We start from the raw sequence: 56,854 nt of genomic DNA, 5'->3' as shown, positions 1-56,854 counted from the left end.
CTTCCATCCCACACGCCATGAAACGAACTCTGCAGGCCTTTTTGCTGATCGTGACCGCCACCAGCTTCACCGCATGCGATGGCCCGAATCCGCCTCCGCCCCCTGGTGGGCGTGGAGGACGTGGTCGTTCCTTGGATGTCCCTCCCCGCTATGGAGTGCCGCAGGAGCAGACGCAGTATTTTGACGGGGTCGATCTGGCCAATCCGAGTGCAGCGGCGGTTCAGACTCCTGCGCCCAACGCGCCTGTAACGGGTGACAATGTGACCCCTCCTCCGACGAACGAAAACACGTCGGCCCCGCCACCCGTGTCTGTGACGCCTCCCGGCAGCACGCCGCCCCCTGCTGCGCCTGCGGAGATCCCCTACGCCACCCGAATCACCGGCAAGCCGGGCTTTGTGAAAAGCCCGTTTGATCCGAATGGCCAGGCCATTGACGTGCGTGACTTCCAGTCCGGTCAAAAGGCACGCTGCCCTTACACGGGCAAAATTTTCCGTGTGCCCTGATTTTTGAGCCGCCCGCTTCTTCTCCTGACTTAGGGGGGCGTCGATTTTTGCCGAGGTTTTACTGAGCCGTGTCTGCGGCTTTTTTGGATTTGTCCGGTTTCCCACCCTTTTGTGTCCGTCGAACGTTCCATCGCCATCTTCAGTCCCGGTCTGCTAGGCGGATCACTGGCCAAAACGATCCAGCAGCGCATGCCTGGCCTGGAGGTTCGTATCTGGGCGAGACGCGACGAGGCGGTGGAGGAGGTCCGGCAGGTGCTTCCCGGGGTGATCGCCAGCCAGGACATTCAGGAGGTGATACGGGGTGCATCCATCGCAGTGCTGTGCATGCCGATCCAGTATATGCCGGGCATTGCGCGGCAGATCGCCGGATGCGAATTGCCGGATGATTTGATCGTCACGGACGTGGGCAGCGTGAAAGGCGGAGTGGTCGGAGAATTGGAGGCCCTTTTCATGCCTACCAAGGCAGCCTTTCTGGGCAGCCATCCCATGGCAGGCTCCCAGCGCACCGGCCTGGTGAACGCACGGGGGGATCTGTTTCACCAAGCGGCCTGCATTCTGACGCCGACCGCACACACGAAGCCTGAACATCTGGGCAGATTGCGCACTTTTTGGGTCAAGCTGGGCTGTCGCATCCAGGAAATGACGCCGCAGCAGCATGATCACTGTGTGGCGCGCATTTCGCACCTGCCGCACAGCATGGCAGTGCTGACGACGCTGGCGGCCCTCAGCCAGGATACCCGGGTGCTGGACAGTTCCGCCGGAGGATTTCGTGACACCACGCGTGTGGCCGGAGGTGACCCGGACATGTGGGCGGGGATTCTGATGCAAAACCGCACGGAGGTGATGGCCGCCCTGCAAGATGCTTCGTCTGTGATGAGAGAGCTTCTTGAAATGCTGCAGAGCATGGACGAAGTAGCCCTCCGCCGATTTCTCGCGCAGGCCAAAGCCCTGCGCGACCTCCTTCCGGCGGTCTGAAGATCATGGCCAGCCTCAAGTCGAAGAAACTCAAAAGCATTCCCGCCGAAATCACCGTCCCTGGTGACAAAAGCATCTCCCACCGTTCCGCGATGTTTGCCGGACTCGCGAAGGGCACCACCATCATTGAAGGCTTCCTGCCCAGCGAGGACTGTCTGTGCACCGTGCATGCCATGCAGGCGCTGGGCGCCACCATGGAGCCCCTGGAGGAAGTGGAAGGTGTGGGTCTCGTCAAACTGGCGATCACTGGCAACGGCATGAAACTGAAGGCACCGGAAAAGCCGGTCGATTGCGGGAACTCAGGCACCACGATTCGCCTGCTCTCCGGCATCCTTGCGGGGCAGGACTTTAAAACTGAGCTGTTTGGCGATGCCTCGCTCTCGAAGCGGCCGATGAAGCGTGTCGCAGACCCTCTTGGCCAGATGGGCGCGATGATCACGGGGCAGGGGGAGAAAATCTGTGCTCCGCTGACCATTCAGGGCGCTCCCTTGAAATCCATCTACTACAAGCTGCCTGTGGCGAGCGCCCAGGTGAAAAGCGCCATCCTGCTGGCTGGGCTCTTTGCTGCGGGCAAGACGACGGTGGTGGAGCCGGTGGCAACGCGCAACCACACCGAGCGACTGTTCACGCACTTTGGCATCAAATGGCTGCGTGAAGACGATTGTGTGAGTGTCTATGGAGGCCAGGAACCGCAGGCCAAGGACATCGTGGTGCCAGGCGACATTTCCAGTGCAGCGTTTTGGATGGTCGCCGCTGCGGCCACGCCGGGGGCGCAGATCACGCTTAACAATGTGGGGCTGAATCCGACGCGCACGGGCGTCATCAATGTTCTTTTGCGCATGGGGGCTCTGGTCACCAGTTCGGAAACGCACTCCGACGGCGAGCCGCGCGGAAACATCACGGTGCGCGGTGGTGATTTGAACGCCACGGTCATCGGTGGGGCGGAGATTCCCAATGTCATCGACGAACTGCCCATTCTGGCAGTGGCGGCTGCGCTGGCCCGTGGCAAGACGCTGATCCGTGACGCTTCCGAACTGCGGGTGAAGGAGACGGACCGCATCGCTGCCGTGGCTTCGAATTTGCGCCTGATGGGAGTCACTGTCACCGAGCATCCGGATGGGATGGAGATCGAAGGGGGAGCCCAGCTGCAGGGGGCCACGCTGCCTTGCTATGGAGACCACCGCATTGCCATGGCCTTTTTGGTTGCGGGCATGTTTGCAGAGGGCACCACCACGCTTGAAGGGGCAGAGTGCATTTCGACCTCCTATCCGGGGTTTGAGCGCCACCTCGATCTCTTTCTGAATGGGGACGATGGTGAGCGGCCGATTCCGGTCATGTCCGCCATTCCTCAACCGCTGGTGGATAAAATGAATCGTGACAAATCATGAGCGTGGCGCATTCCGTGATCACGATTGACGGGCCTGCGGCCTCCGGCAAAAGCAGCATTGCGCGCCTTGTCGCCCAGCGCCTGGGCCGCACTTACGTCAACACGGGCAACATGTACCGTGCCATGACGTGGGCCGTGCTGCAAAGCGGGGTGGACCCGCAGGATGCTGACGCCGTGCGTGCGGCAGCGGCTGGCATTGTGATCGAATCGCCCGTGGTGGATGGCAAGACGCAGGTGTGCATTTCCGGGCGGACGCTGACGGATGCCGAGCTCAACAGTGATCCCGTCAACCGCGCGGTGTCATTCATTGCCCGCGTTGATGAGGTGCGTGACCGGCTCGTGGCCTATCAGCGAGCGCTCGCCTCCGCTGGTCCGCTGGTCATGGAAGGGCGTGACATTGGCTCGGTGGTTTTTCCCGACAGTCCGCACAAAATTTACGTTGATGCCAGCGAGGAGGTCCGTGCGAGCCGGCGTGGTGCGCAGGGGCTTTCGGATCAGATTGCCGAACGGGATCGGATTGACAAACAGCGCAAGAACAGCCCGCTTGTCATACCCGCAGGAGCCATCGTCATCGATAATTCCCACATCACACTCGACCAGGCGGTTGATCAGGTGATCGCGGTGCTTCAGCTTTCTTAACCGAGAACGGAAATGAACTTCTCCTACTGGTTCGGTCATCACATCTTCCGCGAACTCGCGCATGGGTTGTTTGATTATCGCGTGGTCGGTGCGGAAAAACTGCAGTTCACGGGGCCTGCGATCATTGCGTGCAACCACGTCAGCTTTCTTGATCCGCCGCTGGTGGGAATCGCGTTTGATGAGATGGTTTACTCCTTTGCGCGCAAGACGCTGTTCAATCATCCGCTTGCTGCAAAGATTTTGAGAAGCTGGCAGGTGCTGGCGGTAGACCGTGACAAACCGGATACTGCTTCGCTCAAGAACATCATTCGACTGCTGCGTGAGGGGAACAAAGTGATCATGTTTCCCGAGGGCACCCGCAGTTATGACGGAGTGCCACAATCTGCCGAAGCTGGAGTGGGGCTTTTTATCGCCAAGAGCAAGGCACCGGTGCTGCCCGTTCGTCTCTTTGGCACGCATGAGGCTTATCCACGAGGTGCCAAGACGCTGCGTCCTGCGAAGATCACGCTTGTTGTCGGCGACCTGTGGCAGCCTGATTTGAAAAGCTACGCGGAATCTGGCAAGGAGCTGTATCAGGCCCTGGCCGATGAGGTCATGCACCGCATTTCGGAGTTGAGAGTGTGAGTTGAAAGCAGCCGCTTCGCCCACTCACTTCTCCCGGCACTTCACGTCTCGCAGTTGCAGGTCCAGCGCTGTGCCGGACATCTGGATTTCCACCAGTGAGAGGGTCAAAGACAGCAGCATCAAGATCAGGCTCACGCCGAAGGTGATTTGTCCTTCCGTCTGCTGTTTGAAGAACAGCAGCGTGGTGCTGGCCACGCAAAACATCAGGCTGAGCACGCCTGCGGTCTGCATGTGCTTGATGATCTGAATGCGTTTCCGCAGGCTTTGGATCTGTGCCAGCAGCATGGGCTCCTTGGTGGTCTGCCAGTTTGCATGCAGGCCACGTACCACCGCAGCCAGTCCGAGGAAGCGGTTGGTGAAGGCCAGCATCAGCAGTGAGATGGCCGGAAAGAGGAGGGATGGGGTGGAGAGGGGGAGTTCTGGCAGTGTCATAGCTCGCCCCTTTCCAAGATTAAATCACCCGGTCGTTCCCGCCGTCCACGGGGATCTGGGCACCGGTGACTTTGGCGAAGAGGGGGGATGCTATGGCGGAGACCATGTTGCCGATGTCCTTGGACTTGATCTCGACCTTCATGAGGTTTTTGGTCTTGTACTCCTCGATGGTCATGCCGTAGCGTGTGGCGCTCTTTTGCAGGGCTTCGGGGGTCCAGAGCTTGGTGTCGAAGACGGCGTCAGGGTGGACGATGTTGACGCGGATTTTGTGAGGGGCCAGCTCAAGGGCAGCGACGCGGCAGAGCTGGGTGAGGGCGGCCTTGGAGCAGGAGTAGGCGCTGGCGCCGGGGCCGGGGGCCTTGAAATTGCGGCTGCCGACGAAGATGATGCTGGCGTCGATGCCCTGCTTCACAAACGGGATGACCTTGTTCATCAGCTTCTGATGGCTGGTGAGATTGATCATGATGGTGCGATCCCAGTCGCCCTGGGCCATGGCGTCGAGGTGGTCGTTCTTGGGGAAGATGCCGGCGTTGCTGACGACGATGTCGATGCCGCCGAACTCGCGGACGGTGAAGTCGATGGCGTCCTGAACGGGCTTGTCTTCGGTGAGGTTCACCACGATGCCGATGCCGCCGATCTTCTTCATGATGTCGGGGATGTCTTTGTCGATGTCGAGTCCGACGACCTGAGCGCCTTGTTCGGCGAGGGATTCAGCGATGGCGAAGCCGATGCCAGCGGCGCAACCGGTGACGAGGGCGACTTTGCCCTGGTGAACCTTGCGTGCCGGGCCTTTGCGCAGTTTGGCCTGCTCCAGGTCCCAGTATTCGATTTCGAAGATGTCTTTCTCGGGCAGCGGCTGCCAGCCGCCGACGGATTCGCCGAGCTGAACGGTGGCGGCGGTGGATTCAGCGATGTCAGCGACGATTTTGGCGTCCTTCAGGGTGTCGCCAAAGCTGACGACGCCATGGTTCGGCCAGATGGCGAAACGGGGGGCGGGATCGAGCATGGTCTGGCCGCTGGCGTGACGAGTGAAGTAAGTGGCGTATTCATCTGCGTACTGCTGCACGCTGGCGTCGAGTTCTTCACCGATGAAGGCGGGGGCGCGCTTGGTGCGGATGCTGTGGTCCGGGGTCAGGGGACCACGGGTACCGAAGGTGGAGACGTTGGCGAGATTTGCGTAGCCGACGGCTTCGGGGGAGGCATTGAGGCGGGCGATTTGCGGGAAGCCACGGCGCTTGGAGACGGCCTGGCGCAGTTTGGCGAGGGCCATGAGGTCTTCGGTGGCTGCGGCGGTGGCGGCTTTGGCACCTTTTTTGGCGAGGTAGTCTTCCGCCATGGTGACCATCTCGATGTGGAGCTCGTAGCTTTTGCGGGCGTCGTCATCGAAGGTGAAGAGGCCGTGCTTGAGAAGGACCATGCCCTGGATGCCTTCTTGGCGGAGATCGCGGCCTGCGATGAGGTCGGCGATGGTCTTGGCCAGAATGAAGCCGGGCATCACGTAGGGGACGATGATGACGCGGTTGCCGTAGATCTCCTTCACGCGGGCTTCGCCGTCGGCGTTGCAGGTGAGGGCGGAGATGGCGTTGGCGTGGCTGTGATCGACAAATTTAAAGGGAAGGATTGCGTGGAGGATCGCCTCGATGCTGGCGGCTGGCGCATTGGGGTTGGTCATCGCGGCGCGCTGCTGCAGGACCATGTCCTCATCGCTCATGGTGGCGAGTTTGGACATTTTGAGGAGGGCGTCCATGCGCACGGGGGAGAAGCCGGCGCGCTCGATGGTGGCGAGGTCCCAGCCGCTGCCTTTGACGTAGCAGAGATCGACGGCATCGCCGAAAAAGTCTTTTTCAGTGACCTTGACCGAGGTGTTGCCGCCGCCGTGGAGGACGAGGGCGGGATTGCGGCCGAGCAGGCGGGAGGTGTAAACGCGTTGTCCGAGCAGATCGGTGCCGAAAGTGGCGGCTTCTTGGTCGTTCCAGAGGGATTGCATGTGGGGAAATGGGGAATGCCAGACTTCCGATGGATGCGCCCCGGTGCAAGGGGATTTTCCCTCTCAAACGGGTGCCAGAGCACGGTTTCTCATCTCGCCCAGTGTCCATTCGTATTCCCGCACGAGCTGATCCACCACATCTCCGCTGCGCATTTCCAGCGGCAGGACTTCCCAGGTGTAGGTTTCCATTTCGATGTGCTGGCATTTGGAGGGGTTTTGGGCGAGCCAGTCCATGGCACCGATCAGGTGATCCCGGGTGCTGTCAAAACCGCCGCCGGGCTGGGCGTGGATGGGGATGTGGAAGTGGACGCGCCATTCTTCGCCGAGTGCGGTGGGATTTGACTGGGCGAATTGCAGGGCATCGGGCAGGTCCTTGAAGCGACGAAGGGGTTCGTCCTTGCCGTAGCTGGCGATGACTTGATGGAAGTAGACGGGCTCGTCGAAGGCTGGCAACTGGGCGATGTTTTCCGGCGTGGGCTTGAGCTTGAGGGCGGAACTGAAGTGGAGCTTGCTGAGACGGATGCCGGCGCCGGTGATGCGATCGAGGGCTTTTTGCGCCTCTTCGAATTCGATGGCGAGGTGGCAGGTGTCGTAGTTGAGGCCGACGAATTTGAAGAAGTCGCGGTCGCGGGGATTGCGATCGAGGTAGAGGCCGAAGAATTTGAGGGTTTCGCCGCTGGTTTCAAACAGGCCGAGGGGCTCGGGTTCGAGGCCGAGATGGAGGTCGTGGCCGGATTGGGTGGCGACTTTTTCGATGTGCTCGCGGCAGAGGCGGAGGTTGGTGAAGATGGCCTGCAATTCGTCGGCGCCGACGCCGAAGGTCTTGTGGGAGCCGGGCAGGGTGCTGACGCTGCCGCTCACTCCGGGGGGCAGCAGCTGGGCGAGGATGTCGAAGAGGAGGTTGGTGTAGGTGAGGCGCTCCGTGGTGCTCCAGTCTGGCTTGAAGACCTGCTCTTTGACACGGGTGCCGTGGAAGGAGCCGTAGGGGAAGCCGTTGATGGTAAAGACGTAGCAATTGTTGGCGTCGAGCCAGGATTTGAATTCGGCGATTTTGCCGGGGGCGCTGAGTTCCAGTGCGGCCTGGTGGCTGAGGCGGAGGCCGATGCCGTAGGGGGCACCGCCGCTGACGCGGTCTTTGACGAGCAGGGTGTAGTTTTTGAGGCCGCTCCAAGTTTCCTCCCAGGTTTCGCCGCGATGGATATTGGTGCAGTAGCCGAGATGGATGCCGTGGTTGAGGAGCATGATGGTAGGTGCTCAGAACGGAGCCCCGCGTCAAATGAATCGTCGGGGTAGTTGGCTGGAGACAGGGCTTTCGCATGAAGCGGTCAACGAAAGCGCAGTGAACTTTCTGAAGGACAAAAAGGACGGAAATGACCCAAAGGACAGCTTATTCCATGGCGGCTAGGAATGGCGTTCGCTTAGAGATCGAGAACCTGCGCCAGGCCCGCCGAGTACAAAAAAGCGGGCGTCTGATCAAGACGTCCGCTCCGTTGCAAATTCTGCTATCCGCGTCGTTAAGGAATCGGTTTGATGAAGATGTCCTTGTAGAAGGTGGTGCTCTTGGGGTCGTGGCCCTGGATGGCGATGGTGCCTTCGCTGAGTTTGCGGCCGGGCATGTTTTTCAGTTCCTTGGCGGGATCCCAGCCTTCGGGTTCGATGAAATCGACGGTGGTCTTGCCGTTGACGGAGAGGGTGATGTGCTTGCCTTCAACCTTGATGTTGTAGTCAAACCATTCGCCGTCCGCGCTCGGGGCGAGGGGGACTTTGATGTGCTTGCCACCTTCGGGTTCCTTCTGGCCGTCGAGGAGGGCGAGGATGTTGATGACGCCGTAGAGGCTGCCGGTTTTCTTGGGGTCGGTGTGGGTGCTGTTGACCTGGCACTCAAAGCCTTTGTCCGGCCAGCCTTTGTCCTGATACTGGGTGTGGAAGTACACGCCGCTGTTGGAGCCAGGGGTGGTCTTGACCTTGAGCTTCAATTCGAAGTTCTTGAAGGAGGCATTCCCTTTGTCGCCGAGGTAGAAGAGGTGGGCGCGGCCACCGCTGACCTTGAGTTCGCCGTTTTCGACGGTGAAAACGCCGGGAACTTCTTCGTTGGACTTCCAGCCAGAGAGGTCCTTGCCATTGAACATGGAGATCCAGCCGTCATCTGCGGCCTGGGCGGAGGTGAGAGCGAGCGCCGCGAGGGCGGTGAGTGTGAGTTGTTTGAGCATAGAGGGAATGGATTAACGTGATGGTGGTGACGCGTCTAACGGGTGAACTGGAAAGACAGGGACTCGCTAGAGCCGAGTGAAGACTCAGCTGGCCTTTTTGGTCTTTTTCACCGCAGGGGCGGCGCTGAGCGGGCTTTCAATCGCAGCCTTTTTGACGGCGGGAGCGCTGAGGTGGCTTTGGAGCAACGAGCTGTCGATGCCAAGGAATTTGGCCGTGCGATCGGCATCTTCGCTGAAATGACGGTAAGCCAGGCGGGAGAGCTCACGCTCCACCCAAGGAAGCAGTTCGATGTCCGGGGTTTTTTCCGCCACGCTGACGAGCATGCTCAAGGCATCGCGCATGCGGGTGACGGTGCTGGACGGATCCATGTGACGGGCACCTTTGCTGCCGAGGGGGATGTCCGAGGGCAGGAGGACGTCTGAATTGCAGAGGGCGCAGGCGCGCTGGATAGTGTTTTCCAGTTCACGAACGTTGCCGGGCCAGTCGTAGGCGTCGAGCATGTCGAGCGCATCATCGGTGAAGCGCATCTGCGGCCCGCGACGGCGTGCCGAGAGGCGGTGGAGGAAGAACTCGGCCAGCAGGCGCACGTCTTCGCGGCGCTCACGGAGCGGCGGGATGTGAATGCGCACGACGTTGAGGCGGTAGAACAAGTCCTCGCGGAAATTGCCCTTGGCGACTTCGTCTTCGAGATGCTTGTTGGTGGCGGCGAGGACGCGGACGTCAGTCTTGAGCGTCTGGTTGCTGCCGACGCGGGAGTACTGGCCTTCCTGGAGCACTCGCAAAAGTTTGCTCTGCACGGCGAGCGGCATGTCGCCGATTTCATCGAGGAAGAGAGTGCCGCCGTCGCACTGTTCAAAGCGGCCGACGCGCTGGTTCACCGCACCGGTGAAGGAGCCTTTTTCATGGCCGAAGATTTCGCTTTCGAGCAGGTTGTCAGGGATGGCTGTGACGTTGATGGCGACAAATTCCTTCTGCGCACGGGGGCTGAATTTGTGAATGGCGCCGGCGACGAGTTCTTTGCCGCAGCCGCTTTCTCCCGTGATCATGACGGGGGCGTCTGAGCGGGAGACGCGGCCGATGAGCTTGAACACCTCCTGCATGGGGGCGGAGCGGCCGATGATGGTCTCCTGAATGGTTTCGGTGGGCACCTCTGCGGCCTGGGCGCGGGTGGCCTTGCGGGCCTCGATGGAGGTGAGGGCGCTTTCAACGACTGTGCGCAGCTCGTAGGGCAGGCGTTCCTTGCCCAGTACATCGTAGGCACCGAGACGCATGGCCTCGATGACGTGGCTGGTGGTGGCGGTGCCGCTGAAGAGGATGACCATGGACTGCGGATCAGTCTGGCGCAGGCGCTTGAGGAGCTCGATGCCGGTGGTGCCGTTGAGGCGTACCTCAGACAGCAGGAGATCGGCCCGCTTCTTGACGTAGGAGGCCAGGGCGTCTTCGGCCCGCTCAAAGGTGCTGATGGAAACGCCCGGTGCTTTCAGATGGGCGGCAGCCCATGCGAGGAAATCGGCATCTGGATCCACGATGATCAGGTGGGTGTCCGGGTTATCTGGCATTAGGCGTTAGTTTTGGGTTGGTAGTGCGTTATCGCAGCGATTGGGGGGGAGGTCAACATTCGTCATACGCCGCCGAAGCGGCGATGGCGCTGGTGGAACGCACGGATCGCGGTTTTAAGATCCTCCTTGGAGAAGTCCGGCCAGAGCTTTTCAGTGATGTAGAACTCGGTGTAGCTGACCTGCCAGAGCAGGAAATTCGACAGCCGCATTTCGCCCGAAGTCCGGATGAGGAGGTCAGGATCTGGATAGTAGCGGGTGTAGAGATGCTTGCCGAACATTTCGACATCGATCATGGCCTTGTCGAGGTGGCCGCTTTCCACGCTCTGCAGCAGGCTTTTCACGCCGTCGATGATCTCTTCACGACCGCCGTAGCTAAGGGCCAAAATCAGCGTGAGGCCGGTGTTTTGGGCGGTGGCTTCGATGCAGCGGTGGAGCTCGTTCTGGCAGGACTGGGGAAGGTCATGCAGGCGGCCGATGGACTGAAGCCGGACATTTTGCTTCATCATGAGCGGCAGTTCACCGCGCAAAAAGATCTCCAGCAGCTTCATGAGCGCCTCGATTTCACGTTTCGGGCGCTTCCAGTTTTCTGAAGAGAAGGCGTAGAGAGTGAGGAATTCGACGCCGATCTCACTGCAGCCCTCCACGACACGGCGTACGGTTTCCGCGCCGGCACGGTGACCTTCGGTTCGCGGCAGGCCCCGTTCTTTTGCCCAGCGGCCGTTGCCGTCCATGATCATGGCTATATGGCGGGGGATGGGTTTTAGATCATCATTAGGGCGACTCATGCGAAGGGGAAATCTACTGCATGCCGCTGTCTGCGCCAGAAAGTTCTGTATTCGTGCCGCTGTTGTGGCGGATTGCTGGAATCAACTCGCGCAACAGGCGGGGCATGCGTTAAGTTTTTGAGGACAATGAATCCCGGCACCACCGCCAGTCTGATCTGCCCGGCCTGCGGCCAGGCCTTTCTCTCCATGCAGCAAAGCATGGAGGGCATGGTGCAGTGTCCGCATTGCGCGTACAATGCGCTGCGCAGCTACTTCGGCACGCAGTCCCAGGTGGCGGGAGTGGCGCAGGTGCGGCGGCGTGTGTCCCAGCAGCAGCCGTTGCCAAGCATGCCGCCGCCCCAGCAGGACATTCACGCGATTTTTCAGCCGGCAGCATGGCCGCACCAGCATCCGATACAGCCAACCGTGAACTTTACGGCGCGCCAAACGCTGCAGCCTTCACAGGCGCTGATGCCCACGGTTGCACCGCCACCGACGTCGGAGGAATTCAAGACGCCACCGCACTTGCGCAGGTCACCCTGGCACGGTGCATTTATCCTGCTTGCCTTCATTGTTGTGTGCGGAGGCGCGCTCTGGTTGTGGTGGGACAATGTCAACGCACCTGCGGTCAAACCGGGTATGGTCGTGGAGCCACCTCCCGTCAAAGAAGTGGTGAGAAATGAGCCGGATGTGCCCCAAACGCAGATTGCCCGTGCGGTGATACCTGCTCCGGATATGGGGGAAGTAACGGCGGATGCGAAAGCACTGATCACAGAATTTTTTGCCGCTGACACCGCTGAGCGCCGTGCCGCATGCATCCATGACGCCGCCAAATACAGCGCGGAAATCGAAGCGCAGTTTGGTGCCGTGGGTGACCAAAAGACGGAGCTGAGGCTGCTCTCACGGATTCCTGGCATGCCGCAGACGCTGCCGGGGGGGCGGCCGGTGCCGCTTTTCAAGCTGGTGACTTCGGGGTGTGCCAATGGGGCGCTGATTCGCCTCGAGACGGGTGCTGACGGCAAGCGCCGCATCAACTGGCCGCTGCTGCATGAAACGCATGCGGCGGCACTGGCGGCCTTTTTGCAGAAGCTGGGTGGTGAAGAAGAGTGGTTTAACGTCGGGCTGCGGCCAAGCCATGGTCTGGATATTGCCGCAGAGCTGCGGCCCCGATACCTCACCTTTGATGTGGAGCGCGACACGCCGCTGGGGCGATTCATGAATCGTGAGAGCGAATGGGGGAAGTCCTACCTCGCACGCCTGCTTTTGCGCAGACTCGACATTCAATCGGATGCTCCTTGTGTGCTGGTGATTGATTGTGAAGGCGCTCCTGAACGCTGAAGAGAATCAGTGATAGCGGTGGCGGCCCGACGCTGAAGAGAATCAGCCATTGTAAATGCGCCTATTGAACGCTGAAGAGACACAGGCTGTGGGCCTGTGTCTCCGCATGTTGATTGACTGAGTCTGCCGGGTGTTATGAATCCTTGGGCGGCTCGCCGGAGCGTTTCTCATCCTCGCGGGCGAGTTCCTCCAACGTCATTTCGCGGGGCGGAAGGTCTGCCGGATCTTCATCAGGCATCTTCGAGCCTTGGTCTTCGCCGAGGTTTTCCAGATCCGGGTTTTCGACTTCGGGAGGCGGAGCGGATGGTTTGGCGGCAGGGGACTGGTAGTCGTCCTTGTCATCTTCATCATCGTCGCCTGAGGACCACGGATTGTAGTTCTCATTGTCCCAGTCGTCCGCGCCGGGCTGCTCCAGAGCCTTTTCATCTTTGTCGATGTCGGCGTAGTATTCAGGGTAGGCGGCACGGTCCTTTTTCTCCATGAAGTAGGCGAGCCAGATGCAGGTCTCATAAAGGACATACAGAGGGCCGGCGAGCACCAGCATGGTGAACGGATCGGGGGTGGGGGTGACGATGGCCGCGAAAATGGCGATGGCGACGATGGCGTAGGAACGCGTCGTGCTCATAATCTTGTAGTTCAGGAAGTCGAGCTTCACGAGAACCATGACAATGACCGGCAGCTCAAACGCGACGCCGAAGAGAAGGATGAAACGGGTGGCGAACTTCACGTAGCCGTCGAGGCGCCAGCCGTTGGACATGCCGAGGCTTTCGTTGAACGTGTAGAAGAACTCCAGGGCCTTGGGCAGCACGACATAGAAGGCGAAGCAGGCCCCGAGCAGAAACAGCCCAGCGCCAATGCCGATGGCGGGGAAGATGGCCTTCTTTTCCGCTGGTTTTAAGCCCGGCAGGACGAACTGCAGGACAAAAAACAGCAGCAACGGAAACGCGAGGATCACCGCCGCGATCAAGGACAGATTCATCACCATGAGGAAGCCTTCCTGTGGAGTCAGAATCTGCAGCATGGCCTTGAGTTCCTCTGGTGTCTTAATGACGCCGGTGGCCCAGAGCGGGTACTTGATGATCTCGAAGAGCTTGTCGTAGAAGCAGAACGTGACGAGCGTGGAGCCCAGCAGCGTCATGGCGATGCGCACGATCATTTTGCGCAGGTCTTCGAGGTGATCGAGGAAGGGTTTTTCCTCATCGCCTTTGCCGCCGAGGTTCATGGCGACTTTTTCGCGAACTTTGAATACTTTTTGGAGCAGGCCGGACCACATGGGAATGAGAGGGGGAAGGGGAGTTACGGATGCGCAGGACTACGGCAGTCCTTGGGCCGCGATCCGCGCGTAGAGAGCCAGCGTCAGGGCGTTGGTGATCACATTGGCAGCAATCATCCCACGCAGTTCTCCCGCGCTGACAAACCGCACGTCGCTGATGTGCTCGCTTCCGTCCGGTTCAGGACGGCTGACGACACACACGGGCTTCGCCGTAAACAGATAAACGATCTCGTCGGTAAAACCTTGCGAAGGAAAATACCAGCCCAGGGGCTGGAGGGTGCCAAGATCCGGGTGGAGGGCACAGCCGCACTCCTCACGCAGTTCATTCTGAATGGTGTGGATGATGGATTCACGGGTTACGGCCGAGTCGATCTGACCGGCGGGGAATTCCCACATGGTCTGCATCACGGGCAGGCGTTCCTGGTGAACCATGACGAAACGACCGTCCTCCAGAACGGGGGCGATCGCCACGGCAGCCTTGCGTTTGACGACCATCCAGGGAACTTCGGTCTTGCGGCTGGGAGTGGTGAAATGGGCTTTTTCGACACCCACGTGCGGATTGGCAAACAGCGCCTCGCTGCGGGTCTTCTGCCAGCCGGATTCGGCCCCAGGGGTGTAGATGTCAAAATCCGGGATCTGCATGCCGGTCACTCAGGGGTCAGGGCTTTGCGCCAGCGGGCCAGCTGGGCTTTCACATTCTGAGGCGAAGGTGCACCGATGCCCTTGCGTGCGGCCATGGCGGTATCCAGGTTCAGGCAGGCGGTCACATCGGCGGCGAAGGCCGGGGAGAAGCGCTGGAATTCCTCCAGCTTCATGTCACCGAAGGCGCGCTGCTGCTCGATGGAGTAGGCCACGAGTTTGCCGATGACTTCATGGGCCTGCCGGAAGGGGACGCCGTGGTTGACGAGGTAGTCGGCGAGATCTGTGGCGAGCAGCATGGGATCCGCTGCGGCGGCGGTCGTTTTGGCAGGGTTCACATCCATGCCGGTGATCATTTCGGTGAACACCTGGAGGGCGATGACGCAGGTGTCGATGGAGTCGAAGAGGGGTTCCTTGTCCTCCTGCAGATCGCGATTGTAAGTCATCGGCAGCCCTTTGAGCAGGGTGAGGATGCTCATGAGGTTGCCGATCAAGCGTGCGGACTTGCCACGGGTGAGTTCGGCGACATCCGGGTTCTTTTTCTGCGGCATCAAGGACGAGCCGGTGGTGTGGGCATCGCTCAGGGAGACGAAGCCAAATTCGGCGCTGGCCCAGAGGATGACGTCTTCGCTGAGGCGGGAAAGGTGGACGCCGAGGAGGGAAATCGCGAAGAGGAGTTCAGCGACGAAATCACGGTCGCTGACTGCATCCATGGAGTTCTGGGTCACCGAGGCGAAGCCGAGCTGCTGCGCGACAAATTCGCGGTCGATGATGATGGTGCTGCCAGCCAGGGCGCCGGAGCCGAGGGGCATGACATTGAGGCGTTTGCGGCAGTCTGACAGGCGGTCGGAGTCACGAGACAGCATCTCCACGTAGGCGAGGAGGTGATGGGCGAAGAGGACGGGCTGGCCACGCTGGAGGTGCGTGTAGCCGGGCATGACGGTATCGCCGCCGCGCTCGGCGCACTCGACGAGCGAGGCCTGCATGGCGGAGATGAGGTCGATGATGCGGCTGATTTCCGTCCGGCAGTAGAGGCGCACGTCCGTTGCCACCTGATCATTGCGGCTGCGGGCGGTGTGGAGTTTGGCACCGGCGGGGCCGATGCGCTTGGTCAGCTCTGACTCGATGTTCATGTGGACATCTTCGAGCGATTCTTTGAACTCAAAGTTTCCAGATTCTATCTCGTGGCGGATGGCCAGCAGGCCCGTTTCGATCTGCTGCTGCTCCTCAGCGGTCAAAATGCCCGCTTTGAGCAGGCCTTTGGAATGCGCGATGGAGCCGGCGATGTCATGGGGGTAGAGCCTCCAGTCAAACGACACGGATTCTCCATAGCGCTGAACGAGAGCACTGGTTTCCTGAGCAAAACGGCCTTTCCACATAATTTCGAGGGCGCGCAGACTAGCGGCTTTCGGAGTCGGTGCAACCTCAGGGCTTACGCATGAAGCACTCGGCGGGGGCGGGGGGGCTGTTTGAAGGACGGAAGGGACGGAAAGTGCAGGCCCTGTGGCAGGAGGGTGAAAAACAGGCGGGCGAACCGGCCATGCGCAAAATCTGCATTAAGTCCGCATTTGCCAGAATCGGAGTTCTTGTTAATCTCATTGCAAGTTCTGCGACAGAGTCTCAGTTGCAGAATCGTTTTACCTTCATGTACGCCGCCACCCTTGCTGAACTTCCTGTTGGCACAGATGCCATCGTCCAGGCCATGCCCACGGGCCGAGCCGGCCTCACCCGGTTGCGTGAGATGGGTATTGTCCCTGGAACCCGCGTGCGAGTGACGCGCCGTGCGCCGCTGGGCGAACCCATCGAAATCTGCGTGCGCGGCTCGCATCTCTCCATGCGCAATCATGAGGCGGCATTCATCGCCATCTCCCCCGCTGCCGCATGAGCCAGGCCACGTCTGAACCGCCACTCATCGCCATTGTGGGGAACCCGAACTCCGGGAAAACCACGCTCTTCAACCTGCTGACCGGGTTGAAGCAAAAAGTGGCGAACTACCCTGGGGTGACCGTCGAAAAGAAGATCGGCGAGTGCTACAGCCAGCATGGAAAGAAACTGCGGCTGATTGATCTGCCGGGTGCTTACAGCCTGAATGCCCGCTCACCGGATGAAGCCGTGCTGCGTGACGTTTTGCTGGGGCGCCGGCCTGAAACGCCGCGGCCGGACCGGGTGGTTTGTGTGGTGGATTCGGCCAATCTGGAGCGCAATCTTTACATGGTCAGCCAAGTGCTGGAACTCGGCCTGCCGACGATTTTGGTGCTGAACATGATCGACGTGGCGGTGCAGCGGGAGTGGCGAATTGATGCCGCCAAGCTGTCCGAACTGCTTGGAGTCGTGGTGGTGCAAACGCAGGCGGTGAGCGGGCAGGGGCTGATCGAGCTCAAGCTGGCCCTAAGTCGTGAAGACCTCACGGTGCCGAAGTGGCAGAGTGCGAAACTGCCCGAGGGAGTGCGAGATGCCTTGGAAAAAAGCCGGGGAACCTTGAGTCAGGCCGGAGCCATTCACAGCCGTGCCTCACTGCTGGAGCCGCTGTATTTGCTCTCGGATCATGACCCGACGCACTATGGCATCGCAGACACGCAGATCGGTCGGATTCAGGAACTGCGTGCCAGCATGGAGGTGAGCTTTCCGGGCTGGGAAGACGAACTCGTCGCCGCGCGTTACCGCAGCATCGAAGAGCTTTGCGCACAGGTCTTGAAGCGGCCTGATCAGGAAATCGAAACGATAACCACGAAAATCGACCGGGTACTGCTGCACCCGGTGTTGGGATTTGTGAACCTGCTGCTGGTGCTCGGGCTGCTGTTTTTCCTCATTTTCAAGGTGGCTGAGGGTCCCATGGGGTGGATCGAGGCCGGGTTCGCGGAACTGGGCAGCTGGGTGGAGGGGTTGATGTCTGCCGGGGATTTTCGTGATCTCATCGTGAACGGGGTGGTGCCTGGAGTCGGGGGCGTGGTCATCTTCCTGCCGCAGATTCTCATCCTGTTTTTCTTCATCGGCATCATGGAGGACACAGGCTACATGTCGCGGCTGGCCTTCATCATGGACTGGGCGATGAGCAAGGTGGGGCTCAACGGCAAGTCGTTCCTGCCCTTCCTCAGCTCGTATGCCTGCGCCATTCCCGGCGTGATGGCGGCGCGTACGATTGACAGTCCCAAGGACCGGCTGATCACCATTCTGATCGCGCCGCTGGCCTCCTGCTCGGCGCGCTTGCCGGTGTATTCGCTGCTGATTGGGGTGCTGTTTCCGGTGGGGGAAGTCGGTGCGCTGACGCAGGCGGGGATCATGCTGGGGCTGTACGCCCTGGGCACGGTTGGTGCGTTCTTCTTTGCCTGGTTGTTCAACAAGTGCGTCATGAAAGGCGCGGCGAGCCCGATGATTCTGGAAATGCCGTCTTACAAGATGCCCGCGATCAAGAGCATCCTGCTGCATGTGTGGCAGCGTGCGAAGATGTTTCTGGTGCGCGCAGGGACGATCATCATGGGCATCTCCATCATCATCTGGGCGGCTTCGACCTATCCGAAGACCGCCACGGAGGACAAGGCTCTCCAGCTTGAAAACAGCTTTGCAGGGCGTGCCGGCAAGCTGATCGAGCCTGCCATCGCTCCGCTGGGTTATGACTGGAAGATTGGCATCGGGCTCATTGGCAGCTTTGCCGCGCGCGAGGTGTTCAATTCCACGATGGGCGTGGTGTATGCCGTGGAAAGCGGGGATGACGACAACCTGACGCCGCTGCGAGACAAGCTGGCCTCGGAGCGCCGGCCTGATGGGCGGGCAGTTTACACGCCGCTGGTGTGCATCAGCCTGCTGGTGTTTTATGTCTTTGCCATGCAGTGCGTCAGCACCATCGCCATCGTGAAGCGGGAGACGGGAAGCTGGAAATGGGCGATGTTTCAGCTCGGATACATGACCGGAACGGCGTATGTACTGAGTCTGCTGATCTTCCAGATCGGCAGCGCGCTGGGCTACTAACCTTTTCTCACCATGAACGCAGACTGGCAATCCATCGCAGCGATCGCGGTCGTGCTTGTCACGATCACGCTTTTCATCGTCCGCTCTGCCAAACGCCGGAAGAAGCCGGGCTGCGGTGGGAGTTGCGGCTGTGGGAAATGAGGCGCAGAATGCGCCATGATAGCGATTGATCTCTGCACGTTTGATCCCGGTGTGGCCGCCAATTCGCCTGCGGCCTTTGCGGCGGTGGTGGTGGACTGTGTGGAGGAATCCTGGGACAACGGGGCGGATCTCGTGCTGCTGCCGGAGTTTACCTGGGTGGGGCTGGAGCCGCTGGTGGAGCCGCGAACCCTCCAGCGAGTGGCCGAGGTGTTTTGGGGGGAAGTACTGCCGGCGCTGAAATCACTGCTGATTCGTCCGGGCAAGGCGGTCGTGCTGGGTACGGTGCCGTTTTGGGATGCCGAATGCCAGGAACTGCGCAATCGGGCGCCGATTCTGGTGGAAGACCGGATCCTGTATCAGGACAAGCTGCACCTGACGCCTTGGGAGTCGGATTTTTCGCCAGGCACTGAACTGCGCCTCTGGGAATTTGCCGGGCTGCGCTTTGCAGTGGTGATCTGCCTCGACATCGAGATTCCTGAGATCAGCACGCGGCTGCGCGGGGCGGGCGTGGATGTGATGCTGGTGCCGAGCGCCACGGAGACGGTCCTAGGGGTGGAGCGGGTGGACCGCTGCGCCTCAGCGCGTGCTGTGGAACTGGGCTGCGTCGTCGGCGTTTGTCACCTGACGGGCAAAGCGGATGCTGGATTGATCGATGAGAATGTGGGCCGGACTGCGGTTTATTTTCCTTCACAGGCGGCGTTCCGCGATGGTCCACGGTGGAAGGAGAGTGAGATCTACGAAAGCGGCAGCCAGAAGCAGCGGCTGATCCTCGATCCCAAGCTGCTGGAGGTCATGCGCAGGATGCCGCTGGAGACGAATCCGTCTTTGCTGAAAAAAATGCCAGCGTTCGAACTGGTGCGCGACTGAGTCTTTCGAGGCTCAAGCCTTGGCTTTAGTCTTGTGCGAGCCATGTCCGGCCACTTTGGTGTCGGATTTTGACTTGGACGATTTCGACTTATGGACGGGCTTTTCGTGGTCTGGGCTAACTTTACCCTTTGCCTTGGCTTCATTTTCTTCAGCCCGCTTTTTTTCGCCCTCTGAAGGTGCGATAGGCGCGATTTCTAGAGGCTGAGCGGCAAGGGTGGCTGGAGCATTGAGCGCAGGAGAGCCATCCACATCGTCCGTGACGGTGGCCGGCTTTTCTTTCTCGCCAGGAGGCAGGGCACCTTTGGTGATGACCACTTTGGCACCGACATTCACGGTGTTGAAGAGATCGACCACATCTTTCATGCCCATACGCACGCACCCATAGCTGGCGGGCTTGCCCAGCTGGTTTTCCTCCGGGGTGCCGTGGATGTAGATGAAGCGGTTGAAGGCGTTTTTATTGGTGGTTTCCATGCCCCGCAGCCAGAGAATGCGAGAGACGATGGGATCGCGGCCTGGAGCGTTGGGTTTGAGCACCTCGCCGTTCCAGCGGCGGCTTTTCAGCACGGCACCGGCAGGCAGGCCCTGGCCGATTTTGGCGATGACTTCATGCTGGCCCAGAGGGGTGCGGTTGCTGCCTTTCTGGTCGCCGAGGCCGAATTTTGAAGTCGAGATGACGTACTGCTTGGTGAGCTTGCCCTCGCTGTAGATGCCAAGCTTCTGATCTTTCACACTGACCACCACATCGCCTTTCGGTGTGGAGGTGCATTGGCTGAGTGCTCCAGCCAGCAGGACACCCCCGACGACCTTCAAAAGGCAGTCACTGAATCGGGATTTTTTAGAAGTCCGGCTAAAAAGTAGCATGGGCCAGAAGAATGATATAAGCTAAGATATTCGCAACTCTGAATTATTACTGTGATCAACGTCAGCAATGAAGCAGGTATTTCGCAAGACCCGTGCCATTTACTCGATTGATGCTTTGCTTAAGTCATTACTTAGCCCTCTTTTATTCAGTATTCAACCCCAGCAAGCATGGACGAATCCCCCCTTCACATCCGCCCGTATCAGGACAAGGACCTGGCGCAATTGCGCCAGATTACCGTGGCGTCCTTTGGCAGCGTCGCCTTGGAGCAGATGCTGGAGCATAAATTTGGCCTTTGGAATGGACGCGACTGGAAAGTGCGCAAGGCCAGCCACATCGACGACGATGTGACGCAGTGTCCGGAGGGATGTTTCGTGGCCGAGCGTGGCAGTGAGATCCTGGGCTACATCACGACCCGGCTGGACCGGATGAATGAACGGGGCCGCATTCCCAACATCGCGGTGGTGGAAAGCGCCCGTGGGCTGGGGCTGGGGCGGCGCCTGATCCAGCACGCGCTGGATTACATGCGAGACGAGGGCATGAAGCTGGCGCAGATCGAAACCATGGCCTCGAACGCCATCGGTCAGCACCTGTACCCGAGCTGTGGTTTTGAGGAAGTGGCCCGCCAGGTACACTACGCGATGAAGCTCTGACCCGGCCCATGGGACGTCTGCGGGTTTGCATTGTCGCCCAAACTGGCCGATAGGACCCGTCTCCTACCTCTAGAAACGCTTGTGACCACCCCACGCAGACCCGAAAACGCCCCGAAGAAACCCTCCCTATTCAGCCGCTTTAAAGCCGGCCTGAAACGCGTCATTGGTGGAGGCAAAAAGAAGGAAGCGGCTCATGCGCCCGCCAAAGAGCATGGCCATTCGAAAGAACACCACTCCGCCACGATCCATGCGCACAAGCGTCCGCATGAGGACAAACCGCGTGAGCACGCCCCCCGTCAGCCCCGTGAAGGCCGCCCTCCGCGTGAGCGTGGTGACCGTCCGGAACGCCCAGAGCGCCAGGAGCGTGATGGCCGCCGCGGCCCGCCGCGTGGCCGTGAGCGTGATGACAAGCGTCCAGCGCGTGGCCCCCGCGAAGACAAGCCTGAACGTGTGAATCACGCCCCGGTGGCTCCGCCAGCGCCGCCACCTGTCCCTGAAGGTCCTTATCCGGAAGCCTTTGAGGTGCTGGGTCTCTCGCCAGCCGTGCTGGCTGCTGTGCGTGAAACCGGCTACACCACGCCCACGACCATTCAGGAAAAATCCATCCCCATCATCCTCACGGGCAAAGATGTGATCGGTGCTTCGCAGACCGGTACTGGCAAAACTGCCGCCTTCGCGCTGCCCACGCTGACTCGCATGGGGGCTCCGGGAAAATTCCGGGTGCTGGTCCTTGAACCGGTGCGTGAACTTGCTGCGCAGGTGGTCGAACAGTTTGAAAAATACGGCAAGCACACGGGGCTCCGTGTTCTCCTTGTCCATGGAGGTGTCGGCTATGACAAGCAGCGCAAGGGGCTGCAGGAGGGGGTTGATATCGTTGTGGCCACACCAGGACGGCTGCTTGATTTCATGCAGGAAGGCATCGCCGACCTCCGTGGCATTGAAGTGCTGATTCTCGATGAAGTCGATCGCATGCTCGACATGGGCTTTCTTCCTGACGTGCGCCGCATTGTGGAAAAAACACCGCCTGCACGCCAGACGCTGTTTTTCTCTGCCACGATGCCACCGCAGATCAAGAGTCTCGCGGATTTCGCGCTGAAAGAACCTGAAAGCGTTGAAGTGGGCATCCGCTTCTCCGCAGCAGAGACCGTGAGCCACTACATGTATCCGGTGGCCAGTGACCAGCGCATGGAGCTGCTGCTGGCGATTCTGAAGCAGACGCATTTTGAGAGCGTCATGATCTTCACCCGCACGAAGGTGCAGGCCGACCAGATCTACTCCGCGCTCAATCAGCTCAACGAATACAAGGTGGCCGTGATGCATTCTGACATTGGTCAGCGTGACCGCGAGCGCGCCCTGCAAGGCTTCCGCAATGGTGAATTCGAAATCATCGTGGCAACCGACCTCGCAGCGCGTGGTCTGGATGTCAGCGGCGTGACCCATGTGATCAACTACATGGTGCCCGAGCATTCGGAAGACTACGTGCACCGCATCGGGCGCACCGGTCGTGCTCAGAAGGAAGGCGATGCCTTTACCCTCTTCGCCGCCGATGAGCTCATGAACGTGGCTTCGATCGAGCGTCTCATCAGTCAGAAGATTGAGCGCCGGAAGCTCGAAGGGTTCAATTACAAGTACACGACTGCTCTCGACGACGAAGATCGTGCCCGCGCGATCCTCACCGGCCGGAAAAAGAAGAAGCGGCGGTAAAGCGCATTGCTATCAAGCTCTGGGCCGCCGCAGCTGCAAAGTCTGCGGCGGTGCTGAATGCGGCTGGCTGCCCGCTGCAAAAGACAGATGCGTATCGATCAGAACGCCAGTGCCGGTCCCTGCTGATTGCGAACATATTTCAGCACGGCTTCGGTGCGTGATCTGACCTTGAGCTTTTGATAAATGGTCTTCAGATAATCGCGCACGGTTTCATAACTGATGCCCATTTCGTGGGCGGCTTCTTTGGTGCTCAGGCCTTTCACAAACAATCCCAGCAGTTCATTTTCACGATGGGTGATGCCAGGGATGCTGGGCCGCGCAGATGCTGACTTGTTCTGAAATGCCGAGATCACAACGCGGGAAATAGCCGGGCTTAGCGGACCTCCGCCAATCGCAGCGGCATGCACGGCTTCGAGCAGATGCTCGGTCGGTGCAGTCTTCAGCACGTAGCCGCAGGCGCCGGCCTTCAGCGCGGCAAAGACCTGCTGCGGGGTGTCATCGCCAGTCAGCATGACAAAAGCTGTGGCAGGCATGTGGGATTCAAGCATGCCCAAGCAATCAATGCCGGTCTTTCCTGGCAGATTCATGTCGAGCAGCACGACGTCCGGTCTGGAATCCGCGATGGAAGCCACGGCCTGTTCCGCGTTATTGAAAATATCCAGAAGTTTAAAACCACGTTCTGGCACCAGAATTTTTTTGAGAAATGCCTGAAAATGCGGATCATCCTCGACACAGGCGACGCGAATGGGCGGTGGGGTGCTCATGATTTTGGAAGCTCAAAAGGAATACTAAAGATGTGTCACTATGTGGTACGCTCCGTACGGAACACGCAGACTGCAAGCCGGGCCGTTTCAAATCAGGCCTTGGAGGCAAGAATGAATCGAGGTTTAGGCTTTGCTAAGTGTGATTCATGGCTCGGACCTTCAGGTGCAGACGGCCAGCGGCGTCAAATGCCACGACTGGCAGGTTATAGCGCATGACTTCGAGGCCGATGGTGAAGGGCGGCACCGTGCCACAGGGTGCTGAGTGCGACGAATGGGGGGATTCCTTGCCCGGGCTTTTTAATGAGTGCTCGTCCTCGTCCCGACCTTTGCAGGCAGGCCTTCACGCGGCATCAAACGAAGTTGATGGATTTGCAGATTTGCCGCAGGTTCTCCTGCCGCGAGAAAGACAACCAATTGATGTACATGCATGGGCAGATCTGAGTCTGGCCATTGAATTTGGATCCGGTGATGGCCAGGCTTCATCCAGGCTCCGGCGCGAAGTCGTGGTCCTGAGGCACTGTGCAAGTCGAGCCGCAATCCCACTTCGACGGCCTCCGAAGCCACCAAGGTGCCGTCAATCTCCAGGCGATCGAAGTGCGTCCAGTCACGATCGAGGGTGTCCAGATGAGCGCTGGCCGCTTTTTGAGAGGTTCGTTCCAGGAACATTTGGCCATGACGCTTGATTTGCTGGCTGTAGGAATCTTGCGCAGGTTCCATGGACCAAAAAAAGCCTCCTGGTTTTCCGGTGAAATCAGTGAGCACAGGAAACAGTTTGTCTGCAGCCTGTCTTGCCATCATCACCTGAGCGGTCCATCCCAAAGGAGGTGATAGAATGCCGACCATGGCCAGGACTCGTATGATTACCCGCAGCCATAACGAATGAAACATGGCTGCACTGCTCCAGAGGGTGCCTGCGACAATCCCTGCCAGGCCCCAGATGAAATCTCCCATGTCTGCGGTTCGATGAAACCAAGGCTGGATGAATTCAACCAAGGCGGCCAATAGACACGCAACCAGGGCAGCCGATAACAGGCTGCGCGGGCTCCTGCCTAAACTGGTTCTGAACAAGGCTGCCAATGCGATGCAGCAGATTCCCATCAAGGGGGCATGCATGCGGTTGATGCATTCGGCCCGCCAGCCTGCATTCCAACCTTGTGGCAGCGGCAGCATGAAGCCGGCGCCGACCGCCACCAAGAGGGATGAGTGAATCAAGGAAGGCAGGGATAAACGCTTCAAACCAGGTGATTTCAAAAAGGGACGCGTTCTACAAATTACCGGGAAGCCCAAGGCTGGCAATTGTCATAATGCTGAAGGGATGAAAAGATTTGAGTGGTAGAACCCAGGGTGGCTTCCACGGCTAACACAGAGGCATTTGTCTACAGCCGTGGTTGCAGAGCTAACTCCGGCGACTCTACTCTTATGGGTGAACACGCTTTTGAAAACCGCCCTGCAATTCACTCAGCCCTTATGTTTAATCTGGCTCCTGCTGGGCCTTTGGTTGCTGCGGCAGTTTTGGACCCGCCGTTGCAGTGGTTTGTGGATGCCTGCTTCATCCTGGCTGCTGCTCACGGTCATCTCCTGCACTCCCGCAGCATCCATTCTCCTGGCAGGTCTGGAGGATCAGATTCCCAAGGTTCAATTGGACCAACTTCCAGCGGCGGATGCGATTCTTTGCCTTGGTGGTGGCGTTGAGCCCTCATTGTCAGAGCCTATGGGATTTCATCTGAAGATTGGAGCTGACCGCCTGAGCACGGCACTCACAATTGCGGCCGCTGGGAAGGCTCCCTTGCTGATCTTGGGTGGCGGCGGATATCCGCACGAGGGGCGGATGTTTTCTGAGGCGGATGCAGTTCGTGACTATCTGGCGGCACACGTCCCTCTCAAAATCCAATTGCACAGCATGGGAACATGCAGTGACACGCATGATGAGGCTGTCAAGGTTGCAGAGCTGATGAAGCAGCGCGGCTTGAAGCGACTTCTGCTCGTCACCAGCGCGAGCCATATGCCGCGTGCCATGGCGACCTTCAGCAAGGCTGGCATCCAGATGATTCCTGTTCCCTGCAACTACCTCAGCAGTCTCAATCATGTGGGCGATCTTCACTGGTTGCACTGGCCGGGCTATCATGGGTTTGAGATTTTCGCCTTTTGGACGCACGAGATCATCGGCCATTACGTGTATCTCTGGCGCGGATGGATTTGAGCAGGCATCCCCACGCTTTGGCTGCTGGATGGAGCAACGCCTTCTCGTTGCACCAAGGTTTTCCCTGAGTAAGTGATCGCATGTGCTGCTCCGTTCTCAGCAGCACATAAACAGCAAATCTCCACGCCTGCATGGAATCCGCACCTCACGGCTGCCCGACACCTGTCTTATTTCTGATTCATCGGCGTCCTCAACTCACCGCCCGAAGCTTTGCGGCGATCCGGCAGGCGAGGCCGGAGCAGCTTATGGTGGCAGCTGACGGGCCGGAAGACGATGTGCTTTGCCAAGAAACGAGACGGCTTGTGGAAGAGGGAATTGACTGGCCCTGCAATGTTCAAACCCGGTTCTCAGCGACACGCTTAGGCTGTAGAAATGCTGTCTCGCAAGCCCTCGACTGGGCATTTGCCAAACATGAGCGTGTGATTGTGCTGGAGGATGATTGTTTGGCGGAGCCTTCCTTCTTTTGTTTCTGCACGGAACTGCTGGAGCGCTATCAGGATGAAGAACGGGTGATGCAGATCTGCGGCAGCAATCTCAGTGGGCATGCCGCGCAGGATGGCAGCAGCTATTATAGCTCGCGCTTCGCCACCATATGGGGGTGGGCAAGCTGGCGCAGGGCATGGAAACGGTATGACGTGAGGTTACAAGTGTGGATGGAGCAGGCTTCAAAAGCACGTTTGGAAGCCACATGTAAATTTCAAGGTGAGGCCGCGTGGAGGAAAGAGATATATAACAGTGCTTCCATGGGCACGATAGATACCTGGGATATTGCTTGGGAATTCGCCCAGCATAATTCTAATGGGGTGTGTCTAATCCCATCGGTCAACCTGGTTTCCAATTTAGGATGGGGGGCCGAAGCAACACACACACATGATATTAACGATGCGCGCGCGTGCATGGAAACGTGCCCGTTAGACTTTCCTCTCCGGCATCCTTCGGACCTTGCCATCTTTGATGAGGCTGACAGGAGCTATTTTGATCGGTATTGCCGCCGGCCATCCTTACGCATTCGTCTTCGGCGGAAAATAGGCCGCCTATTGAGGAGAATGGCGCGATGAGCGAGTCGCTTCTAAAAGTGAGGGCGCTCGCCTATCGGCTGGTAGTCACCATGATGAGGATTTTGGTGCATCCACGCCGCCCTGTTTTGTATCGTATCGCCATTCTTAAACTAGACAAAATTGGCGATTCTGTTTTGTCGCTGGGTGCCGTGAGAAAGCTTTTAGCCGTCTTTGGCGAAGATGAGGCCATATTGATCGTATCCAGCGCAGCGGCCCCTCTTTATCGCATGGAGTTTCCAGCAGCCAAGCTGTTGTTGATGCCAGCGTTTTGTGAACGGTTTTGGCCGGACTTCGTGACCCGGATCCTGGGATATGCATCCTCGCTTCGGGCCATTAAAGTTGAGCATCTCGTATGCTTGCGTCACCAGCACTCAGACTATCTGCATGCCATTGCCATGATGATCAATGCCAGACGCTGCCATGCGTCCAGATGGGAGGGGAACAAGGAGCATGCGAGTTTGTCATTCCCGAGATGTCTGATGAGCTCTTACCCGGTCAAATCGCCAGAGGCTTGTTTGGAATTGGAAGCGCATCGTCGTGTTGTCGAGAGTGTCCTGGCCGCCAGGGTAGAGATCGATGAGATGATGCCCAAGTTAATGCATGTCAAGGTCGTGGATGGAGACTCGCTCCTCGTATGCCCGGTGGCAGGAGATGCGATCCGCCAGTATCCTGCTGATCTCTTGGCGGAATCCATTCAGGTGTTCCTGCAACAATGGCCCAACACGGCAGTGCAGTTTTGTTTGCCGCCTGGTTCGGACCAGAAGCATTGGGGAATGGCATTGGAAAACAAGGGGATATTTGGTGTCGAATGGCTTCATCCAAAAGACTTGGAATCTCTGATCAATCTCATCGCACGTGCACGGATCGTCCTCGCCCCAGATTCTGGGCCGTCCCACATCGCAACGACTTTGGACAAGCCGGGCGTGTTTATTCTTGGCGGAGGACATTTTGGAATGTTTGCGCCCTGGAGCAAGAGCGGACGCCAAACATGGCTGAACCATGCCATGGATTGCTACCAATGCCGGTGGATTTGCACACAGCCTGAACCGTACTGTATCACGCATATTGCTCCTGCTGACATTGCGCGATCTCTATCCGAGGTCATGGTGTCCGAGGCCCCTTAGTGGTGAGATGATCACTCCAAGTAAGGCTGCGCCCTCTCATTTTGAATCGTGCATAAATGGAAAGAAGTTTGCGAGTCCACTTGTCCTTCAGGATAAGCCGGGTGATCGAGGTACAATGGGCGTCGCTAATGACATGCAGGCCGGGATTGACCTGATAATAGCGGCAGTGCAGACGCGCCGCTAAAAATTCCAAGGATCGACGCTCGTAAAAAGTGATGTGCTGGCCCGCGTCGAACGCATAGTACCACCAGTCTTTGGGTGGACGGGGGACTTGAAATGTGAGTGTTGAAAACACCAAGGTGCGGCAGTCGTACTTCTCGAACTGCTGGTCAATGAACTCCAGCGGATTGTAAATGTGCTCAAGAACTTCGAATGCGAACAGTGCATCTGCACTGAATGAGGCCGGAGGCTCGAAAGTGCTTGCGAAGAGGTTCGGGCAATAGGGATCGGTGGTAAAGCAGTCGAACCCCTTGTCTCTCAACAGGCGTGTCAGAAGGCCGTATCCACCTGCCAGATCCACATAACGTGCGTTGGCAGGAAAGGTAAGGGCCAGAAGTGTTTGCAGAAAGAGGCTGTTCTCGATGTTGCGGGCCACCAAACCGGTGTCTCCAGAAGAGATGGGTTGCTGGTAGGCTTCTTCAAGCCAGTAGGGGGCTTCCGTTTGCAGGAGACCGCAGACAGGGCACGAATAATAGCTCACGTTGAGCCGGCCAAGCACGGTTTCCTTAAAGGCGAACTCCATCGGAGTTTGCGATACTGGACAGAGAACGCCCGGTGCAGTCATGATAAGAAATAAAATTTTCTACTGCTCAGGGAGGTTGTGAACAAGCCTGAAGAAGCAGTCGGCATAACTTTCGTTGGAAGTGAGGTGGATCGGCTTTTCATAATGATCTTGGAGCAGAGACTGAACTGCGGCCAGATTTTCATGGCGAACCTCAATGCAGATGGCTTTGGGGCGGAAGCGTTTTAAATCCAAGCCGCGCAAGACGTCCACTTCAGCCCCTTCAACATCGAGGCTGAGGAGATCGAAATCTGACGGAGTTCCTGTCATCTCGAGCACTGAGGTCAATGTTTTGATGTCCGCTGTGACCAGCTGCTCGCTTGTGGGCAGCCCCTGCGCGGCAAGCCCATCCGCTGCACGCTGCCGTTCTTTTTCATCATTTCCCAACACTCCGCATGCCATGGTCATCAAGCCGGCGTGTCTCAACTGCAGGCTATGGCCTTCCGACTCTGGTGCTCCCAACGCACAAGATACCACGAGTGATTCTGGACGCTTTTGCCGGCATATTGCCGCGAGTTGTGGGAGGGGTTCAATCAGAACACCGCGCCAGCCCTTCATGCGTGCGAGGTAGTAACTGTTGCTCTGCTGAAACCCATCATAAGCACCCGCCTCTACGAACCAGCCGTCACGTTGCGGCAGCAGCCGCTCGATGGCGGTGTCGAGCCTGTTCAAAGAAGGACGTGACAGGCAAGAAATGCCCAGGAATTCAAAAACAGGCCTCAGCAGGTTAAGCAGGTGATCCCGTCTGGATGAAATGGGTTTGTAAGGAAGGCTGTCCATTTTCAACATTCTTGCTCCAGGGAGCCATAGACATCTGTCGGCCATTTTCCTCCTGAGTGAGGCAAAAGACTGTGAGCGCGCATGAAAAGTGAAGTGCACCAAGTGTAGTCGTTTACCGGCCCAAAGCCATGAAAGTCGATCTCCATCAAGCCTTGGGCACGCAACCAAGCGCAAACGTGCGGGTGCCAGTCGGCGTTGTCCAGAAGGAGAAACCCTCCTGGGGCGAGAAAGGGCAGGGATGCCTTGGCGCTTTCAAAGCGCATCAGACCGTCAATCATGATCACGTGATAGGTTTGTCCACTGACCAGTGGAGCCTTCGCGTAGGAAGTTGCTTCCACTGGACCAATGACGGTCAGGTTGGACGGAGCACGCAGTCTCAGCGTCTCTGCCCACTCGCTTTCCCCTTCGACTGTGGTGACGGATTTGGCTCTTTCCGCCCACCAAAGAGAGCTTTGTCCGCCGCCGTATTCGAGTACGCTGGACTGTGAGAAATCCAGCTGGCTGAGGTAATCAAGCGCCGGATAAGTGATCCAAGGCAGCGGGCGACCCTGCGCATCCACTGGTAATCCCGTCTTGATGCTTTGCCATTGAGCGCGCCGGAACATCAGTGTTTGCAGCACTCGCATCGCTTTGCCTGCTCGGGGGAGGAGGCGATGAATCGCACGTTCAAGAAGAGTCATGGCCGACTTATCAATCCTTGCTTGCGGCCAGACAGGCAAGCTCGTATTTGAGTGTGATGCTGGCTCCTTCTCCCACTGCCAATATGCAGCACCAGGTTTGGATCCTTGTTCCCGTCCACAACCGGCGGGGCACCACTGAGCGTTGTCTGGCGCATCTGGAGGGGCTTGGCATTCGAGCGTGGGCGGAGGTGCTGGTCATTGATGATGGAAGCAGTGACGGAACCTCAGAAATGATCGGGCAAGACTTTCCATGGGTTCACACCGTGAGTGGTGATGGCAGCCTTTGGTGGGGCGGGGCCATGCGGCTTGGCATGGAAAAGGCTCTGTCCGCGGGGGCCGAGTGCGTGTGCTGGCTGAATGACGACAGCCTGCCGGAACAAGGCAGTCTGGAGCAACTGGTTCACCTGGCCTTGGAGAGACAGGCTGTTTGTGGAGGAATCTGCCGGACTGCAGATGGAGCCTTTGTGTATTCGGGGGGCTTCATCGAGGGGCGGTGGCCGCGACATTCTGCTTCGGCTCCAGATCCGACGGTATTTCCGCTGTCAGTGGAATGGCTGCATGGCAACATGGTCGCTGTTCCTGCCTCGGTTTGCGCGCGAATCGAACTCCCGGAGGGGCGGTGGATCAAACATAACTTTGCCGATATTGATTTCACCCTGCGTGCGCACCGGGCTGGCATCCCTGTTCTTCTGGTGCCTTCGGCCCTGGGGCTGGCAGACCGCAATGATACGGCGACCTACTGGTCCTGGGCGGACCCCCGTCTTTCATGGTTCGACATCATGCGAGGTTTTGGCAGTCCGAAGGTCTGGTGGTATGCACCCGGCCTCATGCGCTTCAAAACAGTCCACTTCGGGTTGCTGGGGGCGGTGGATTGCGGCTGGCTTTTTTTCAAGGCCGGGGCGATCGTCCTTTTTAAGTGTCTGCCCAGCCAGTGGATGACACCCAGCCGCTGAAAGATCAACAATTAGACTTCTTTGATGTCCGACGAATCCAAAACCAATCAGCATCCCCTCGCGGGTTACCAATGGGTGGTTTTTGGATCTGACTGGGGGCGGCATCCTTCCTCCAGTCAGCACCTCTTCAGTGAGTTTTTGGGTTTCAGTCCGGTGCTGTGGGTCGAGACAGTTGGGATGCGTGTGCCGCAATGGACCATGCGGGATTTAAGGCGCTCGATCCAAAAAATCGTCGATTTTGTCTCTGGAAGGCGCCGCCGCATTGCGGCAGTGACAAATGGCCTGACCGTCATCTGTCCTCCGACCCTGCCGTTCACGAGAATCAAGTTCATCAGACTGGTCAACATATGGATTGTGCGCCGAAGTGTGCAGAAGGCTGTGCGGCGTCTTCAATTTAAAAAGCACATGCTCGTGGTCAGCACGCCTTCACAGGGGGATTATGTGGGCAGATTGGGGGAGGAAAAAAGCATTTATTATTGCGCAGATCAATACGCCCTCTGGCCCGGCATGAATCAGCAGCACATTGCGGAGATGGAACGCAATCTAATAGAGCGGGTGAATGCGGTCGTGGCTGTTTCGGACGTTCTGGCTGATCAATTTAAACGAGCAGGCAAACCGGTTTACACCTTGAGCCAAGGGGTGAATCCAGCTCATTTTTCCCGCGCTCAACAGCAGCGATTTGCCGGGCGTTTTGAGATTGTTTATTTTGGAATGATTGATGAAAGACTTGATCTTGATCTCATCATGGAGGTCGCCCAGCAGTTGCCCAAGGCGGTCATACGACTCATTGGCCCAGTCACTGTCCCCCTCGACAAGTTCGACGGTGTGGCCAACATTCATGTTGAACCGCCCAAACCCTACGATGAACTGCCAGAGAGCTTGAACACGGCGAGTTTGTTCATCATACCTTTTGAGTTAAGTGAACTGGCGTGCAGTTGCAGCCCTCTGAAGATCAAAGAATATCTGGCGTGCTCGCGTTCCGTTGTCTCGACGGCGCTTCCCGAGGCCCGGAGGCTCTCTCAGTTTGTTCATGTTGCCAAGGACCGAAGGGCATTCGTGGAAGCGGTGGTGGCAGCCGGGGAGGGGAAACTTACACTCGACATGCCTGCTGTTCAACGCTTCATCGAATCTGAAACCTGGCGTGCCAAAGCTTTGGAGTTTACCGAGTTCGTGAAGGGGCTCCGCGCATAGGAGCTTACCAGCAGATCCCTTCGTACTGCCAGGAAAGCGTCGATAATTCCCTCCAGCCACAGACATCAATCACAATCTGTTCCTGCCGGGCCATTTCCGCCAGGGCTTCGAATGGTACGCATTTCTGGGAGACCACGAGCACGTCACTGGATTGCAGCACCTCCCTGGCATCCTGTCTCAAAAGCTGCGCGAGATGAGGCATGCGGGCCTGGATCTGCTGTTCATTGGCGCCGATGAGGCGGGACAGATTAATGTGCGGATCGTAGATGCTGAGCTCGTGTCCATGTCCAAGCAATGTTTCTGCTGCTGCAACCATGGGGCTGCCGCGCAGGTCGTCTGTGTTTGCTTTGAAGGCGAGGCCGAGGAAGCCAATGCGACGTTTTGCTTTGCCTTCGATGAGACTTACAAAGAGCTCCTGGTGGGCGGCATTCGTGGCCGCGGTATTCTCAAGCAGGGGCAGGCTGATGTTTTCCTGACGAGCGAATGATTTCAGCGCAGAGACGTCCTTGGGCAGGCAGGAGCCGCCGAAGGGGTTGCCGGGCTTCATATAATAGCGGGAAATATTCAGCCGCGTATCGGCACATAACACATCCATGACTCGGGTGCCATCCTCCCCCAAGTGTTTGCACAGGCGGCCAATCTCGTTGGCAAAACCCACTTTCAGGGCATGAAAGTAGTTGCAGGAATATTTGATCATCTCCGCTCCCTCCCATGCAAGTATGGATGGATTTCTTCCCAAGATTTCACATACTTCGTCATCAGCAGGTTTGCCGCCATCATGGGTGCCGATGACCACAAGGGATGGATCCCGGAAATCCCTCACGGCAGTTCCTTCCCTCAAAAATTCTGGGCAATAATAAACACGCACCTGGCCGGCGGCAATCAGGTCTGCCAGTATGCCAGCAACCAAGGCGCGGGTGCTGCCTGGCAGCATCGTGCTGCGATAGAGCAAGATGTGGGGCTTTCCTGATTTTTCAAGGGCTGCAACGATCTGTGCGGTGACGTGATGAACGTATTCGAGATTCAGCTTGCCGGAGGGAAGGGAAGGGGTGCCGACACAGATGATACTGACATCAGTCGTTGCCACTGCCTGACTTACATCAAGCGTGGCGGATAGCTGGTTTGAAATGGTGGCCTGCCTGAGAAGGTCATCGATTTCGGGCTCGACGATGGGAGACTGACCACGGCTAAATGCCTCCACCTTGGCAGCATGAAGATCCACGCCAATGACATGGTGTCCTTGCTCGGACAGGCAGGCCGAGGTTACTGCGCCAACATAGCCGAGTCCGAAAACCGAAACATTCATGCGAGGGGGAGATCAAAAAGTGAAGGGAAGATATTCCTTGAAAGAGCTGCGCAGTCAAACAATGCCATGAGGATCCCCATATCAATTGTGTGAATTTGCTGAAGTTCTCTGGTAAACGCGCATCAATCCCGTTTCCCATGACACCCGGGTGACGGGCTGCTCAAAATCAAGCCGCCAGCGTTGACTGGCTGAATTCATGGCGTTGAGCAACTGGACCTCATGGGGTTGCCGCCGGTCTTCTGGCTCTGACAGGTCTAGAAAAACGCGGGTAACGTGCAGTTTGTCGAGATGATCCAGCAAATCCGCTTCCTTGGTGAAGGCAGCTTTGTAACCCCGTCCCATCCAATCACTCGTGGCCAGTTCCTTGCTGCCTCTGTAAATACGTAAATTTGCTGGAAACCTTTGCTGGCTGCCAAATGCAGCAGCTGCAATGACGGCTCCTTCACCACGTGGATCTGAAGCCACCAGCCAGTTTTGTTTTGCCTCGCCCCGATTGGGCATGCCGCTGCGGGAGACTGTGGCGCTGAAGCCTCGCACATCCTTGGTCGGCCAGATGTCGGCGGTGAGCACGGGCAGCAGTGAAAAGACAAGCAGCAGCAGCGGCGTGGCGCTGTATGCCAGCTTTGCCGGCCAGGGCACACGCGCCAGACCATAGGCTGCCATCAGCATGACTAGGGGGGACAGTGTCAGCATGTAGCGCACGCTCAGCCCTACAGGGACGAGCAGGAGCACGAGCGTCATGCCCGCACACATGGCAAAGAGAGAGGCCAGCAGGGGATCGAGCGCTCTTTTCTTCCATCCGGAGAGGAGGCAGAGCCCCGCTCCAGCCGCCGCGAGAAGGCTTAGCGGCCAGCCAAAGATCACCGGCATGCCTTTGAGATAAAACGGCACCGCCTGCATGAGATACTGCGTGGGGGAAAGCAGCGTCATACCTTCCTTGGAGATGCCGGTGGAGTACAGCATCCAAGGGCCAGCCAGCACCGCCACGGGCAGCGCAGCGAACCACCATGACCAGGAGAAGACCAGCCGCCAGCGTCCGGTCAGCAGTGTGCCCAGCGGCGGCAGCAGACACAGCCCCATGCCTGAGCCCTTGGTGAGAATGGCTGCCGCGGCCACAGTGCCCCATAGCAGCGCCCGGCGCACGGAGGGGGCTTTTATATACCATGCCCACAGCAGCGCCGCCCACAGGCAGAACAGCGCCAGCAAGACATCTGCCATGACGTGCTGCGTCATCTTCAACGTCTGTGGCAGCAGCAGCATGCAAAGGCTGGCAGCCGCAGCTGGCGCAGTCTTTAAAAAATGCCGTCCGATGTGGAAGGTGAGCGCCGCCAGGAGAGACAATGTCAGCGACTGAAACACCAGCAGCGTGCTCACAGAATTGTGCGCCAGCAGCAGTGGTGCATTCAGCACATAGTAGAGGGGGGGGTAGTGCCCCAGTGCCACGCGCGGAAAGTCGGCGTAGTAGGCCTTGGCAAAGGTCATGGGATGACTGCCCAGGCCATCCGCCAGATAGTCCCGCAGCATCAGCGCCGTGACTGCATGGGCCGCCTCATCGGGGTCACCTCCCAGGTCTGATGAGAAACCACCACCCCCCACCGCAACCCCCAGGGCGAAGAGAAAGGAAAATGCCAGCACCAGCAGCAGTTGTCTGCATGATGCGCCTTCGCCTGGCTGGAGGGTATTGGAAGAGTTCGACATCGGAATTGGCTTCGGGGTACAGGACCGGGCCGCGTGTAAAGCAAAGATGAGGCCACTGCAATGAATATGCTCTCCCGGCTATTTTTGTGCATTGCATAAAGCCTGCAGCGTGACTATTCGCATTCATGCAGCAAGATCAGCTCGATGTCCCCAACGGCACGGTACGCCGGTCCGCATTTTATGGGCTCATTGGCAGCGGGCTCGTCGGCCGTGATCCCTTTGACCGCCGCAGCTTCTCCGGCATCAGCTACTACTTCTTCAAAGAATGCCAGCGCCAAGGCCTCCTCCTCGGAGCCGCCGGCTGCGAACTCGAAGGCTGGCGCAAGTGGCTCCTTCTCGCCCTCAGCTACCACCGCCAGAAAGCCCTCTGGCGCATGCGCTACTACCTCGACACCCGCTACCGCAACCAGCTCACCCGCATCCTCGCAGGAAAAATCCCCCGCGACCAACCCGTCGGCACCCTCCTCCAAATCGGTGCCATGTTTGACGGCGGCGCTCTCCTCCAGCCCGGTGCCTACAACACCTCCTACCACGACGGCAACATCGCCATGCGCCTCCGCAGCCCCTACGGTGCACGCGGCTTTGATGAACGCCGCGCCGCCCAGGCCCTCGCTTACGAGCGCCAGGTCGCGCAGAAAATGGACCGCGTCTTTGTCATGGGCGACTACCTCGCCAAATCCTTCCAAGAAGACCTCGGCGTCGCCCCGCATCGCATCATCAACATCAGTCACGGGGCCAATCTCGACACCATCCCCGCCCCCGACCCGCAGAAAAACTACGCCGCGCAGGAAGTCCTCTTCGTCGCCGTCGAGTTCGACCGCAAAGGCGGCCGCGTCCTCCTCCCTGCTTTCCAGCGCGTCCGCCAGCAGCTCCCCGGAGCCATCCTCCACGTCATCGGCGTCCGTGGGGATCCCCCCGCAGACCTCCCCCTTGAAAATGTCCGCTGGCACGGCTTCAAGCGCAAAGAAATCCCCGAAGAAGCCGCCGTCATCCAGGACCTCTACCGCCGCTGCTCCGTCTTCGTCCTCCCCTCCTTTTACGAGCCCTTCGGCATCTCCGTCTCCGAAGCCATGCTCTACGCCATCCCTCCCATCATCACCGGCGACTGGGGCGTCGCCGAAAAAGTCATCCCCGGCGTCTCCGGCCTCCACGTTAAAGCAGGCGACGAAGACGGCCTCGCCGCCGCCCTGTACGAACTCCTTAGTGACCCCGCCAAAGCCGAGGCCTACGGGAAAGCCGCCCGCCAGCGCGGCCTCGACCACTTCACATGGCCCGCCGTTGTCAAAAGCCTCGGCCACGCCCTCGACGTCATGCACCAGGAGCCACCCCTCAGCAGCCTGCGCTCCGTACAGTAGCCATCTCGCTCCGTCGAGATGAGCACAACGCCCCCCTTGCCCGCGCCTCCCTCCCTCCCGCGCAGCGCAGCAAAGTGGTCCGCGCCTGCGAAGCCGCGAGTCGAATGAGAGCATGCAGGAAACGACGCAACCACCCGGCATCATAAAAACAGCCCCCATTCCTCGCGCTACCTAAGCTCCCTCCCCTAAAGTGAGTCCTCACAGGCTCCTGTGCAGCCCCCGTCCCTCAACCAACATTTAAAAATACCTAAACGACCAGCCTTCCCGTCGTTTTTGTTCTAACAGCGTTTAGCTTTTTCTAAACAATGCCAGTCGCTGCAGACTCACCCAAATCCCGGGCTGACTCCCCGCCCCGCTCTGCTGCGGCATGGAATCGCGAAGTCTCACGCTTCATCGCAGCCAGCGGCGCCACCACGCACTCCTTCGGTTTGGGCCGTTTGATCGGCCGCCTTTTCGCCCTGCTCTATCTCACCCCGGAGCCCCTTTGCCTCGATCAGATCGCCAAAAAGCTCAAGATCAGCAAGGCCAGCGCCAGCATCGCCGTCCGTCAGCTTGCCGCGCTGCATGCCGTTCACAAAGTTGCCGAGATCGAAGCCGCAGGCCGCCGTGACTTCTACCAGGCGGAGCTCAGCTTCGGCGTCATCCTGCGCAAAGGACTCCTCCCCGGCTTGCAGAAAAAGCTCCGCTCCGCCGGCGTACAAATTGACCGCACCCTCAGCGTCTCACCCTCGCAGGCAGACCTGCAGGATGTCCCCGCCGCCACCAGCGATCACCACAAGGAGATCTGCCGCAGGCTCCGCCTCGCGCGCGGCCTCTACCAGAAAGTCAATGCGCTCTTCTCCAACCCCTTGCTGGAGCATCTCCTTTAACCCCGCTTAAACCGCCACCCGGCGGCCACGTTGCACACCCTCGTGCGCAGCATCCTCATCTCACACCCTATGCCACCGGTTTTCTCAACCGAGGGCGGCAGCGTGCCCGCAGCCGCAGCCCCCGCATCGTTTCACTTTTTTGAATAACAACATGTCGCAGACCGCACCGCTCTCGGACGCAGCAGAAGAAGAATGGGACATGGTCATCCGTGCCCGTTCCGGCTGGTTTCATCTCCACCTCCAGGACCTCTGGCAGTACCGCGACCTCCTGCGCATGTTCGTCTGGCGGGACTTCGTCGCCGTGTACAAGCAGACCATCCTTGGCCCCATCTGGTTCTTCATCCAGCCCCTGCTCACCACCGCCACCTTCACCATCATCTTCAGCGGCGTTGCCAAGCTCTCCACAGACGGCCTGCCGCCGCTCCTCTTCTATCTCGCCGGCACCACCCCGTGGAATTACTTCGCCACCTGCCTCACCAAGACCTCCACCACCTTCAAGGACAACGCCAGCCTCTTCGGCAAAGTCTATTTCCCACGGCTCATCACCCCCTTGTCCGTCGTCATCTCCACCCTCATTCAGTTCATCATCCAGTTCGCCCTCCTCGGCGTCGCGCTCGCCTGGTTCATCTGGCAGGGCAGGGACATCCGGCCAGACTACCTGGGCATCGTCCTCGGCACCCCGGTGCTCATCCTCATGCTCGGCGGCCTCGGCCTCGGTTCCGGCATCATCATCTCCTCCCTCACCACCAAGTATCGTGACCTCGGCTTCCTCGTCACCTTTGGCGTCCAGCTCGCCATGTATGCCACCCCCGTCGTTTACCCCCTCTCCATCGTGCCGGACAAATATCGCTTCTTGATCGAGCTCAATCCCATGACCGGCATCGTCGAAGCCTTCCGCGCACTCTATCTCGGTGCCGGCTCCTTCTCCTGGCCCCTCCTCACCTACTCCGCACTAGTCACCGCCGTCCTCCTCTTCCTCGGCGTCATTGTCTTTAACAAAGTCGAAAAATCCTTCATGGACACTGTCTGATGAGCACTCCCGTCATTCACGTCGAAGACGTCTCAAAGCTCTACCGCCTCGGCGAGGTCGGCACCGGCACCCTCCAGCACGACATCAATCGCTGGTGGCATCGCATCCGTGGCAAAGAAGATCCGTACGCCAAGGTCGCCACCGTCAATGACCGCACCCGCAAAGAAAAGAAGTCCCCTCAGGAAGACTACGTTTGGGCGCTGAAAGACATCAACTTCGAAGTCTGTCAGGGCGAAGTCCTCGGCATCATCGGTCGCAACGGGGCAGGGAAGAGCACCCTCCTCAAGCTCCTCTCCCGCGTCACCGCACCCTCCTCCGGCTCCATCAAGGTCAAAGGCCGCATCGCCTCCCTCCTCGAAGTCGGCACCGGCTTCCACCCAGAGCTCTCAGGCCGCGAAAACATCTTCCTCAACGGCGCCATCCTCGGCATGCGCAAGCAGGAGATCACCTCCCGCCTCGATGAAATCGTCGATTTCTCCGGCTGCTCCGCCTACCTCGACACCCCCGTCAAGCGCTACTCCAGCGGCATGTACGTCCGCCTCGCCTTCGCCGTCGCCGCCTACCTCGAACCCGAGATCCTCATCGTCGATGAAGTCCTCGCCGTCGGCGACGCCGAGTTCCAGAAGCGCTGCCTCTCCCGCATGGACAAAGTCTCCAAGCTCGGCAAGACCGTGATCTTCGTCAGCCACAACATGAGCGCTATGCAGTCCCTCTGCACCTCCATCCTGCGCATGTCCAACGGCCAGTCAGGCGTCAAAAGCCGCAACGTCGAGCAGGAGATCAACAACTACCTCCACGACTGCCGCACCGCCCAGCCCTCCTTCCCCGTCGAGCTCGAGGACGGCACCCGCATTCTCGGCCTGGAGATCGCTCCCGCCATCTTCCCCACCGGTCAGTCCACCACGCTCACCTTTGACATCGAGCTGTCCGCCGCGACCACCTTCACCGATTTCGCCCCCGTCATTTACAATCATACCGGCGTCAGGATCGCCATCATGGACGGCCGCAACAAGCTCGGCCTCCCCCGCGTCTTTGCCCCTGGCCGCCATCGTTTGCAGTTCCACACCGGACCGATCCCCCTCATGCCCGGCGACTACGTCGTCGGCCTCTATCTCCGCACCCTGTCCGCCTGGGTGAATCACGAAAATCTCGGCGACTTCCAGCTCACCTCCGAGACCGGCATGGAGATCACCAACTATCCCGCAGAACACATCGGCATCTTAAGCATGAACTTTTCCGCGGCGATACTCTGAACACCTGAACCCTGACAACTCTCCCCTCCCTATGGCTTACTCCAAATTCAAGGTCGTTCGCGGACTCCAAAAAGTACTGTCCGGCAAGCTGCCAGACTTCCTCTTTCCCCTCGTTGAAAAAATCCGTTACCGCGAATGGCACCGCCTTGAGCGCGGCGAGATCTCAGAAATCGTCTGGCCCGTCGGCGGTGGCGCCAGCCTCCTGCTGCACAAAGACTCCTTCCTCTGCCGCCCCATCGTTCGTGGCAAATTCGAACTCGGAGAGCGCACCCTCCTCGCCCGCTTGCTGAAACCCGGCGATGTGTTTGTCGATGTAGGTGCCAACATCGGCCTCTTCGCCGTCATCGCCGGGAAATGCGTCGGTCCCCAAGGCCTCGTACTTGCCGTGGAGCCCTCCCTCCCCACCTGCAAAATCCTCCAAAGCCAGATCGACCTCAACAAGCTGCAGAATGTGAAAATCTGCCAGGTCGGCATATCGAAAGAGAGCGGGGAGCTGGAATTGTTTCAGGGCACCAATACCAACGACACATTCAACAGCTTCAGCCCCCCCATCTGGGAAGGTGAATACACTCCCACCAAGGTTCCCGTCGTCACCTTTGACGCCCTTGTCGCCCAGCATCTCGCAGGCCGTCCCATCCGCCTCGTCAAGATCGACACCGAAGGCTGGGAGTGCAATGTGCTCGCCGGCGGCAGCGCGGCATTCTCCGGGCCGGACGCCCCGGAAATCATCATTGAATTCTGTGACAAAGCCCTCATCGCCAGCGCCTCCTCCTGCGAAGCCCTTTACACGGCCCTGCGTGCACTCGGCTACACCACCTTCGTGATCGACATGGACAACGGCATGCTCCAGCCCCTCAACCAGTCCAAAGAGTTCGAATACGCCAATATTTTCGCCACCAAAAACCCCGCCCGGCACCGCAGCTTCATCGTGTCTTGAAGTTCCTCTGCTGTAACGCCTCTGGCTGTCATTGATGACTTTGTTTCAAATATCCGGCGGGCTGGGCAACCAGATGTTCCAGTACGCCATGGCGCGCAGACTGGCCCTGCGGGGAGATGGCATCCTGCATGCGGACCTTTATCAGCTCGGCATGCAGGTGCAGCCGCCGCGACAATTCCGCCTTGACCTCTTCCATACGCGTGTCCTGGCCCTCCCTTGGTACTCTGTCTGGCGTTACAGCAAGAGGGAGTTCCTGGAACGGTTGGTGCGCCGTTATCTGCCGGAAAACCTCGCTCGAAGACTGTTGTCGCTGGTTGCGCGCCGGGGCTTCAAGTCCCCCTGTGTTTATCGCTTTGATGCGTGCGCCCCGGGGCGGCCAAAGCCCATGCTGCAAATCGGCAAGGTGGTCTCTGAGCGGCAGTTCCACTTTGATCCAGATGTGTTGAATCTGTCCGGAAACCTGCTGCTGATGGGTTACTGGCAGACGGAAAAGTATTTTGCAGACATCGCGCCACAACTCCGCGCCGAGCTACAGGTGAAGACCCCGCAGGCAGGTCAAAACTTGGTGGTGGCCAATCGCATGCGCGCGCAGCAGTCCGTCTCCCTGCATGTCCGGAGGGGCGACAAGGCGACGGCAAAAGACTTCAACGGTTCCACTCCGGAGTATCACCAGCGCGCCATGGCGTGGTTTCGCGCCCGCCTTTCCAATCCGGTGTTCTTTGTCTTCACCGATGACTGGGACTGGGTGCAGCAGCATCTGCCCGCGGCGCCTGACGTCGTATATGTGAATCACAACGGTCAGGATCAGGAACATGAAGACCTCCGCCTCATGAGTCAGTGCCGGCATCACATCATTGCTCTCAGCTCCTTCAGTTGGTGGGCGGCCTGGCTTAATCCTAGCCCCGACAAGCTGGTGGTCTGCCCGCCGCATCAGCGCTGGTTCAATTTTGCCAACTGTGTCACCGTTGACATATTTCCGGATTCATGGGTTCAGATCGACGACCTTTGAAGGCCGTTTGATCCGCCGGTCTCGCAGATGAGGTCTGGCAAACATTATTCATATAAAAGCTGGCACAGTCCTAATCTTAACCCTAGATGGGCCGCTGCTAAACAAAGTTTTATCACGCTTAATCCATTGCTCAAATTCAACTCAAAAAAACACCCGCTCGTCAGTGACGGCGTTCAGATTGTTTACGTATGATACTAGTTCAAATAGCTGGTGGATTGGGCAACCAAATGTTTCAATATGCGGCTGCGCGCAAACTGGCGGCCAAGGGGGATGGCATCGTTCTGGCAGATCTTTATTTTCTTGGTTTGCAGATGCAGCCAGCCAGAAAATACCGACTGGACAAGTTCCGCGTTCAGGCTCCCCGTGTCCCTTGGCACCATGTGATCCGGTACAATCCAGGGGAGTTTCTGACCCGTCTGGCTCGCCGCAGCCTGTCTGCTCCACGGGCCAAGAGTCTGCTTTACCGGTTCGAGCGTTTTGGCTTCAAGTCTTCATGCGACTATCGCTTTTACCACTACAAGCCAGACCAGCCCCTGCCACCCTTGCAGATCGGCAGGACCGTCTCCGAGCGCCATTTCCACTACGACCCCGAGTTCCAAAACCTCTCGGGGAACCTCCTGCTCATGGGCTACTGGCAGTCAGAAAAATACTTCTCAGACATCGCCCCCCAGATCCGCGCAGATTTCCAATTGCGCGCACCCTTCACTGGAGAAGACGCCAAAGTCGCCGAGCAGATGCGGCAATGCCTCTCCGTCTCCCTCCACATCCGGCGTGGCGACAAAGCAGTGGCCAAGGACTTCAACGCCAGCGAGTCGGCCTACTGCCTGCGTGCCGTCGAGTGGTTCCGCTCCCGCCTCGACTCGCCGAAGTTCTTCGTGTTTTCAGACGACTGGGAGTGGACCCGGCAGCATCTCCCCGAAGCACCAGACATCCAATATGTCGCTCACAACAGCGTGGGCCAGGATTTGGAGGACTGGAACTGGGAGGAAAATCTCAGCCTCATGAGCCAGTGCCGCCATCACATCATCGGTCCCAGTTCATTCAGTTGGTGGGCCGCATGGCTGAATCCTGATCCGCAGAAAATAGTCCTCAGCCCGCCTCACCAGCGCTGGCTCAATTTCCGCAACTGCGACACCTCCGATGTGATCCCCTCATCCTGGATCCAGATCGACGACCGCTGATCTCCTCCCTCCTACCTTGGTCCCTCCTCATTCTCACCCCGCCTCCCTCACATGAAACTCAGCCCTAACGCCATTCGGAAACCCGGCCCCTGGTTTCTTCTGCGCTGTATCCTCAGCCAGTTGCTTGGTCGTTCCAATCAGGTGATCCAGTCCTACCGCAAGGACCGGATTTCACATGTCGAACTGGAGCAGGATCTCCCGCTTCTCCTCACCAAGAAAAAGCCGCTGCTCATTGATGTCGGAGCCAACGCCGGACAGACCATCTCCATGTTCAAACGCGTGTTTGATCAGCCCACCATTCACGCCTTCGAGCCCAACAAGGCCCTCGTGGAGACCCAGCTTGCCACCGCCTTTGGGCAGGACAAAAACATCACCCTCAATGCCGCCGGACTCGGCGCCGAAGAAGGCGTCCTCAAGCTCAACCATTTCGAGCAGGATCAGATGTGCTCTTTCCTGCCCTTGGACAATGGCCAGCGCAATCCTTATGCCGGCGAAGCCGTCGTCAACAGCTCGGAAGTCCCCGTCTGGACGCTCGATGAGTATGCGAAAAAGCATTCGCTCGGCGCGATTGATCTGCTGAAAATCGACACCCAGGGCTACGACCTCCAGGTGCTCAAAGGCGCGGATGCGCTGCTCACCGCCGGCAAGGTCAGCTTCATCATGCTGGAGATTAACTTCATTCCTCTCTACGTCGGCCAGCCCGCCTTTTTTGAGCTGGATGCCTTTCTCAACAAGCGCGGCTACGCACTCGTGGACTTGTATGAAAAAATCTGGGTCGAGAACCGCCTCGCCTGGTGCAACGGCCTGTATCAAAAAATCTAACGTTTCAATTTCCGCCGCTACCGCTCCGCTTCCATCCTCTGCAACCCTCGCCACTCCCCATCATGAAACTCAGCTCACAGGCTACCCCCATTACCAGTCCTTGGTTTCTGCTGCGCTGTCTCATCAGCATGGTGCTGGGGCGCTCCAATCAGGTGCTGCAGTCCTATCGTAAAGACCGCATCTCCCATGTGAACCTGGAGCAGGATCTGCGCGTTCTTCTGCCGCAGGCCGGCGCGTTGTTGTTTGATGTCGGTGCCAACAAAGGGCAGACCATCGCCATGTTTCGGCGCACCTTCAACCAGCCCGTCATCCATGCCTTTGAGCCGAACAAATCGCTCGTGGAAACAGTGCTCACCCCGGCGCATGCGGGCAACCCCAAGGTCGTGATCAACGCCGCCGCACTCGGCGCGGAGAATGGCAGCCTCACCTTCAACGAATGTGAGAATAATGAACTCAGCTCCTTCCTCCCTATGGAGTCCAGCGCGGAAAACCCCTTCAAGGACGACGTCATCAAAACCAGCACCACCGTCCCCGTCTGGACGCTCGACGGCTATGTCTCCGAGCACAAGCTGCCCCCGCTCGCCCTGCTGAAAATTGACACCCAGGGCTTTGACCTCCAGGTCCTTCAGGGCGCACGTCAGCAGCTCTCCGCAGGCCGCATCTCGCTGGTCATGCTGGAGATCAACTTCGTCCCCATGTACGTCGGCCAGCCCACCTTCGGCCAGGTGGACGCCTTCCTGCGCGAGCACGGCTATGCGCTGGTGGACATGTACGAAAAAATTTATCAGAACAACCGGCTCGCCTGGTGTACCGGCCTGTATCAAAAATGCTGATTACGGCGAACTCGGCGTCAGCAAAGTACTCATGAGCTTCAGCTCATTCTGGTCCGCCGCACGCAAGCCTTTCTCCAGCGCAATCTGTCAGGAACATCGCATGCCATTCACCAAACGTCACGACGCGGGATATATCTGCTAACCCATGGGATTGGTCAGCGTCATTGTTCCTACCTTCAATCGTGCAGACTTGATCCGCCGATGCTATGACTCGGTCGTCGCGCAGGAGCACCGCCCTCTGGAGTTTCTCGTGGCAGACGACTGCTCCACCGACGGCACCGCCGCCGCCATGCAGCAGCTTCCCGTCAGGGAAGGGGTGTCCGTCGTTTACCTCCCTCAGCCCATCAATCGCGGCGTGTCTGCCGCGCGCAATGCCGCCCTGCGCGTCGCACGTGGGGAACAGATCGCCCTGCTCGACTCCGACGACGTCTGGTACCCAGGGCATCTCGCCAAACTGCAGGCCGCGCTCGAATCTTCCGGCGCAGACCTCGCTTATTCCCGTGGCGATATCCGCCCCGGCCCCGAGGCCCCGCCCTCCGGTCGCAGCAGCTTCGGTCCCACCCCGTATGAAGAGCGAAACACACCTGAATGCCTCTTCTACTACAACTTCATCCTCCCCTCCGCCACGCTCGTGCGCGGCGGCTTTTTCACTCAGATCGGCCTCTTTGACGAAGACCCGCTGATGCAGCACGCGGAGGACTGCGCCGCCGCCGGACTCAAGTTTGCCCACGTCCGTGAAGCCACGCTCTGCTACACCACCCCCGGCAAAGTGCCCGAGGCCAAGCAGCAGATGATGATGCGCCGCTTCAATCAATGCCTGCGCAAGCACCGCGACTATCCCGGCACCTCCGCCTCTCGCCGCCGGTTCACCCGCGGGTATTATCTCCTCTGGCTCGGCGTCATGCTCGGCGCGGTGAATGCCGAATCTCAGGCCCTTTTTCGTGAAGCGCGCCAGCTCGCCTGGGCCACCCCCTCGCTCCTGCTCACAAGCCTTTGCGGTCTCCTCCTGCCACGCCTGCCCGCCTCCCGCCAGAGCCTCGGCCGCCGCGTGCTCATGCGGCTCTTTCGCGGCCTGCGTGCCAGACATCGCACCCTGCGTGGTTTTCCTGATCCATGGGACTGATGCCCATCATGACTTACCGGCCGGACATTGACGGTCTTCGCGCACTCGCCGTGCTCTCCGTGCTCCTGTTCCATGCCGGACTTGGCGTGCAGGGCGGCTATGTCGGCGTGGACGTCTTCTTTGTGATCTCAGGCTATCTCATCACCGGCCTGCTCCTGCAGGACATGGCCCAGGGCAGGTTTAGCCTGCGCGGCTTTTGGGAGCGGCGCATCCGCCGCATCATGCCCCCGCTCGTGGTCATGCTCCTTGCCACGCTGGCCGCTGGCTGGCTGCTCCTGCTCGCGGAAGACTTCAAAGAACTCGGCCAGTCCGCCGTCGCCCAGGCTCTCCTCCTTGCAAATGTGTTTTTCTGGCGCGAGTCAGGCTACTTTGAACAAAGCGCCGACTTAAAGCCCCTCCTGCATACCTGGTCGCTCGCCGTCGAAGAACAGTTCTACCTCTTTTTCCCGCTCGTGCTCTTGGTGCTGCGGAAGTTTTTCCCAGCCCTGCTGCGCCCTCTCCTTCTACTCCTGCTGGTGACCTCGCTCGCGATTGGCATCTATTGGAGTCGCACCCGTCCCGAAGCGGGCTTCTATCTGCTGCCGTCCCGCGCCTGGGAACTCCTCCTCGGAGCGCTGCTTGCCATGACCCCCGTCACCTTTTCACCCTCCCGCCGCTGGCTGCCGGAGCTTTCGGGCGTGGTCGGACTGGGCATGATCTTGTACGCTGTGTTTGCCTTCAGCACCCACACCCGTTTCCCTGGCGAAGCCGCGCTGCTCCCATGCCTCGGGGCCGCTCTCGTCATCGCCTGCGGCAGGCATTCCATTGCCGGACGCCTGCTCGCCTTGCCCTGGCTGGTCGGCGTCGGCCTCGTCTCTTACTCGCTCTACCTCTGGCACTGGCCCCTGCTGGTTTACTCCAAATACTGGGCCTCCGTCCCGCTCACCATCCCGCAGCGCCTCCTGCTGCTGGCCGCCACCGGCATCCTCGCCGTGTTCTCCTGGAAATGGGTAGAGCAGCCCTTTCGCAGACGCGTCGTCTGCGCCAGCCGCTCATCCATCTACACCTTTGCCGCCGCCTGCTCCGCCCTCATGCTCGCGCTCGGCTGCACGCTGCACTTCCTGCACGGCGTGCCCTCACGCATCCCCGCCGCCGCGCAGATCTACGCCGCAGGCAGGTCGGACAGCATCTTCCGTAAAGAAGTCAGTCTGGAGCAGGCCCAGCGCGGCGACTTCGTCATCCTCGGGGGCAAGCAGCCGCGCCCTCCAGGCCTCCTCGTCTGGGGAGACAGCCACGCCATGGCCCTCCTGCCCATCATGGATGAACTCTGCAAAGAGAAAGGCGTCCAGGGCTTCGCCGCAGTACACTACCAGACCCCGCCGCTCCTCTCTTACCTCCCCTTCGGCTCTTACAGCCTCAAGGACAAGGCCCCGCTCTTCGGCGCTGCCGTGATCGACTTCGTACGCTCCAAAAAAATCCCCAGGGTCGTCCTCACCGCCTCCTGGAATTATTACTTCGAAGCCGACAGCGGCAACCACATCCGCAAGGCTCTGCTCGAAACCGTCACCGCACTGAAAAGCGCCGGCGCCAGCGTCTGGGTCATGGAAGACGTCCCCAACCAGCCTTTCGATGTCCCCCGCCGCCTCGCTGCCGAGGTCCTGTTTTACCATGGCGATGTCAATCTCATCGGACTCCCTCTCACCACTCATCGTGCTGAGTCCGCCCAGCAGCACGATGTCTTGCAAAGCCTCGCCCCCCAGCATTACACCCTGCTCGATCCCGCCGGACTCTTCCTCAATCCCCAAGGGGTATGCCGGGTTGCTGCTGATGGAAAAACACTCTACACCGACAGCAGCCACATCAGCACTCAGGGAGCGCGTTTTTTGCGCCCCCTCGTGACATCCATTTTCGACTAATCCCTGATCAGACATGAAAAAACTTGTTCAAAAGTGCCGCAGCTTGCTCAAGCGTGGCAATGAAGCAATCCACCACCGCAAGGAGCTTTCCACCTTCCTCACCTTCTGCCGCCGTTTGCAGCCAGGCTTTGACGGTGCCGTCCAGCCCGAAGAGCTGGTGCTCCTCGAAGAGCTCGTCCGCCGCGCCCATGACTTCGACGGCCCCCTCATTGAAGTCGGCACCCTCTTCGGCTTCACCACCCAGAACATCGCCATCTGGAAAGATCCCCAAAAAGAACTCATCACCATTGATGACTACAGTTGGAACCCCGTTGGCCTGCTCCCCCTGGCCCATCGCGACTTCACCCGCCGCGGCCTCCACTACTTGATGCAGAAGTGCCGCACCACCCTCTTTGAAGGCCTCAGCACCGACTTCTTCGCCACTTACAAAGGCCCCGCGCCTTCCATGATTTTCATTGATGCCAGCCACATCTACGAGCACGTCCTCGCAGACATCACCTGGGCCAAAAATGCAGGCGTCCCCATCATCGCCGGGCACGACTACTCACGCTTTTGGCCCGGCGTAAAACGCGCCGTCGAAGAATCCTTCGGCACCGACTTCAAAGTCAGCGGCACCCTTTGGGCGCACGTCAAATCCACCCCCGTCTAATCCTCCCCCATCACTCCCACCCTCTCACACCCACACCCTTTCCCACCCATACCAACCACCATGAAAAGTCTCCTCGTCACCGGTTCCTCAGGCCTCATTGGCTCCGAAGTCGTCACCCATTTCTCCGAGTCCGGCTGGACCGTCCATGGCGTGGACAACAACATGCGCGCCGACTTCTTCGGCCCCGGCGGCGACACCCGCTGGAACACCCAGCGCCTCAAAGACCAGTTCCCCTCCTTCCACCATCACGAGCTCGACATCCGCGACCGTGCCGGCGTCCAGAACCTTCTCAAGGAGCTCCGCCCCGACGCCATCGTCCACACCGCCGCACAGCCCAGCCACGACCTCGCCGCCAGCCGTCCCTTTGACGACTTCGACGTCAACGCCGTCGGCACACTCAATTTCCTCGAAGCCACACGCCTCGCCTGCCCGGAGTCACCCTTCGTCCACATGAGCACCAACAAAGTCTATGGCGACGCCCCCAATGAGATCGCCCTCGTCGAACTCGAAAAACGCTGGGACTACGCCGACCCCACCTACGAGGACGGCATTCGCGAAACCTACCGCATCGACCAGTGCAAGCACTCCCTCTTCGGTGCCTCCAAAGTCGCCGCAGACGTCATGGTCCAGGAATACGGCCGCTACTTCGGCATGCCTACCTGCGCCCTCCGTGGCGGCTGCCTCACCGGTCCCAATCACAGCGGCGTCGAGCTCCACGGCTTCCTCAGCTACCTCATCCGCTGCAATCTCGAAGGCAAAACCTACCGCGTCTTCGGCTACAAAGGCAAGCAGGTCCGCGACAACATCCACAGCCACGACGTCGTCGCCTTCATGGAGCACTTCATCGCCGCCCCACGCCAGGGCGAGGTTTATAACATCGGCGGCGGTCGTGCCAATTCCATCTCCATCCTTGAAGCTTTTGACCTCATCGCCTCCATCTCCGGCAAGCCCATGCAGCACGAATACGTGGACCAAAACCGCCAGGGCGACCACATCTGCTACATCTCCAACCTCGACAAAATGAAAGCCCACTACCCAGGCTGGGACATCACCAAAGACCTCCAGACCACCTTCCAGGAAATCTATCAGTCCTGGCTTGCCCGCACTCAGGCATCCTAATTGCTCTATCCCCATTTACCGCACGCCCCCCATGTCTGACCATTCCACCCCTACGACCCCCGAAATCCCCGTCCTCTGGGGTATGGCCGCCATCGAGGGCATGCGCAAACGGATCCTCGAAAGCGCAGAAGCCCACGCCGAGCAGCGCGACTACCACATCTCCCGCAACCAGCACTTCTACCAGCTCGTCGGCGGCGAATTGAAGACCCTCATTGGCGATGCCGGCCGCCTCCTCTTCGTTCGCTGCCAGACCGGCAAGCTCCTCGACCATCTCCAGGCCTCCGCCGTCACCGCCGTGGACATCAGCCCCAAGATGGTTGATCTCGCCCGGAAAAAGCACCCCAAGGCTCAGTTCCACGTCATGAACCCCGAGCTGGAACTCCCCCCCGGCCCCTTCGACACCGTCCTCATCCAGGACACCACCGACACCGTGGACATCCAGGCCATGCTCGACCACGTTCGCGCCGTCTGCCTCCCCCACACCCGCATCATCATCTTCACCTACAACCATCTCTGGGAGCCCCTCGTTGCCCTCTCCGAGAAGTCCAATCTGAAGACTCCCAAGGTTGAGCCCAACTGGCTCTCCCTCCGCGACTACGAAGGCCTCCTCCACCTCTCCGGCCTCGAAATGCTCCGCGTCTCACGCCGCGTCCTCATGCCCTTCGGCATCCCCCTCCTTGCCCCCATCCTCAACAAATACATCGCCTGGATGCCCGGCATCGACCGCCTCAACCTCTGCAACTTCATCGTCGCACGTCCCGCTCCCCAGCCCCGTCCCGCCTCAGACTTCAAAGTCTCCGTCATCATCCCCTGCAAAGACGAAAAAGGCAACGTCCGCAGCGCCGTCGAGCGCATGCCTCAGCTCGGCCGCGAAACCGAAATTATTTTCTGCGACGACAAGTCCACCGACGGCACCGCAGACGAAGTCCGCCTCATGCAGGCAGAGTTCCCTCACAAAAACATCCGCCTCGTGGACGGTCCCGCCATCTCCAAATCTCGCAACGTCTGGACCGGCTTCGCCGCCGCCACCGGCGACATTCTCATGATCCTCGACGCCGACCTCACCGTCATGCCCGAGGAGCTCCCCCGCTTCGTCGAAGCCATCGCCTCCGGCAAAGGCGAGTTCATCAACGGCTCCCGCATGGTCTATCCCATGCAGGGCCAGGCCATGAAATTCGCCAACATGCTCGGCAACAAAGGCTTCGCCTCCCTCTTCTCCTACCTCCTCGGCTCCCCCGTCCGTGACACCCTCTGCGGCACCAAAGTCCTCTGGCGCAAAGACTGGGAAAAAATCTCCCGCATGATCGACACCTGGGGCGCAGAAGACCGCTGGGGCGACTACGAACTCCTGTTCGGCGCTGCGAAACTAAATCTTCGTATCGTTGACCTCCCCGTTCACTATCAGGAACGTGTGTATGGCGATACCAAAATGACGCGCCGCTTCAAAAACGGCCTCGTCATGCTCCGCTTTTGCTGGGCCGCCTTCCTCAAATTAAAACTACCTCAGATGTGATCGGTGCCGCCGGTCCATCGGCATCTCCCCCACGTGACATCAGCCTCGAACACCCATCCAAATCACCGCATGGAGCACCTCGACGGGCTGCGAGGCCTGGCGGCCTTGATCGTGGTGCTCACCCATTTTTTTGCGGCATTTTATCCCTACGCCATCTTTGGCTCCGGCTCCCCCCGGCACAGCGCCTGGGGGGCCATGCTGCTTTATCCGCCCCTGGGTCTCCTCGTCGCCGGCCACTTTGCCGTCTCCCTGTTCTTTCTCCTAAGCGGTTACGTCCTCTCCGCGCCTCTCCTCGCCAAGGGCTCTCCTTGGCGCGAAATCGTCGGCTCCATCGTCAAGCGGCCCGTTCGCCTCATCGGCATCGTGGTCGCCACCACCCTGATCTCCTGGGTGCTCTGGAGCTTCGATGTCTATCAAAACAACACCGCCGCACGCATGAGCGGCTCCGTCTGGTTTGAATCTTTTTGGACACCCCAGGCACCCTCGCTCCTCGACCTCGGGAAACAACTGCTCACCCAGCCCTTTTCCACCGCCTCCTTTTACAACCAGCCCATGTGGAGCATCAAGCGCGAGCTCCTCGGCTCCTTCCTCGTCTATGGCATCCTCCTCATCGGGCAGCACCGTCTCATCCGCTGGGGCCTCATGGCAGCCGCTACGTACTGGTTCGCCGGAAACTTTTACCAATGTTTCATCATCGGCCTCATCATCGCTGAAGTCCGTTCCTGGCGCTTCATGCACGGCGCCTCCCTCCGCATGCCCGTCTGGCTTTCCATGCTCCTCATGCTTGTCGTCGTCGTCTGCGGCTCTTATCCCAAATACGCTATCAGCTATTCCATGACGCCCGCCTCATACTGGTTCGCCCCGCCCTTGGCCTGGCTTGGCGGCGGCTGGTCCATGCTCGCCGCCATCGCCTTGTTTTTGCTCGTCCTGCACGCCCCCTCCGCCCAGTGGCTGCTCACACGCCGGCCCGTACAGTTTCTCGGCAAGGTCTCCTACGCCATGTATGGCCTCCACTTCCTTGTCCTCGGCTCCATCGGCGCCTCAGTCTTCATCGCCAGCCAGCCATACTACGGCTACGCCATCTCCACCGCACTCTCGCTCGTCTCCCTCCTTTTCGTCACCCTCCTCTGTGCCAAAGGCCTGCATGAGACCGTTGACCGCGCCTTCATCGCCATATCGAGAGACCTCGGCAACTACGTCCGCCGCCTCCTCACTCCCCGCAGCGCACGCCCCTGACCTCCGGCGCAATTCCTCTCCGCCACAGAGAGGAGCGCGGGCACACTTGCCTGTTCCGTGTGGTAGTCCCGGCCCGGCCAGAACCTGATCGTCCCCCATCCTCAGCCCAAACAGATTCCTCAAACAATGCCATCTCTCCCAGACCCCCGTCGTCTCACCGCCATCTGGCAGCTTTGTCTGCCCTGGCTTGCCGCCGCCGTTGGCATTCTACCCTTCCTCCTCCTCAGCACCTGCGCCTATCCCGCCGCCGACGACTGGTACATGGCGGCCGATACCATGGAAAAAGGCTTCCTGCAGGCCAACGTGGACTACTACATGCACACCACCGGCCGGTTTTTCACCTCCGCCTTCCTGTTCATGCACCCTATGCTCCTCTCCTTCGGAGCATTCAAATGTTACAGCCTCGCCCTCGTTATAGGCCTCGTTGGCTGCACCCGCTGGGCCGTCGGCTCATGGTTTCCCGCAGCCTCCAGCACCTGGAAGTGGACGGCCTCCCTCACCCTCGTCATCACCTTTCTCTGGGGCATGGCCACACCCGCTCAGGGCTTCTATTGGGGCACCGGTTCCGCCGGCTACACCCAGTCAGCCTTGTTCTCCCTTGCCATCGCCGGCCTCTTTGGCCGCCGCAGCTTGGACATCACCTGGCGGCCTCACCCCGCAGTCCTCGTGCTCGCCTCCCTCCTCGCCATCGCCGCCACCGGCTGCACGGAAGTCGCCATGGCGCTCCTCCTCCTCCACGTCGTTGCCTGGAATGCCCTGTATTTCTGGATCAACCGCCGCATCAGCCGCCCCCTCGCCGTCCTCCTCCTCGCCACCCTCCTCGGCACCACCCTCGTTGTCCTTTCCCCCGGCAATGCCCTCCGCAGCGCCGTTTACTCCAACGGCATCAACCACGTCCTCCCAGCCGCCGTCGCCCTCGCCCTCAAGCTCGGCATCAAGCAGGTCCTCCTCTGGCTCCTCTTCGTCCCCTTCGCCCTTCTCTCGCTCGTCGCCATCATCGCCTGGCCTGCCGATGCCCCCGTCTCACGCCAGCGCGGCTGGGAGTTCGTCCTCCTCGCCATCTCACTCATGGCCTGCACCATCTTCGGCGCCTACTTCCTCGGCACCTGGTGCATGGGCGCCTCCATTCCCATGCGCGGCGTCAATCTCGTCCTCCTCTTCTTCATCATCGACTGGCTCGTCCTCCTCGCAGGCCTCGTCGCTCTCCTCCGCACCACCACCGTCGATCTCCCGCGCCCCGGCCTCATCGTCTCCCTCGGCCTCGTCTGCGTCCTCCTCGCCTCCCTTGGCAGCACCCCCAACAACATCAAGACCGCCTGGCGCGACCTTCTCTCCGGCGATGCCGCCCGTTACTCCACAGAGCTTACCAAACGCCATGAGCTCCTCCGCTCCACCCTGGAGCAGGACGTTCTCGTCCCCCCCATCAAGTCCCGCCCCAAAACACTCTTCTTCAACGACCTCACCCCAGATCCCACCAACTGGCGCAACACCGGTTGCGCTCGTTTCTTCCACAAGCGCAGCATTGCCCTAACCCCTCCATCCTCCAAGCCGTGAACACCAAAACCAAGATTGGCCTCGCCAAACTCCTCTACCACGGCCTCCGCCTCGTAGGCTTCAGCCAGAAACGCGTCATCTCACGCCACGGCGTATGCTTTGACGTCGATCTCGCAGAAGGCATCGATCTCTCACTCTTTCTCTTCGGCAGCTTCCAGAAATGGGTCATTGACGATACCCTTCTCCCTCAGAAGGAAAACTTCTGCGCCATCGACATCGGAGCCAACATCGGCGCCATCTGCCTCCCCCTCGCCTCCCGCTACCCCGGCTCCCGCATCATCGCCGTCGAACCCACCGACCACGCCTTCCAGCGCCTCCAGCGCAACATCGAACTCAACCCCGCCCTCCAGCCACGCATCAAAACCGTCCAGGCCTTCATGGGAGACGGCTCCCAGGACACCGCCCCCGGCATGATCGCCTACCCCAGCTGGCGTCTCGACAACGCCGCCGGCGAGCGCCACTCCGTCCACATGGGCCAGGCCCACGTCGTCACCTGTCCCACCCTCTCCATCGACGGCCTCGTCCAGCAGGAAGGCCTCGACCACCTCGACTTCATCAAGATCGACACCGACGGCCACGAGCTCGACATCCTTAAAGGCGCACGCGCCACCCTCGCCCGCTGGCGTCCCGTCCTCGTCTTTGAATTCTGTTTCTACGAAAATGAAAAGCGCGGTTACAGCTTCGCAGACTTTACCGCCTTCTTCGACTCGCTGAACTACGACATCTGCCTCTGCGACAGAAAAACGCGCATCCCGGACGAAGCCGCCGCCAGACGCGTCGTCCCAGAGCTCGGCTCCTGCGACTTCGCCGCCGTGCCACGCTGAAAACCGCTCCGCCGCCCGCTTTCACATCCACCTGATGCAGTCACAGCCCCACCAGTCAGACTACCGCTCGGAAATCGACGGCCTGCGCGCGCTCGCCGTGCTTGGAGTCATCCTCTTTCATGTGGACGTGAAATGCCCCGGCGGCTTCGTCGGCGTGGACGTCTTCTTCGTCATCTCCGGCTACCTCATCTCCTCCCTCCTCCTCCGCGACTTGGAGACCCGCCGCTTCAGCCTCCTTCAGTTTTGGGAGCGCCGCTGCCGCCGCATCCTCCCCGCGCTCGCGGTCATGGTGCTCCTCACCCTCCTCGCCGCCGCCTTCCTCCTCCTCCCGGACGACTATCTCAAGCTCGGCAAATCCGCCGTCTGGCAGGCCCTCTTTGCCAGCAACGTCTATTTCTGGCAGGACACCGGCTACTTCGCCGCCGCCGCCGCAGAAAAGCCCCTCCTCCACACCTGGTCCCTCGCCGTGGAGGAGCAGTTTTATCTGGTCATGCCCTTGCTCCTCGCCGCCCTCGTGCGCCTGCGCTCAGGCGGCGGACGCAGGCACATCGTCATCATCCTCACCACCTTGTTTGCCGCCAGCCTCGGCTGGAGCGCCCTCATGCTCCAGCGCGACTCAGCCGCCGCCTTCTTTCTGCTCCCCAGCCGCTCCTGGGAGCTGCTCGCAGGCGCCCTCCTCGCCCTCCTCCCCATCAGCCTCACCCACCACCTCGGCCGCTGGCGTGAGTTCCCCGCGCTGCTCGGCCTCGGCGCCATCCTCGGCTCCTACGCCCTGTATAGCGCAGACACCCGCTTCCCCGGACTCGCCGCCCTCCCGCCCGTCCTCGGCACCGCCTTTTTCCTCGCCGCCAATCAGCGGCCTCCAGGCGCACCGCCCCCCACGTGGTGTGGCCGCCTCCTCGCCACCCGCCCCCTCGTCTTCATCGGCCTCCTTTCCTACTCCCTCTATCTCTGGCACTGGCCCCTCCTCGCCTTTGTCAATTACTGGAGCTTCGCCCCCCTCGCAAAAGGCGGCAAGCTCATCCTCATCCTCCTCACCTTCATCCTCGCCTACCTCTCCTGGCGCTTTGTTGAGACACCCTTCCGCCTCCGCCGCCTCTGCGCCACCCGGCGCTCCATGCTCACCACCAGCGCCGTCGCCGTTCTCCTGCTCCTGCTCGTCAGCGTCGGCATCACCCACTTTCAGGGCCTCCCCTGGCGCGTCCCCGCCGGAGTGAGCCATGGCTACGCCAGAAACTCCGAATCCAGCTTCATGCTCACCCACCAGACCGCCCAGGCAGATCTGGCGTCAGACAAGCTCGTGCCGCTCGGCCTCCCCGGTCCCGCAGCCAGCAGCCAGCTCGTCCTCTGGGGAGACAGCCACGCGCTCGCCGCCCATCCCGCCTTTGACAGCGTCCTGCATGCCGCCGGCATCCCCGGCTGCTCCATCACTCACTCCAGCACCGCCCCGCTGCTCGACTTCCATGCCACCGTCCCCAACGGCCCCGTCACCGATACCGTAGCCCTCAACCGCGCCGCCTTCGACTGGCTCCGCCAGCACCACATCCGCCACGTCGTCCTCGCCGCCTACTGGCACGTGTACGAATTGAAGGGCAGAGTCAAAGACCTCCCTGCCAAAGACTACCTCGCCTACTACCAGCAGCACATTCTCACCACCGTCCAAAAGCTCGTGGAGATCGGTTGCCAGCCATGGATCATGCTCCAGGTGCCCGAGCATTCCTACATCGTCCCCAAAGCCCACGCCTACTGCCTCCTCTTCGGTGCGGACGAACAGCGCTTCTCCGCCGTCCCAGACACCTGGAACGGCCTCGCAGGGCAGGGGCCTGACTTCCTGCGTCAGGTCCAGCACGCCGGCGCACGCATCATCGACCCCCGGCCCGCCTTCCTCGACCCCGCAGGCCGCCACTACCGTATTTCCCTGAACGGCCAGGCCCTCTACGGAGACAAACATCACCTCACCCCCGCAGGTGCGGAAAGCATTCTGGCACCCGTCCTGCGTAGCAGTTTCTCACCGGTTTTCCCCGCCCTCTCCAAGCCATGACAGCTGCCGCCACCCACCTCCCCATCAGCCCTTTCCAAAGTGCCAGCAGTTGACCGGTCCCGTCCTCACTTCCTATGCGGCATCCAGGCATTACGCGGCATTTTTGCCGTGCTCGTCGTCTGTCACCATACCGGCGTTCATTCCGTGCGCCTCTGGTCGCATGACTGGCTCGGCGGCTGGTTTTACCACAACACCTTCCGCATCGATTTCTTTTTCGTCCTCAGCGGCTTCGTCCTCTGGGCCGCACACCGGGCAGATGCCGGACAGCCCGCCGCCATGCGCCACTTTCTCCTTCGGCGCGGCTGGCGTCTCTACCCCCTCCTCATCACCCTCACCCTCTACAAAGTCCTCCTCCTCCACAGCTTCTCCGGCAGAAGCCCCGACACCTATCAGACCATCCCCTCCCTCCTCGCCCTCCCCCAGACCTCCTTTCCTGTCATCGTCGCCGCATGGACGCTCTCCTTTGAGATGTTTTTCATGATCATCCTCGCCGCCTGCCTCGCCATGCCAGGAAAGGCCGCCCTCCCCACCCTCGTCCTCGTGGCCGTCCTGCTC

At 59.6% G+C, this 56,854-nt stretch carries 53 protein-coding genes; 36 read left to right on the top strand and 17 right to left on the bottom strand.

Annotated features, from left to right (window positions below):
* The first annotated feature begins 17 nt into the window (after window positions 1-17).
* From ACILSL_RS18095 to ACILSL_RS18075, 5 genes are all read left to right on the top strand, one after another.
* The gene (locus tag ACILSL_RS18095; protein WP_395733464.1) at window positions 18-503 is read left to right on the top strand and encodes a hypothetical protein; all 486 of its coding nucleotides are present in this window, start codon (window positions 18-20) and stop codon (window positions 501-503) included.
* A gap of 111 nt (window positions 504-614) precedes the next feature.
* A complete protein-coding gene (locus tag ACILSL_RS18090; RefSeq protein WP_395733463.1) occupies window positions 615-1,478 on the top strand; it encodes a prephenate dehydrogenase in 864 nt (287 codons plus the stop codon).
* 5 nt (window positions 1,479-1,483) lie between these two features.
* On the top strand, window positions 1,484-2,866 hold the full coding sequence (gene aroA, locus ACILSL_RS18085) for a 3-phosphoshikimate 1-carboxyvinyltransferase (protein ID WP_395733462.1): 1,383 nt from the start codon (window positions 1,484-1,486) through the stop codon (window positions 2,864-2,866).
* Between the two features lie 14 nt (window positions 2,867-2,880).
* Window positions 2,881-3,504, top strand: a complete 624-nt coding sequence (cmk, locus tag ACILSL_RS18080) for a (d)CMP kinase (RefSeq protein WP_395733461.1) — start codon at window positions 2,881-2,883, stop codon at window positions 3,502-3,504.
* Window positions 3,505-3,516: 12 nt separating this feature from the next.
* Complete coding sequence (locus tag ACILSL_RS18075) at window positions 3,517-4,128, top strand: lysophospholipid acyltransferase family protein (protein WP_395733460.1); 612 nt, start codon at window positions 3,517-3,519, stop codon at window positions 4,126-4,128.
* A 24-nt stretch (window positions 4,129-4,152) separates the two neighbouring features.
* Here ACILSL_RS18075 and ACILSL_RS18070 read toward each other — a convergent pair whose 3' ends face one another.
* The 6 genes from ACILSL_RS18070 to ACILSL_RS18045 form a co-directional block, all read right to left on the bottom strand.
* Entirely contained in the window at window positions 4,153-4,560 is a 408-nt protein-coding gene (locus ACILSL_RS18070) for a DUF2721 domain-containing protein (protein WP_395733459.1), read from the bottom strand.
* 19 nt (window positions 4,561-4,579) lie between these two features.
* Window positions 4,580-6,547, bottom strand: coding sequence for a bifunctional aldolase/short-chain dehydrogenase (locus tag ACILSL_RS18065; RefSeq protein WP_395733458.1), 1,968 nt, complete (start codon window positions 6,545-6,547; stop codon window positions 4,580-4,582).
* A gap of 63 nt (window positions 6,548-6,610) precedes the next feature.
* Complete coding sequence (gene eboE / locus ACILSL_RS18060) at window positions 6,611-7,789, bottom strand: metabolite traffic protein EboE (protein WP_395733457.1); 1,179 nt, start codon at window positions 7,787-7,789, stop codon at window positions 6,611-6,613.
* A gap of 272 nt (window positions 7,790-8,061) precedes the next feature.
* Window positions 8,062-8,757 (bottom strand): DUF1080 domain-containing protein, encoded by a 696-nt coding sequence (locus ACILSL_RS18055; protein ID WP_395733456.1) that lies wholly within the window; start codon window positions 8,755-8,757, stop codon window positions 8,062-8,064.
* A gap of 84 nt (window positions 8,758-8,841) precedes the next feature.
* The gene (locus ACILSL_RS18050) at window positions 8,842-10,317 is read right to left on the bottom strand and encodes a sigma-54-dependent transcriptional regulator (RefSeq protein WP_395733455.1); all 1,476 of its coding nucleotides are present in this window, start codon (window positions 10,315-10,317) and stop codon (window positions 8,842-8,844) included.
* Window positions 10,318-10,379: 62 nt separating this feature from the next.
* Entirely contained in the window at window positions 10,380-11,102 is a 723-nt protein-coding gene (locus ACILSL_RS18045) for an isoprenyl transferase (RefSeq protein ID WP_395733454.1), read from the bottom strand.
* A 126-nt stretch (window positions 11,103-11,228) separates the two neighbouring features.
* Here ACILSL_RS18045 and ACILSL_RS18040 point away from each other — a divergent pair, with 126 nt between their 5' ends.
* Entirely contained in the window at window positions 11,229-12,419 is a 1,191-nt protein-coding gene (locus tag ACILSL_RS18040) for a hypothetical protein (protein ID WP_395733453.1), read from the top strand.
* Window positions 12,420-12,552: 133 nt separating this feature from the next.
* Here ACILSL_RS18040 and tatC read toward each other — a convergent pair whose 3' ends face one another.
* Genes tatC through argH form a run of 3 tightly spaced genes read right to left on the bottom strand, consistent with a single transcriptional unit; the run spans window position 12,553 to window position 15,710 of the window.
* Window positions 12,553-13,692, bottom strand: a complete 1,140-nt coding sequence (tatC, locus tag ACILSL_RS18035) for a twin-arginine translocase subunit TatC (RefSeq protein ID WP_395733452.1) — start codon at window positions 13,690-13,692, stop codon at window positions 12,553-12,555.
* 39 nt (window positions 13,693-13,731) lie between these two features.
* Window positions 13,732-14,334, bottom strand: a complete 603-nt coding sequence (locus tag ACILSL_RS18030) for an NUDIX hydrolase (protein ID WP_395733451.1) — start codon at window positions 14,332-14,334, stop codon at window positions 13,732-13,734.
* A gap of 5 nt (window positions 14,335-14,339) precedes the next feature.
* A complete protein-coding gene (gene argH, locus ACILSL_RS18025; protein ID WP_395733450.1) occupies window positions 14,340-15,710 on the bottom strand; it encodes an argininosuccinate lyase in 1,371 nt (456 codons plus the stop codon).
* Between the two features lie 266 nt (window positions 15,711-15,976).
* Here argH and ACILSL_RS18020 point away from each other — a divergent pair, with 266 nt between their 5' ends.
* From ACILSL_RS18020 to ACILSL_RS18005, 4 genes are read left to right on the top strand one after another with little or no spacing between them, the layout of a single operon-like run.
* On the top strand, window positions 15,977-16,216 hold the full coding sequence (locus ACILSL_RS18020) for a ferrous iron transport protein A (RefSeq protein ID WP_395733449.1): 240 nt from the start codon (window positions 15,977-15,979) through the stop codon (window positions 16,214-16,216).
* Complete coding sequence (gene feoB, locus ACILSL_RS18015; protein WP_395733448.1) at window positions 16,213-18,297, top strand: ferrous iron transport protein B; 2,085 nt, start codon at window positions 16,213-16,215, stop codon at window positions 18,295-18,297. Before ACILSL_RS18020 ends, feoB begins: the two co-directional genes overlap by 4 nt.
* A 12-nt stretch (window positions 18,298-18,309) precedes the next feature.
* Window positions 18,310-18,438, top strand: coding sequence for a FeoB-associated Cys-rich membrane protein (locus ACILSL_RS18010; RefSeq protein ID WP_300200001.1), 129 nt, complete (start codon window positions 18,310-18,312; stop codon window positions 18,436-18,438).
* A 15-nt stretch (window positions 18,439-18,453) separates the two neighbouring features.
* Entirely contained in the window at window positions 18,454-19,305 is an 852-nt protein-coding gene (locus ACILSL_RS18005) for a nitrilase-related carbon-nitrogen hydrolase (protein WP_395733447.1), read from the top strand.
* A gap of 12 nt (window positions 19,306-19,317) precedes the next feature.
* On the opposite strand, the gene ACILSL_RS18000 is transcribed toward ACILSL_RS18005, so the two are convergent.
* Complete coding sequence (locus tag ACILSL_RS18000; RefSeq protein ID WP_395733446.1) at window positions 19,318-20,166, bottom strand: L,D-transpeptidase family protein; 849 nt, start codon at window positions 20,164-20,166, stop codon at window positions 19,318-19,320.
* Between the two features lie 168 nt (window positions 20,167-20,334).
* Here ACILSL_RS18000 and ACILSL_RS17995 point away from each other — a divergent pair, with 168 nt between their 5' ends.
* Together ACILSL_RS17995 and ACILSL_RS17990 are read left to right on the top strand one after the other, a co-directional pair.
* Window positions 20,335-20,817 (top strand): GNAT family N-acetyltransferase, encoded by a 483-nt coding sequence (locus tag ACILSL_RS17995; protein ID WP_395733445.1) that lies wholly within the window; start codon window positions 20,335-20,337, stop codon window positions 20,815-20,817.
* An 81-nt stretch (window positions 20,818-20,898) separates the two neighbouring features.
* Window positions 20,899-22,521, top strand: coding sequence for a DEAD/DEAH box helicase (locus tag ACILSL_RS17990; RefSeq protein ID WP_395733444.1), 1,623 nt, complete (start codon window positions 20,899-20,901; stop codon window positions 22,519-22,521).
* A gap of 98 nt (window positions 22,522-22,619) precedes the next feature.
* Here ACILSL_RS17990 and ACILSL_RS17985 read toward each other — a convergent pair whose 3' ends face one another.
* Both ACILSL_RS17985 and ACILSL_RS17980 read right to left on the bottom strand, forming a co-directional pair.
* Window positions 22,620-23,285, bottom strand: coding sequence for a response regulator (locus ACILSL_RS17985; RefSeq protein ID WP_395733443.1), 666 nt, complete (start codon window positions 23,283-23,285; stop codon window positions 22,620-22,622).
* Window positions 23,286-23,582: 297 nt separating this feature from the next.
* Complete coding sequence (locus ACILSL_RS17980; RefSeq protein WP_395733442.1) at window positions 23,583-24,497, bottom strand: hypothetical protein; 915 nt, start codon at window positions 24,495-24,497, stop codon at window positions 23,583-23,585.
* 223 nt (window positions 24,498-24,720) lie between these two features.
* Here ACILSL_RS17980 and ACILSL_RS17975 point away from each other — a divergent pair, with 223 nt between their 5' ends.
* The 3 genes from ACILSL_RS17975 (at window position 24,721) to ACILSL_RS17965 (ending at window position 27,667) form a co-directional block, all read left to right on the top strand.
* Window positions 24,721-25,485 carry a YdcF family protein gene (locus tag ACILSL_RS17975; protein WP_395733441.1) on the top strand — a complete coding sequence of 255 codons (765 nt, stop codon included), beginning with the start codon at window positions 24,721-24,723 and terminating at the stop codon, window positions 25,483-25,485.
* 131 nt (window positions 25,486-25,616) lie between these two features.
* Window positions 25,617-26,543 carry a glycosyltransferase family 2 protein gene (locus ACILSL_RS17970; protein WP_395733440.1) on the top strand — a complete coding sequence of 309 codons (927 nt, stop codon included), beginning with the start codon at window positions 25,617-25,619 and terminating at the stop codon, window positions 26,541-26,543.
* The gene (locus ACILSL_RS17965) at window positions 26,540-27,667 is read left to right on the top strand and encodes a glycosyltransferase family 9 protein (protein ID WP_395733439.1); all 1,128 of its coding nucleotides are present in this window, start codon (window positions 26,540-26,542) and stop codon (window positions 27,665-27,667) included. Before ACILSL_RS17970 ends, ACILSL_RS17965 begins: the two co-directional genes overlap by 4 nt.
* Here the strand turns inward: ACILSL_RS17965 and ACILSL_RS17960 are convergent.
* Genes ACILSL_RS17960 through ACILSL_RS17950 form a run of 3 tightly spaced genes read right to left on the bottom strand, consistent with a single transcriptional unit; the run spans window position 27,645 to window position 29,848 of the window.
* A complete protein-coding gene (locus ACILSL_RS17960; protein ID WP_395733438.1) occupies window positions 27,645-28,409 on the bottom strand; it encodes a class I SAM-dependent methyltransferase in 765 nt (254 codons plus the stop codon). The genes ACILSL_RS17965 and ACILSL_RS17960 overlap by 23 nt on opposite strands.
* A 60-nt stretch (window positions 28,410-28,469) precedes the next feature.
* Window positions 28,470-29,237, bottom strand: coding sequence for an FkbM family methyltransferase (locus tag ACILSL_RS17955; protein WP_395733437.1), 768 nt, complete (start codon window positions 29,235-29,237; stop codon window positions 28,470-28,472).
* Window positions 29,231-29,848, bottom strand: coding sequence for an SAM-dependent methyltransferase (locus tag ACILSL_RS17950; protein ID WP_395733436.1), 618 nt, complete (start codon window positions 29,846-29,848; stop codon window positions 29,231-29,233). The genes ACILSL_RS17955 and ACILSL_RS17950 overlap by 7 nt, the downstream gene beginning before the upstream one ends.
* On the opposite strand from ACILSL_RS17950, the gene ACILSL_RS17945 reads away from it, so the two are divergent.
* Both ACILSL_RS17945 and ACILSL_RS17940 read left to right on the top strand, forming a co-directional pair.
* Complete coding sequence (locus ACILSL_RS17945) at window positions 29,836-30,861, top strand: glycosyltransferase family 2 protein (RefSeq protein WP_395733435.1); 1,026 nt, start codon at window positions 29,836-29,838, stop codon at window positions 30,859-30,861. The two genes, ACILSL_RS17950 and ACILSL_RS17945, sit on opposite strands and share 13 nt — an antisense overlap.
* Window positions 30,862-30,885: 24 nt before the next feature.
* Window positions 30,886-32,052 carry a hypothetical protein gene (locus tag ACILSL_RS17940; protein ID WP_395733434.1) on the top strand — a complete coding sequence of 389 codons (1,167 nt, stop codon included), beginning with the start codon at window positions 30,886-30,888 and terminating at the stop codon, window positions 32,050-32,052.
* Between the two features lie 4 nt (window positions 32,053-32,056).
* On the opposite strand, the gene ACILSL_RS17935 is transcribed toward ACILSL_RS17940, so the two are convergent.
* Complete coding sequence (locus tag ACILSL_RS17935) at window positions 32,057-33,358, bottom strand: nucleotide sugar dehydrogenase (RefSeq protein WP_395733433.1); 1,302 nt, start codon at window positions 33,356-33,358, stop codon at window positions 32,057-32,059.
* Window positions 33,359-33,439: 81 nt separating this feature from the next.
* Complete coding sequence (locus ACILSL_RS17930) at window positions 33,440-35,056, bottom strand: ArnT family glycosyltransferase (protein WP_395733432.1); 1,617 nt, start codon at window positions 35,054-35,056, stop codon at window positions 33,440-33,442.
* Window positions 35,057-35,181: 125 nt separating this feature from the next.
* On the opposite strand from ACILSL_RS17930, the gene ACILSL_RS17925 reads away from it, so the two are divergent.
* The 19 genes from ACILSL_RS17925 to ACILSL_RS17835 all read left to right on the top strand — a co-directional run.
* Complete coding sequence (locus ACILSL_RS17925; protein WP_395733431.1) at window positions 35,182-36,411, top strand: glycosyltransferase family 4 protein; 1,230 nt, start codon at window positions 35,182-35,184, stop codon at window positions 36,409-36,411.
* Between the two features lie 305 nt (window positions 36,412-36,716).
* Window positions 36,717-37,280: a GbsR/MarR family transcriptional regulator gene (locus ACILSL_RS17920; protein WP_395733430.1), complete on the top strand. Its 564-nt coding sequence runs from the start codon at window positions 36,717-36,719 to the stop codon at window positions 37,278-37,280.
* Between the two features lie 151 nt (window positions 37,281-37,431).
* Window positions 37,432-38,310 carry an ABC transporter permease gene (locus ACILSL_RS17915; RefSeq protein WP_395733429.1) on the top strand — a complete coding sequence of 293 codons (879 nt, stop codon included), beginning with the start codon at window positions 37,432-37,434 and terminating at the stop codon, window positions 38,308-38,310.
* Window positions 38,310-39,563 carry a polysaccharide ABC transporter ATP-binding protein gene (locus tag ACILSL_RS17910; protein WP_395733428.1) on the top strand — a complete coding sequence of 418 codons (1,254 nt, stop codon included), beginning with the start codon at window positions 38,310-38,312 and terminating at the stop codon, window positions 39,561-39,563. The genes ACILSL_RS17915 and ACILSL_RS17910 overlap by 1 nt, the downstream gene beginning before the upstream one ends.
* Before the next feature lie 31 nt (window positions 39,564-39,594).
* Window positions 39,595-40,500: an FkbM family methyltransferase gene (locus tag ACILSL_RS17905; protein ID WP_395733427.1), complete on the top strand. Its 906-nt coding sequence runs from the start codon at window positions 39,595-39,597 to the stop codon at window positions 40,498-40,500.
* Window positions 40,501-40,651: 151 nt separating this feature from the next.
* Window positions 40,652-41,509: an alpha-1,2-fucosyltransferase gene (locus ACILSL_RS17900; RefSeq protein WP_395733426.1), complete on the top strand. Its 858-nt coding sequence runs from the start codon at window positions 40,652-40,654 to the stop codon at window positions 41,507-41,509.
* Window positions 41,510-41,736: 227 nt separating this feature from the next.
* A complete protein-coding gene (locus ACILSL_RS17895; RefSeq protein WP_395733425.1) occupies window positions 41,737-42,690 on the top strand; it encodes an alpha-1,2-fucosyltransferase in 954 nt (317 codons plus the stop codon).
* A gap of 51 nt (window positions 42,691-42,741) precedes the next feature.
* Window positions 42,742-43,512 (top strand): FkbM family methyltransferase, encoded by a 771-nt coding sequence (locus tag ACILSL_RS17890; protein ID WP_395733424.1) that lies wholly within the window; start codon window positions 42,742-42,744, stop codon window positions 43,510-43,512.
* A 62-nt stretch (window positions 43,513-43,574) separates the two neighbouring features.
* Window positions 43,575-44,345 carry an FkbM family methyltransferase gene (locus ACILSL_RS17885; protein WP_395733423.1) on the top strand — a complete coding sequence of 257 codons (771 nt, stop codon included), beginning with the start codon at window positions 43,575-43,577 and terminating at the stop codon, window positions 44,343-44,345.
* A gap of 145 nt (window positions 44,346-44,490) precedes the next feature.
* The gene (locus tag ACILSL_RS17880; protein WP_395733422.1) at window positions 44,491-45,468 is read left to right on the top strand and encodes a glycosyltransferase family 2 protein; all 978 of its coding nucleotides are present in this window, start codon (window positions 44,491-44,493) and stop codon (window positions 45,466-45,468) included.
* The gene (locus ACILSL_RS17875; protein WP_395733421.1) at window positions 45,468-47,363 is read left to right on the top strand and encodes an acyltransferase family protein; all 1,896 of its coding nucleotides are present in this window, start codon (window positions 45,468-45,470) and stop codon (window positions 47,361-47,363) included. The genes ACILSL_RS17880 and ACILSL_RS17875 overlap by 1 nt, the downstream gene beginning before the upstream one ends.
* Before the next feature lie 13 nt (window positions 47,364-47,376).
* A complete protein-coding gene (locus ACILSL_RS17870) occupies window positions 47,377-48,012 on the top strand; it encodes a hypothetical protein (protein WP_395733420.1) in 636 nt (211 codons plus the stop codon).
* 60 nt (window positions 48,013-48,072) lie between these two features.
* Window positions 48,073-49,131 carry an NAD-dependent epimerase/dehydratase family protein gene (locus tag ACILSL_RS17865; RefSeq protein ID WP_395733419.1) on the top strand — a complete coding sequence of 353 codons (1,059 nt, stop codon included), beginning with the start codon at window positions 48,073-48,075 and terminating at the stop codon, window positions 49,129-49,131.
* A gap of 31 nt (window positions 49,132-49,162) precedes the next feature.
* Window positions 49,163-50,644 (top strand): glycosyltransferase, encoded by a 1,482-nt coding sequence (locus tag ACILSL_RS17860; protein WP_395733418.1) that lies wholly within the window; start codon window positions 49,163-49,165, stop codon window positions 50,642-50,644.
* 33 nt (window positions 50,645-50,677) lie between these two features.
* Window positions 50,678-51,880, top strand: a complete 1,203-nt coding sequence (locus tag ACILSL_RS17855) for an acyltransferase family protein (protein ID WP_395733417.1) — start codon at window positions 50,678-50,680, stop codon at window positions 51,878-51,880.
* Between the two features lie 126 nt (window positions 51,881-52,006).
* Complete coding sequence (locus ACILSL_RS17850) at window positions 52,007-53,434, top strand: DUF6056 family protein (RefSeq protein ID WP_395733416.1); 1,428 nt, start codon at window positions 52,007-52,009, stop codon at window positions 53,432-53,434.
* Window positions 53,431-54,258: an FkbM family methyltransferase gene (locus ACILSL_RS17845; protein ID WP_395733415.1), complete on the top strand. Its 828-nt coding sequence runs from the start codon at window positions 53,431-53,433 to the stop codon at window positions 54,256-54,258. The genes ACILSL_RS17850 and ACILSL_RS17845 overlap by 4 nt, the downstream gene beginning before the upstream one ends.
* Before the next feature lie 34 nt (window positions 54,259-54,292).
* On the top strand, window positions 54,293-56,299 hold the full coding sequence (locus ACILSL_RS17840) for an acyltransferase family protein (RefSeq protein WP_395733414.1): 2,007 nt from the start codon (window positions 54,293-54,295) through the stop codon (window positions 56,297-56,299).
* Between the two features lie 39 nt (window positions 56,300-56,338).
* On the top strand, window positions 56,339-56,854 hold a 516-nt coding region (locus ACILSL_RS17835; protein WP_395733413.1), incomplete at its 3' end, for an acyltransferase family protein.

Origin of the sequence: Prosthecobacter sp. (assembly GCF_044222345.1) — a bacterium.
Classification (GTDB): domain Bacteria; phylum Verrucomicrobiota; class Verrucomicrobiia; order Verrucomicrobiales; family Verrucomicrobiaceae; genus Prosthecobacter.
The sequence above is the reverse complement of the archived record's forward strand: the minus strand, read 5'-3'. Positions and strand labels throughout refer to the sequence as shown.

Excerpts from the sequence above, each read along its gene's own strand:
- ACILSL_RS18095 (WP_395733464.1), top strand. The coding sequence starts at position 18 with ATGAAACGAACTCTGCAGGCCTTTTTGCTGATCGTGACCGCCACCAGC.
- aroA (WP_395733462.1), top strand. The coding sequence starts at position 1,484 with ATGGCCAGCCTCAAGTCGAAGAAACTCAAAAGCATTCCCGCCGAAATC.
- ACILSL_RS18075 (WP_395733460.1), top strand. The coding sequence starts at position 3,517 with ATGAACTTCTCCTACTGGTTCGGTCATCACATCTTCCGCGAACTCGCG.
- ACILSL_RS18070 (WP_395733459.1), bottom strand. The coding sequence starts at position 4,560 with ATGACACTGCCAGAACTCCCCCTCTCCACCCCATCCCTCCTCTTTCCG.
- ACILSL_RS18065 (WP_395733458.1), bottom strand. The coding sequence starts at position 6,547 with ATGCAATCCCTCTGGAACGACCAAGAAGCCGCCACTTTCGGCACCGAT.
- eboE (WP_395733457.1), bottom strand. The coding sequence starts at position 7,789 with ATGCTCCTCAACCACGGCATCCATCTCGGCTACTGCACCAATATCCAT.
- ACILSL_RS18055 (WP_395733456.1), bottom strand. The coding sequence starts at position 8,757 with ATGCTCAAACAACTCACACTCACCGCCCTCGCGGCGCTCGCTCTCACC.
- ACILSL_RS18050 (WP_395733455.1), bottom strand. The coding sequence starts at position 10,317 with ATGCCAGATAACCCGGACACCCACCTGATCATCGTGGATCCAGATGCC.
- ACILSL_RS18045 (WP_395733454.1), bottom strand. The coding sequence starts at position 11,102 with ATGAGTCGCCCTAATGATGATCTAAAACCCATCCCCCGCCATATAGCC.
- ACILSL_RS18040 (WP_395733453.1), top strand. The coding sequence starts at position 11,229 with ATGAATCCCGGCACCACCGCCAGTCTGATCTGCCCGGCCTGCGGCCAG.
- tatC (WP_395733452.1), bottom strand. The coding sequence starts at position 13,692 with ATGTGGTCCGGCCTGCTCCAAAAAGTATTCAAAGTTCGCGAAAAAGTC.
- ACILSL_RS18030 (WP_395733451.1), bottom strand. The coding sequence starts at position 14,334 with ATGCAGATCCCGGATTTTGACATCTACACCCCTGGGGCCGAATCCGGC.
- argH (WP_395733450.1), bottom strand. The coding sequence starts at position 15,710 with ATGTGGAAAGGCCGTTTTGCTCAGGAAACCAGTGCTCTCGTTCAGCGC.
- ACILSL_RS18020 (WP_395733449.1), top strand. The coding sequence starts at position 15,977 with ATGTACGCCGCCACCCTTGCTGAACTTCCTGTTGGCACAGATGCCATC.
- feoB (WP_395733448.1), top strand. The coding sequence starts at position 16,213 with ATGAGCCAGGCCACGTCTGAACCGCCACTCATCGCCATTGTGGGGAAC.
- ACILSL_RS18010 (WP_300200001.1), top strand. The coding sequence starts at position 18,310 with ATGAACGCAGACTGGCAATCCATCGCAGCGATCGCGGTCGTGCTTGTC.
- ACILSL_RS18005 (WP_395733447.1), top strand. The coding sequence starts at position 18,454 with ATGATAGCGATTGATCTCTGCACGTTTGATCCCGGTGTGGCCGCCAAT.
- ACILSL_RS18000 (WP_395733446.1), bottom strand. The coding sequence starts at position 20,166 with ATGCTACTTTTTAGCCGGACTTCTAAAAAATCCCGATTCAGTGACTGC.
- ACILSL_RS17995 (WP_395733445.1), top strand. The coding sequence starts at position 20,335 with ATGGACGAATCCCCCCTTCACATCCGCCCGTATCAGGACAAGGACCTG.
- ACILSL_RS17985 (WP_395733443.1), bottom strand. The coding sequence starts at position 23,285 with ATGAGCACCCCACCGCCCATTCGCGTCGCCTGTGTCGAGGATGATCCG.
- ACILSL_RS17970 (WP_395733440.1), top strand. The coding sequence starts at position 25,617 with ATGGAATCCGCACCTCACGGCTGCCCGACACCTGTCTTATTTCTGATT.
- ACILSL_RS17965 (WP_395733439.1), top strand. The coding sequence starts at position 26,540 with ATGAGCGAGTCGCTTCTAAAAGTGAGGGCGCTCGCCTATCGGCTGGTA.
- ACILSL_RS17960 (WP_395733438.1), bottom strand. The coding sequence starts at position 28,409 with ATGGAGTTCGCCTTTAAGGAAACCGTGCTTGGCCGGCTCAACGTGAGC.
- ACILSL_RS17955 (WP_395733437.1), bottom strand. The coding sequence starts at position 29,237 with ATGTTGAAAATGGACAGCCTTCCTTACAAACCCATTTCATCCAGACGG.
- ACILSL_RS17940 (WP_395733434.1), top strand. The coding sequence starts at position 30,886 with ATGTCCGACGAATCCAAAACCAATCAGCATCCCCTCGCGGGTTACCAA.
- ACILSL_RS17935 (WP_395733433.1), bottom strand. The coding sequence starts at position 33,358 with ATGAATGTTTCGGTTTTCGGACTCGGCTATGTTGGCGCAGTAACCTCG.
- ACILSL_RS17930 (WP_395733432.1), bottom strand. The coding sequence starts at position 35,056 with ATGTCGAACTCTTCCAATACCCTCCAGCCAGGCGAAGGCGCATCATGC.
- ACILSL_RS17925 (WP_395733431.1), top strand. The coding sequence starts at position 35,182 with ATGCAGCAAGATCAGCTCGATGTCCCCAACGGCACGGTACGCCGGTCC.
- ACILSL_RS17920 (WP_395733430.1), top strand. The coding sequence starts at position 36,717 with ATGCCAGTCGCTGCAGACTCACCCAAATCCCGGGCTGACTCCCCGCCC.
- ACILSL_RS17915 (WP_395733429.1), top strand. The coding sequence starts at position 37,432 with ATGTCGCAGACCGCACCGCTCTCGGACGCAGCAGAAGAAGAATGGGAC.
- ACILSL_RS17910 (WP_395733428.1), top strand. The coding sequence starts at position 38,310 with ATGAGCACTCCCGTCATTCACGTCGAAGACGTCTCAAAGCTCTACCGC.
- ACILSL_RS17905 (WP_395733427.1), top strand. The coding sequence starts at position 39,595 with ATGGCTTACTCCAAATTCAAGGTCGTTCGCGGACTCCAAAAAGTACTG.
- ACILSL_RS17900 (WP_395733426.1), top strand. The coding sequence starts at position 40,652 with ATGCAGGTGCAGCCGCCGCGACAATTCCGCCTTGACCTCTTCCATACG.
- ACILSL_RS17895 (WP_395733425.1), top strand. The coding sequence starts at position 41,737 with ATGTTTCAATATGCGGCTGCGCGCAAACTGGCGGCCAAGGGGGATGGC.
- ACILSL_RS17890 (WP_395733424.1), top strand. The coding sequence starts at position 42,742 with ATGAAACTCAGCCCTAACGCCATTCGGAAACCCGGCCCCTGGTTTCTT.
- ACILSL_RS17885 (WP_395733423.1), top strand. The coding sequence starts at position 43,575 with ATGAAACTCAGCTCACAGGCTACCCCCATTACCAGTCCTTGGTTTCTG.
- ACILSL_RS17880 (WP_395733422.1), top strand. The coding sequence starts at position 44,491 with ATGGGATTGGTCAGCGTCATTGTTCCTACCTTCAATCGTGCAGACTTG.
- ACILSL_RS17875 (WP_395733421.1), top strand. The coding sequence starts at position 45,468 with ATGCCCATCATGACTTACCGGCCGGACATTGACGGTCTTCGCGCACTC.
- ACILSL_RS17870 (WP_395733420.1), top strand. The coding sequence starts at position 47,377 with ATGAAAAAACTTGTTCAAAAGTGCCGCAGCTTGCTCAAGCGTGGCAAT.
- ACILSL_RS17865 (WP_395733419.1), top strand. The coding sequence starts at position 48,073 with ATGAAAAGTCTCCTCGTCACCGGTTCCTCAGGCCTCATTGGCTCCGAA.
- ACILSL_RS17860 (WP_395733418.1), top strand. The coding sequence starts at position 49,163 with ATGTCTGACCATTCCACCCCTACGACCCCCGAAATCCCCGTCCTCTGG.
- ACILSL_RS17850 (WP_395733416.1), top strand. The coding sequence starts at position 52,007 with ATGCCATCTCTCCCAGACCCCCGTCGTCTCACCGCCATCTGGCAGCTT.
- ACILSL_RS17840 (WP_395733414.1), top strand. The coding sequence starts at position 54,293 with ATGCAGTCACAGCCCCACCAGTCAGACTACCGCTCGGAAATCGACGGC.